The organism is Shimia sp. MMG029 (assembly GCF_027947445.1).
Taxonomy (GTDB): domain Bacteria; phylum Pseudomonadota; class Alphaproteobacteria; order Rhodobacterales; family Rhodobacteraceae; genus Shimia.
The window spans coordinates 1-57,671 of record NZ_JAQJIM010000009.1; the positions used below are offsets into that span (position 1 = coordinate 1).

A 57,671-nucleotide genomic window follows, 5' to 3' on the forward strand; every position below is an offset into this window, starting at 1 on the left:
GCCATCCAAATGCATTTCATCTCTTAGATGTTCGAAAAACGCATCCTGCAACGCAGATCCCTGCGACCGGCGATCATCTCGACCGAACCGCTCCTTCGCGTGAGCTTTACTAAATTTGGACACGGAGGCCTTCTTAGCCGTCCTTCCATCCTTGTAATGGAAATCATATCGCGGCAGCAAAAACACATCAGCAGTGTGCCGACCTTTTTCATCTCGGTCGAGGCGAGCAGCAAAGACCGCATCCCCACCATGATAGCCGTTCAGGAACTCAACCGCGTGGCCAAGCATAGCCCGTTGATGGTCTTCGTTCGCACCATCCAGCAACCCGGTCGGGAATTGGACGAGAGCATGAATGCAGGCCGAGCATCCCGACTGCTTAACCCCCAGCATATGCGCTTTTCTTGCGTCTGCAAGATCCAGAGAACCATAGACAAGAGGTTCAGCATCTCGGATTCGCCATTGCTGCCCGCTGGTGTCTTCTCGCTTCCCATGGCGCTCCATATTTGCCAGATCAGGGAAGCCGATAGCCTTCTGTCGGACAGCGCCCACAAGCCCTGCTCTTTCGTTCTGTTCCTTCATGCCTCAGAGGTAAGGACAGATTACCCCTTTCACAAAAGGGTTAACCCGCTAACCCTTTTTCCAGGGGAAAAAGGAGGGCCACTTCGTGGAAGCAATCCGCGGGCGGCATTCGCGCCAGCAGAGCAGAAAAACAGCCTGCAAGGTAGCAGAGTAGCAATTGCCTACAGCCGCTTTTCTTTCTCGGCAAGGCTACCAGCTGTCAAAGATCTCATGCAGGATCTGGACACGTCCAACGTGGCTTTGAAGGTCATTCGTGCTTCTGTTGAGAGTTTCAAAACGAGCCACGAGACGACGCATTTCGTCGGAAAGATTGGATTCTTCCTGGCTGCGGCTTTTCTTCCGCATCTCTTCAAAATGAAGCAAGAATTGGCGGATCGACGACAAAGCTTCGACCGGAAGGTCTCGAACAAACCAATAATACACGGGAACCATCCCGGCTGAAGAAAGTAGCGGGTCTTTGGGAATGAAGACATCGCTCATAGCTGAAAGTGTGTCCAGCGCACGCCTTCCTGCCAGCTCCAATCTTGGGCGCTCAACATCGCTCTTTGCGAACCGATCAAGATCAATCTTTTTGGTGGCCGTTTGTTTTCCTTCATACTCGAACAGCAGTAGTTTCGTAGCGGCATTCAAATCTGCTGCGCGAGCGACCGAGAACTTAATATTTTCCACAAAGAACTCGTGAGAAGCGATCAGTCGGGCAAGTTCAGAAACTGGGCCGGCGACTGCATTTCGAACCTCTGCACCTGTCAAGGGTTTCGATTTATTAAGGCGAACGAAGATTTCGTTGATGTCGGCTTCGTCTTCGGCATGCACGCTCATAATATCGAGAGATGCATTTTCAAACTCTTCAGCCACTTTGCCATATGATTTTCTCAGATCCTTCAGGCTAAGCCCTCCGATCTTCAGGGATGGATCTTTCCGAAAAATGCAATCTTCATTCAAGACCAGCTTGTTTTCAAAGAAATCGAACACTGCCTCCAACCTTTGCTTTCCGTCAATGATCGCATAGGGAAGCTTGGCTTTGTTGAGAGAAGACTGCCCGAACTGGAAATCGGCGAGATACAGTTTCGGAACGTCGAAACCGTTGATAATGGAGTCAATCAGATACGCTTTGTCTACGGCAGACCAAAGCCGCCCACGCCGCTGGTAGGGCGGGTCAAAGTCAATTTCGTCCCTACGGTTATACCACCAAATTAGGGTTCTGGGAGTATGGGGCGATATTTTGAAGTTTCTCATTGTGTGAATCCAAACGAACGCTTCAGTTCCATCGAGAGGCCATGAAGATCAGGGTAGATGGTGGAATCGGACACCCCTTTTCGGAACAAAGAAGAGGCAATGCTATCTCGGTTCGCTTTAGGGATGATCACTTGTTGCAAGACACCAGAATCAAACCCACCGCTTTTGTAGTTCTTTTCCATTGGATCAACGCTCTTTCCAAACAAGGCAAACATTCCTCGTTGAGCGACGATCCTGGGGCTATTGTGAGTCCCATAAATCATTACCGGAAGGTTTTTTCTCTCAGCCAGGTCAACTTTCGGGCTGTAGCTTTTTACTTGCTCACGGTTTGGGTTCAATATCCCACCGTCGTAAGAGATATCCTGAAGCGCTCCCTTGTTCCAAGCGGCAGGGTCCAACATCCAAAAAGCCGCGTCGTATTTCGGTTTGCCCTGAGCGGTTCGTTCGCATGAGGAGAGTGCAAAATACAGTGCGATGAAGGGGCTTTCTGTCCAGTCCAGCAAGCGTGTTGGAATGCCGTAGTGCTGCATGAAGAACATCTGCTCCCATTCGCCGTCAAATGACTGAGCTACGAATGGCGGAGAGCGCTGCTCAAAGACTGAAGCCAATTCGATTTCCAGCTCCTGAATTTTCTCTATGCTCTTCTTTTTCGGATGCCGAAAAATTGACGGGGATAACCCGTGGGAAGAGTTTCCAACTCCCCGATACCATGATGCTTCGTGGGCATCCTGGAATTTCTCAATTACGTCCATGAATTCCGCGAAATTCGTGCATGTGTGCTTTTCAAGCGCTGGCATTGGCACCTCAAGTGAAATTTACCGGGAGGACTATCGGCGACAGTCAAGGATTGTGCAACCACAAGAAGACTCTCACAAAAACCAGTCGGCGATTTGGCTCTGGTCAAATGGTCTCGATACCTACGAGGCAAACGCAGTCGAGCGAATTTCGTTCCGAGTTTCGTCCCGAAGCAAGTTGCTTGAAGTCCCTGCAACTCCATAAGATACTGATTTTATTGGCGACCCCGGCAGGATTCGAACCTGCAACCTGCCCCTTAGGAGGGGGCTGCTCTATCCAGTTGAGCCACGGGGCCGTGCTGAAACTTCTAGCGAGGCAAGGTGGCCTTGTCATGCAGGTTTTTATTGGCCCAACTCTGCTTTTGATTTTAAGAAATCTTCAAGTGCTCGGTGAGTTTGGGGTTTAGAAGTGTTCGGCAAACGCCGCCACAACCTGCTGATAAACCTCGCGTTTGAACGGCACGATATTGTCTACCAGTTCATCAACGGGCAGCCAGCGCCATTCGGAAAATTCCGGGTGATCCACCGCAATGTTCACATCCGCATCGCTGCCGTGAAAGCGCAGCAGATACCACATTTGTTTCTGTCCGCGAAAGCGGCCTTTCCAGATGCGCGGCACGATATCGTGGGGGAGGTCGTAAGCAATCCAATCAGCGGTTTCTGCCTCGACCGTCACCAGATCAGCAGAAACGCCGGTTTCCTCTTCGAGCTCACGAAGGGCCGCATCTTTGGGGCTTTCGCCTTTGTCGATCCCGCCTTGAGGCATCTGCCAGGCGGGGACCTCGCTGTCCAGACGCTGGCCCACAAAAACATGGCCATCGCCATTCACCAGCATCACACCGACGTTTTCACGATAGGGCAATTTTGCGATTTCTTCCGGTGTCATCGTGGGCTCCCTGACTTGGTGATGCGCCACTGGTATCGCCCCGCAAGCAGGGTCGCAAATGAAAACAGCCCCGTGCGAGCAGGGCTGTTTCAGTTTCCAGCATGGCAGGCGTTATTCGCCGTAGGGCACCCAGATGTTTTTGACCTCAGTTGCAGCCTGCAGGAAGGCACGACCTTCGCCATCAGCGCTCAACCAGTCACGCGCTTTGCCGTTGTTGACCCAAGTGCGCTTCAGATTGCCCGCGCTTGCGGCCTCAATCTCCTGTGCTAAGTCTGTGCTGGAGAAGGACCAGACCGCATCAACATCCAGGTGCCCGGCCAGGGAGCCTGCGAGTTCCGCGTGAGAGCCGGTGAGAATGTTCACCACGCCGGCTGGCACATCAGAGGTCTCCAGAACCTGATAGAAGTCGGTCGCTGCCAGTGGGAAAGCCTCGGAGGCCACCAGCACCGCGCGGTTGCCCATTGCGATGGCTGGGGCCATGGCAGAGATCAGGCCAAGAAGCGGGGCTTCGTCAGCACAGAGTGCGCCAATCACACCCACAGGCTCCTTCATCGCCAACGCGACGCCGCGAATGGGCACGCCATGGGCCTGACCGTCATATTTGTCTGCCCATGCTGCATAGGTGAAGAGGCGACTGATCGCGGTTTCGACTTCCTGTACGCCATCTTTGCCGCCGGTCAGCGCATCGATGCGACTCGCGAACTCTTCACGACGAGCGGAGAGGTTTTCGGCGATGTAGTACAGGATCTGCGCGCGCAAATGGCATGTGGTGCCGGACCAGCCTTTGGCTGCATGTGCTGCCTCGACAGCGTTGCGCACATCTTTACGATTGGCGATGGGGGCCTGACCCAGCAGCGCGCCGTTTTTGCCGTAGATATTCTGGCTGTAGCCGCCATCCGGGCGTGCCTGTTTGCCACCGACATAGAGTTTTGGTGTGCGGTCCAGCGGATCCACCGGGCCTTTGTCGCCTGCGAAGGCTTCAACCGGTTTGAGCTCTTTGGCTGTGCCTTTGGGCTTGGTGTAGGCAGCAAGCCCTTCCCAGCCACCCTCGCGGCCATAGCCACTTTCGCGCACGCCGCCAAAGCCGGCAGCGGCATCAAACAGGTTGGTCGCATTCACCCAAACCACACCGGCGGCAAGTTTGGGTGCGATGTCCAGCGCGAGGTTCACGTTTTCCGTCCACAGCGTCGCGGCAAGGCCATAACGTGTGTTGTTGGCCAGCTGCACCGCTTCAGAGGGGGTGCGGAAGGTGGTGGAGACCAGCACCGGGCCAAAAATCTCTTCCTGCATCAGTTTGGAGGAGGGCGCGAGGCCAGTGATCAGGGTTGGCGGGTAGAAGCAGCCTTCCACTGGCATCTCGATGGCGGCTTTGTATGTTTCGCCTTCGCTGTTGCTGTCCACCATCTCAGTGATGGTTTGCAGTTGCAGGGGATCCACCACAGCGCCCACGTCGATGCATTTGTCGAGCGGGTTGCCGATGCGCAGCCCATCCATGCGCGCTTTCAGTTTTGTGTGGAAGCGCTCAGCGATGCCTTCCTGCACGAGCAGACGAGAGCCGGCACAGCAGACCTGACCCTGGTTGAACCAGATCGCATCCACCAGACCTTCGATCGCGCTGTCGATGTCTGCGTCTTCAAACACGATATAAGGCGATTTGCCACCCAGCTCCAGCGTGAGAGACTTGCCGGATCCAGCAGTGGCTTCGCGGATGCGCTTGCCCACCTCGGTAGAGCCGGTAAAGGCAACCTTGTTGACGTCGTCATGCGTGGTGATCATTTCACCCACGGCACCGTCGCCAGTGACGATGTTCACCACACCTGCCGGCAGGCCCGCCTGTTGGCAGATGTCTGCAAACAACAGCGCGGTCAGGGAGGTGTATTCCGCTGGTTTCAGCACCACGGTGTTGCCCATGGCAAGCGCAGGGGCCACTTTCCACGCCAGCATCAATAGCGGGAAGTTCCATGGAATGATCTGGCCGCAAACACCCAGCGCTTGAGCGTTGGGCAGCTCTGCTTCCATCAACTGTGCCATGCCTGCGTGATAGTAGAAATGGCGCTGCACCAGTGGGATATCGATGTCACGGCTTTCGCGGATCGGTTTGCCGTTGTCCAGTGTCTCCAGCACAGCAAACAGGCGCGCGTGTTTCTGTAGCAGGCGCGCAATGGCATATAGGTATTTCGCGCGGCCATGGCCGCCGAGCCCTTCCCATTTGCCTTGCGCTTTACGCGCTGCTTTGACAGCGGCGTTGACCTCATCTTGCGAAGCCTGCGTCAGGTCCGCCAGTGTTTCGCCATTGGCAGGGTTCTTGGATTGGAAATCCTTGCGCGGCGTGGTCCAGGCACCGTCGATAAAATGGCCAAAGGCCGCGCCTTGATCGACGATCCAAGCCAACGCATCTGCAGCGCTTTCCGGGGCAGGGCCATAATCCATGGTCTCAAAAATCTCTTTTACGGTCATCGTGTCAGCCTTTCTCGGATCAGGCCATCGCGTGGCGGTAGGAGGCCGAGTATTGGCCGGTGACGTGGTGTTCGAGCTGGCGTTCGATGTCGCCGAGCAGGGAAGATGCCCCAAAGCGGAAGAGATCAGGCTGCAGCCAGCGATCCCCCAACTCATCCTTGATCAACGACAAGTATACGAGCGCGTCTTTGGCTTTGGAAATGCCGCCCGCAGGTTTGTAGCCAATGCGGAAGCCTGTGCGCTCGTAATAATCGCGGATCGCGCGGATCATCACCAGAGAGACGGGCAGGGTGGCGTTTACGCTTTCCTTGCCGGTGGAGGTTTTGATGAAGTCAGCGCCAGCCATCATGCAGACCAGAGAGGCCTTTGCCACATTGCGCAGCGTGCCGAGCTCACCAGTTGCCAGAATGGCTTTCACATGCGCGTCGCCACATGCTTCGCGCATGTCTTTCATTTCATCGTAGAGCGCCTGCCAGTTGCCTTGCAGCACGTGACGGCGCGTGATGACAATGTCGATTTCTTCCGCGCCCGCTTTCACACTTTCGCCAATTTCTGCGATGCGCAGGTGATAAGGCGACAACCCTGCAGGAAATCCGGTAGAAACCGCAGCTACAGGAATGCCGGTCCCTTTGAGGGCGGTGACGGCTGTTTCGATCATATCGTGATAGACACAGACCGCTCCGGTGGTCAGGTCTTCCATCCCCAACGTGGCGAGCAGATCCGCACGTACGGGCTGTTTGGCTTTTGCGGCCAGCCGCTCCACGCGGCCTTCCGTGTCATCCCCTGAAAGCGTCGTCAGGTCGATAAGCGAAATCGCTTTGCACAGCCACGCCGCCTGATAGTCCTTTTTGACAGACCGGCGGCCGGGGAGCGTTTTGGCGCGGCGTTCGATGGCAGATGTATTTGCCTGCGCGCTGCGCACCCAATCTAGATCCAGTGGCATTCCTGGGTTACGCGGCTCCAATGCGGTGGGCAGCTGATGCCCAGTGGGGGTCAGTGTTGACGTTGCCATCGGCCTATCCTGTATCGAAAAACAGGCTCCAAACTGCCCTATATTGGGGGGGCTTGGCAAGGCTTCGCTTGGCCGGAATTGCAATCTTTTGACCGTTTGGTCAGCATTAAATTGAGAATGGTTCGCAATTGCATTGACAGACTTGCGAATGGTTCTCATAATCAGTTACAAGAAGGCCAACAGGAGATACCATGCGATTCCCTCGTCGAAGTTTTTTTGCGGCAGCCGCTGTCGCTATGTTCAGTGTCGCAACACCGGTTTTGGCCGATGGCGCTCTGCAAGTCGTCGCCACGACCGGTATGATTGCTGATACAGCCCGCCGTATTGGGGGCGATGAAGTTGAGGTGAAAGGTTTGATGGGCGCTGGTGTTGATCCACATGCCTATCGCCAAACCCGGACTGATATTGTTGCCATGACCAAGGCTGATCTGGTGCTGTGGCATGGCCTTTATCTCGAAGCGCAAATGGAGGATTTCTTCCATAGGCTGGAAGAGCGCGGCAATGTGGTGGCTGTCACGGATACGCTGCCACGCGAATTGCTGCGTGGGCACGATGACTATGCTGACAAATTTGACCCGCATGTTTGGATGGACCCCAAGCTCTGGGTCTTTGTTGCAGAACGGGTGCGCGATGCGCTCATCGAAAGCAGCCCAGAGGATCGTGCCGTTTTCGAAGCGAACACCGAAATCTTTCTCAAAGACCTTGAACAGCTGAGCGCCTACGCAGAAAAAGGGCTGACGTCTGTGCCGCAGGAAGCCCGTATTCTGCTGACGGCGCATGATGCTTTTGGGTACTTTGGCCAGGCCTACGGGTTTGAAGTCATGGGCATTCAGGGCATCTCAACCGAATCTGAGGCCGGCCTGAACCGGATTGGTGAATTGGTTGATATGCTTGTTGAACGTCAGATCGGGGCTGTTTTCGTTGAAAGCTCAGTCTCTGACCGGTCGATTCGCGCCCTTGTCGAAGGTGCGGCGGCCAAGGGCCATGAAGTTGTGATTGGCGGCGAGCTCTACTCAGATGCCATGGGGGCGGAAGGCACCTATGAGGGCACCTATGTCGGCATGATTGACCACAACATCACCGTGATTTCACGGGCGCTCGGCGGACAGGTGCCACTGCGCGGTATGTCTGGTGATCTGACGGTTGGGTCGTAAGGAGAAAAAGATGAGCGTTTCCCTGGCTGCAAACGAGGGTGTGGCGCCCTCATCTTCCTCTGCTTCTGAAAGCCCGCTGGCGATCCGTGGCATGACCGTTTCCTACGGTCAGAAACCCGTTGTGTTTTCTGTTGATATGACCGTTGCAGAAGGCGCGATGACCGCGATCATCGGGCCAAATGGCGCAGGTAAATCCACTCTGCTGAAGGCAGCGCTTGGCATTGTGTCGCCTCTTGCTGGGCAGGCGACAGTCTTTGGCAAGCCGCTGAAAGCGGCACGTCATCGCATCGCTTATGTGCCACAACGCGCCAGCGTGGATTGGGATTTCCCAACCCGTGTGATTGACGTTGTGCTGATGGGGCTGTCCCGTGAGCTGGGCCTGCTGCGACGCATTCGCCCGCATCATATGGACAAAGCGTACGCCTGTCTGGAACGCGTCGGCATGACCGAATTCGCCGAACGCCAGATTGGCCAGCTTTCCGGTGGCCAGCAACAGCGCGTGTTTCTTGCGCGCGCCTTGGCGCAAAATGCCGATCTCTATCTGCTGGACGAGCCCTTCGCGGGCGTTGATGCCGCTACTGAAAAAGCCATCATCGACGTGCTCAAGGCGCTGCGCTCTGAGGGTAAAACCGTCGTGGCTGTGCATCATGACTTGACCACTGTGCCGACCTATTTTGATTGTGTGTTCCTGATCAACACCCGCAAAGTTGCCGAAGGCACTGTGGCGGAGGCCTTCACGCCAGACACCCTCCACAAGACCTATGGCGGGCGTTTGGCAACCGGGCAAATTGACCAGCTGGAACTCGCGGCAGGCTAACCTATGTTGCTTGATGCTCTGACTTTGCAGCTTGGCTACAATGCCACGCTGGTGACCGTGGGTGCCGCTTTGCTCGGCGTTGCGTCCGGCGTCACCGGAACCTTCCTCTATCTGCGCAAACGTGCCTTGGTCAGCGATGCGATCAGCCATGCAACGCTACCCGGTGTGGGGCTCGCCTTTATTGTGATGGTGCTGCTTGGGGGTGACGGACGGTCGTTGCCGGTCCTACTGCTTGGGGCCGCAATGTCTTCGTGGGTTGGGCTATTGTGCGTCAATCTGTTGAGCCAGCGCACGCGGCTTTCTGAGGATGCGGCCATTGGCGCGGTGCTTTCGGTGTTTTTTGGGTTTGGCATTGTTCTGTTGACGGTCATTCAGACCATGGGAAGCGGGCGTGCGGCGGGGCTTGAGAGTTTCCTGCTGGGGGCCACCGCTGGAATGTTGTTTAACGATGCGATGGTTATTGCCATTGGTGGTGCCCTCACGCTTTTGGCAGTTGTGATCTTGCGCCGCCCGATGACCTTGCTGGCCTTTGATCCCGAATATGCGGCTGCGCGTGGATTGAATGTGCAGCGCATGGATCTGGCGATCATGGCGCTTGCCATGGCTGTAACGGTGATTGGTTTGAAGATTGTCGGGCTGATCTTGATCGTCGCCATGCTGATCATTCCGCCGGTCACGGCCCGCTTCTGGACAGACCGCACCGACCACATGACACTGATCGCTGGTGTTGCCGGCGGGGCTGCCGCGTGGATTGGGGCCAGCCTTTCCGCGATTGCGCCCGCGCTGCCCACCGGGCCGATCATTGTTTTGGTCAGTTTTGCGCTCTTTGCTCTGTCACTTCTGCTCGCACCAAATCGTGGATTGCTTGCGGTTGGGCTTCGCCACAATCGGTTTCAGCGCCGGGTTCATCTGCGGCAGGGGCTTTTGGCCTTGGCGCAAGGTCAGCCGATCTATGAGGCGTACACGCTGCGTATTTTGCGCCGCGCCGGATTGGCACATGCCGACGGGGTGCCCACCGACACGGGCCGCGCGCGTGCCGCCAAGGCATTGCTGGATGAAAAGCGCTGGGAAACCGTGCGTCAGGATCCGGCGTTTGAAAGCGCTGCGGCACTGTATGACGGGTTGCGCGACATCGAAACCGTACTGACCGCCGATCAGATTGTAGAGATTGACCACCGGATAGGTGGCCCGAAAGAGGTGACGTCATGAGCGGTGCGGAATTTGTCCCTTTGTCCCTCACACCGATGTTGATCGGTGTGCTGTCCGCGATTGCATGCGCGCTTCCCGGCAACTTTCTTCTGTTGCGCAAACAGGCGCTGATCGGAGATGCCATCTCTCATGTGGTGTTGCCAGGTATCGTGACCGCATTTTTGCTGACAGGCGTGGTGGCCGCATTGCCGATGATGATCGGTGCAGCCGGCGCAGCTGTGGTTGCTGTGTTGATGATCGAAGCCGTCCGTCGCTTGGGCAATATCGAGCCGGGCGCCGCCATGGGGCTGACTTTCACCACGCTCTTTGCCGGTGGTGTTTTGTTGTTGGAACAAAGCGATACATCCGGGGTTCACTTGGATGTAGAACACGCACTTTATGGCAATCTGGAAAGCTTGATCTGGCTGGACGCAACAGGCTGGGGCAGCCTGTTGGATGCAGACGCCTTGTTGGGATTGCCGCCTGAACTTGGGCGTGTCGCGATCGCATTGATGGGGGTCGCAGTGTTCCTGTGGCTGTTCTGGCGCCCGCTGGTGCTGTCCACATTCGATGAAAACTTTGCAAGAACAATGGGCACGCCCACCACTGTGTTGGGCATCTCGCTGGTGCTTGTTTCTGCTTTGGCTGCGGTTGCAGCCTTTGATGCGGTGGGTTCGATCATTGTGATTGCCATGTTCATCTGCCCACCAGCAGCGGCGCGCCTCATGACAAATCGTCTTGAACATCAAATCGCTTGGAGCGTGGCCTTCGCCACGTTGTCTGCGGTGCTTGGCTATGTGTTGGCTGGCTATGCGCCGCTTTGGTTTGGGTTTGAAAATGCAGTCAGTGCCGCGGGAATGATCGCGACGGTTTCAGGGCTTATTTTGGCCGCGGCTGCGTTTTGCGGACCGTGCCGGTTGCGATCTGGCGCATCTGCAGTCTCATTTTAATAGCTGACTGAAAAACTCTGGTTGATCTTTCTTACTATTTCAGTAAGAAAAAAGGAGCTCGTGAGCACTGGGCTTGGTGACTCTACCAAATCTGATTCTTCTGAGCTTTTGATGCCTGCAATCTGAGGGCGAAACGCGATGTCACGCGAAGATAACAAGAGTATGAATATGACCGACCGCTTTGACGCAGCAACCGCGCAGTCAACTCCAATCCATGACGCTGAGACGCTGACAAAAGGCGGCAATCTCGCGCGCATTCGCCTTGAAGACGCAGAATATACCCTGCGCATCACCCGTCAGGGAAAGCTCATTCTGACCAAGTAAAACGAGGCTGCCATGATCGTTTGTCATTGCATGAACATCTCCGATCACGACATTCACGCCGCCATTGACTGGATGCGCGCGTCTGATCCGGCAGCCTTGATCAATCCGGGCAAGGTCTACCACGCCCTTGGTAAAGCCGCCGATTGTGGTGGCTGCATGCCTCTGTTTCTCGACACAATGCGGAATAATGATAACCTGACTGTGCCCGCGCACCTTACTGGTCTGCGCAAGCCACATACGGAGGGACGACGCATTGAAAGGCAATCCAGAAGTTATTGAATACCTAAACAAATCACTAAGACACGAGCTCACGGCAGTCAGTCAGTACTGGTTGCATTATCGTCTCCAGGAAGACTGGGGGCTGATCCATATGGCCAAGAAGAGCCGCGAGGAGTCCATCGAAGAGATGGAGCACGCTGACAAGCTCATCGCTCGCATCATTTTCTTGGGTGGCCATCCAAATCTCCAGAAACTCGATCCGTTGCGCATTGGGCAGACGCCTCTGGAAACGCTTGAATGTGACTTGGCCGCAGAGGTCAGCGCGCGCGAGCTGTATTCTGAGGCGCGCAAATGCTGTCAGGAGGCCGGAGATTTTGTGTCCATGAAGCTTTTTGAAGAGCTTCTTGCCGACGAGGAAGGGCACATCGACTTCCTCGAAACACAGCTTGAACTGCATGAGCGTATCGGCGCTGAGCGCTACGCCCAGCTAAATGCTGCAACAATGGACGAGGCAGAGAGCTAAGCGCCTCGCTTTGTAAGCCAATGCGGCACTCTTGATTTGCAAGGGTGTCGTTTTGCTTTGACGTTTCCAGTGGCCTTTTGTATGCATCCGACAACCGTTGGGGTGCCTCACTTGTTGGGGCTGAGAGTCGCTTGTGCGTAAACCCATCGAACCTGATCCGGGCAATTCCGGCGGAGGGAACGGTGTCAAAAAAGATAACGTTTTTGCCGTGCGGAATCCCGTTTGCGAACTGGGAGGCGCCATTTTGGCACATATCGCTTTGACTATCGCCGGCTCTGACAGCGGCGGCGGCGCAGGCATTCAGGCAGATTTGAAAGCGTTTTCCGCACTCGGCACATTTGGCGCCAGTGTGCTCACCGCTGTGACCGCACAAAACACGCAGGCCGTGACCGCCGTGCACGCCATTCCATTGGATGTGGTGCGCGCGCAAATTGATGCGGTTTTGTCTGACCTGGCTGTCAATGCGATCAAGATTGGTATGCTGGCCACGCCAGAAATCATTCACACCGTCACTGACGCGATCAAGGGTTTCACCGGTCCCGTCGTTTTGGATACCGTGATGATCGCCAAGTCTGGTGATACGCTGTTGGCAGACGAGGCGGTCTCCACATTGCGCGAGGTTCTGCTGCCCCGCGCAACCGTCATCACGCCGAACCTGCCCGAAGCGGCGCGCCTGCTGGATCAAAAGATGGCGCAGAACGATCAGGAAATGGTGGCGCAAGGTAGGGCGCTCTGCGCGTTGGGAGCGCAGGCCGTCTTGATGAAGGGTGGGCACGCCTCTGGTGACATTTGTCGCGATTTTCTGATCACATCTGAGGGGGTGGCGGCAGAGTTCACCGCCCCACGCAAACACACCCGCAACACCCATGGCACCGGGTGCACTCTGTCGTCCTCCGTGGCGGCGGGTCTTGCCAAGGGGCTAGCCCTGCAGGACGCGGTCGCAGAGGCGCATAGCTACCTGCAAGGCGCAATTGCGGCAGCGGATGATCTCAACATTGGCCACGGTCACGGCCCTCTGCATCATTTCCACCGGGTCTGGCCTGCATGAGCCTTTTTTCCGTCATTGGTGCAGGCGTCGCCGGGTTGGCGGTTGCCACCGAGCTTGTAGAGCGCGGGGCAGAGGTACAGATCTTTGACCCTGCCGGCCAGCCCGGCCCGCATGGTTGTAGCTGGTGGGCGGGCGGCATGCTGGCGCCGTGGTGTGAATATGAAAACGCCGAGGAGCCGGTGCTGCGGCTGGGCAAGCAGGCAATTGACTGGTGGCGCGCACGCACGCCTGTCACCACGTCCGGCACATTGGTTGTGGCCAGCAAGCGCGATCTGCCAGACCTGCGCCGGTTTGCGCGCCGCACAGAGAATTTTTCAGAAGTTGGCCGCGATAAGATTTCAGAGTTGGAGTCGGATCTGCATGGGTTTGGCCAAGGGTTGTTTTTTCAAGACGAGGCCCATCTGAACCCACGTCAGGCGCTTCAGGATCTTTATCGCGGGCTCAAAGACAAAGGTGTGGCGTTTCACAAGCGTATCGCCCCAACGCAGCTTGAAAACGCAATTGACTGCCGTGGTTTGTCTGCGCGCGAATATCTCTATGATCTGCGCGGGGTGAAGGGCGAAATGCTCATCATCCGCTGTCCGGATGTAGAGATCACCCGTCCTGTGCGCCTGCTGCATCCGCGCATTCCGCTTTATATCGTGCCGCGTGGCGAGGGCATCTATATGCTTGGCGCCACCATGATTGAAAGCGAAGACAGCAGCCGCATCACCGCGCGGTCCATGCTGGAAATGCTCAGTGCGGCCTATGCGCTCAACCCGGCGTTCGGCGAAGCGGAAGTGCTGGAAATTGGCGTCGATCTACGCCCGGCATTTCCAGACAACCTACCTCGCATCCGGCGACTTGGTCGGACAATTTATGCCAATGGGCTTTACCGTCACGGCTACCTGCTCGCGCCGGCTCTGGCGCGCGGCGTGGCCGATCTGGCGCTTCAAAACACACATTCGGAGATGGTCGATGAAGATCGTGCTTAACGGAGAAACGCGCGAGGTGGCCGCCGCCACCCTTGCCGAGGCGCTGGAGGAATGCGGTTTTACCGGTCGTGTCGCCACATCGCTGAACGAAACCTTTGTGCCCACGACGCTGCGCGCAGGGCAAGCGCTGACAGATGGCGACCGCATCGAAGTGGTTGCCCCGATGCAGGGAGGCTGAGTGATGAGACCGTTTTATGGCGTTGATCTGCCCAACCCGCTGATGCTGGGCACCGCTCAATATCCAAGCCCCGCCATCCTTGAGGAGGCGTTCCGCGCAAGCGGTGCCGGGGTTGCTACCGTGTCGCTGCGCCGCGAAGGCGCAGGTGGCACCGGGCAGACCTTCTGGAAAATGATTCAGGATCTGGGCGTGCATGTGCTGCCCAACACGGCCGGCTGTCACACCGTGAAAGAGGCCGTGACCACCGCCCATATGGCGCGTGAGGTGTTTGATACCAAATGGATCAAACTTGAGCTCATTGGCCACACCGACAGCTTACAGCCAGATGTGTTCCAACTGGTCGAAGCTGCGCGCATTCTCTCCGAAGATGGCTTTGAGGTGTTTCCCTACACCACCGAAGACCTGATCGTGGGCGAGCGTCTTCTGGAGGCCGGCTGCGAGGTGCTGATGCCCTGGGGTGCGCCGATTGGCTCTGGTCGTGGCTTGAATAATATCTATGCGCTGCGTGCGATGCGCGCCGAATTCCCCGATGTGCCCCTGGTGGTCGATGCGGGCATTGGCCTGCCGTCACACGCGGCTGCGGCGATGGAGCTTGGCTTTGATGCGGTGCTGCTCAACACCGCTGTGGCCCGCGCAGGCGATCCTGTGGCTATGGCGCGCGCCATGATCAGGGCCGTAGAGGCAGGGCAGGCGGCGTTTGAAGCCGATCCAATTGAGGCACGCGATATGGCTGAAGCCTCCACGCCCGTCATTGGAAAGGCTTTTCTGTCATGACCTTGCACAAATTCTATCCGATTTTTGATGATGTCAGCTGGCTCAAGCGGATGCTGCCGCTTGGCATCAAGCTGGTGCAGCTGCGCATCAAAAATCAAACCGAGGCGCATGTGCGCGCTCAGATCGCTGTGGGTCAGGCGCTTTGCCGCGAATACGGCGCTGTACTGGTGATCAATGACTACTGGCAGGCGGCAGTGGATCTGGGCTGTGACTGGATCCACCTCGGTCAGGAAGACCTCGATGACGCCGATTTGAAAGCGATCCGGGCGGCGGGGCTCAAAATGGGTGTCTCAACCCATGATGATGATGAGCTGGAGCGTGTTCTGGCGATGGACCCAGACTATGTGGCGCTTGGCCCGGTCTACCCAACCATTCTGAAAAAGATGAAATGGCATCAACAGGGGCTGCCAAGGGTCACCGAATGGAAAGAACGGGTTGGCGACGTGCCACTCGTAGGCATCGGTGGCATGTCGGTGGAGCGTGCGCCAGGCGTGCTCGAAGCTGGCGCAGATATTGTTTCTGCGGTCACCGATATCACGCTGAACGATGATCCAGAGGCACGCGTGCGCCGGTGGCTGGAGGTCTGCGCGTGAGCCGCTATGCGCGCCAGATGATCCTGTCCGAAGTGGGCGAAGATGGTCAGGCAAGGCTGGCGGCGGCCCATGTGCTCGTGATTGGCGCAGGCGGGCTCGCGGCACCGGCTTTGCCGCTGCTGGCAGGTGCAGGTGTGGCGCGTATCACCATTGTGGATGGCGATCAGGTCGAACTGTCCAATCTGCACCGACAGACGCTTTTTACGGAGTTGGATCAAAGACAAGCCAAGGCCGAAGTGGCCGCTGCCCGCTGCCGCGCAATCAACAGCGAAATTGATGTGGTGTCGGTGATTGGCAAACTCACACCTTCCAACGCGCCGAAGCTGTTGCAAGGCGTAACCCTCGTGATGGATTGTGCAGACAGCTACGCGGTGAGCTATACACTCAGCGATCTCTGTTTTGCGCGCAACATTCCCCTGATCACCGCTTCCGCATTGGGCCTGTCTGGCTATGTCGCAGGTGTCTGTGGCGGCGCGCCCTCGCTGCGTGCGATCTTCCCGGAAGCGCCGCAAAATGCAGCAAGCTGTGCCACTGCAGGTGTGATGGGGCCGGTGGTGGCTATGATGGGGGCCATGCAGGCGCAGATGGCGCTGGCGTCCCTGATGGGGCAGACCCCAAGCCCGCTTGGCCAGATGGTGCAGTTTGATGCCAAAACCCTGCGCAGTGCGCCCTTTCGGTTTGAGGGCGCGCCCGAACCTGTTCAGGCTTTTGCCTTTGTGGCACCGGAAACACTTGCACCCTCAGATACCATCGTGGAGCTGCGCAGCAGCGAGGAGGCGCCAACACCGGCGCATCCAGATGCGCTGCGCATTGCACCCGATCAATTGAAAGATCACCTGCCAGCAGCCGAGGGGCGGCTGGCACTTTGTTGCGCAACGGGGCTTCGCGCTTGGCGTGCCGCAGAGCAAACCCATGAGATTTGGCCGGGCGAGATTGTGCTCGTCGCAGCCTCAGCTTCTTAGTTGAAAGGACATAGAATGAAGCACTTGATGAAAGCCTCTGTCACGGCGATCGCCCTGATGGCTGCCGCCCCTGCCATGGCGGCGGATAAGATGACTCTCCTGCTGGATTGGTTCATCAACCCCGACCACGGTCCGATCATTGTGGCCCAGGAAAACGGCTATTTTGCCGAGCAGGGGCTTGAGGTGGAAATCGTACCGCCAGCGGACCCATCCATGCCACCACGTCTTGTGGCGGCAGGTCAGGCAGATCTCGCTGTATCCTACCAGCCGAATCTGCACCTGCAAATTCATGAAGGTTTGCCGTTGAAGCGCGTCGGCACTCTGGTTGCGACCCCGCTGAATTGCCTTCTGGTGATGAAAGATGGCCCGATCAAAACTCCTGCGGACCTGAAAGGTAAAAAGATTGGGTTCTCCGTAGCTGGCGTTGAAGAGGCGGTTCTGGGTGCGGTCCTGAACAAATACGGCGTCGATCTCGCAGATGTCGAATTGGTGAACGTGAACTTCTCGCTTGGGCCGTCAGTCATGTCGGGTCAGGTCTCTGCGGTGATTGGCGCTTATCGTAACTTTGAACTCAATCAGATGGATATCGAAGGCGCGCCGGGCACCTGTTTTTACATCGAGGAAGAGGGTGTGCCGTCTTATGACGAGCTGATTTACGTTGCCAACCCTGACACGATGGATGCCGACAAAGTGGCGCGGTTCCTTGCGGCGACTGAGAAGGCCACGCAATATATCGTGAACAACCCCGACAAGAGCTGGGAAATCTTCTCCAGCACCTCCGTGGAACTTCAGGATGAGCTGAACGTGCGCGCTTGGGCGGACACATTGACCCGTTTCGCTCTGCGCCCAGCTGGTTTTGACGCTGGCCGCTATGCCCGTTTTGAGCAGTTTCTGCATGACAGCGGTATGATCGACAGCATCAACCCAGTTGATGCGATCACCATTGATGTGACTGCAGAATGAGTGCGCCAGATTATGGCCGTGCCTTCGCGCTATTGCGCGCGGAGGCGGGCGACGCATGGGGGGCTTACACCCGCCATGCGTTTGTCGAAGGTCTGAAAGACGGCACGCTGCCGCGCGAGTCTTTTCTGCATTATCTGCGTCAGGATTACGTTTTTCTGATCCACTTCTCCCGCGCTTGGGCGTTGGCGGTGGTGAAATCGGAAACTCACGAGGAAATGCTCGCCGCTGTGGCCACGGTGAATGCGCTGGTCGCAGAAGAGATGCAGCTCCATGTGGGCATTTGCGAGGCCGCAGGCATCCCACAAGAAGAGCTTTTTGCGACCCCGGAACGTGCCGAAAACCTCGCCTACACCCGCTTTGTGCTGGAGGCTGGCTATACCGGTGATCTGCTGGATCTGCTGGCGGCGCTTGCGCCCTGTGTGCTCGGCTATGGTGAAATCGGTGCGCGTCTGGGGCAGGAAAAATCTTCTGAGACCTACGCAGACTGGATCGCCACCTATTCCGGCGAAGGCTTCCAGGGCGATTGCGCGGCTGTTGGGCAGTTGCTTGACAGCGCGCTTGAACGTCGCTTGGGCAAAGACTTTGACAAGAGCCCTCGTTTCGCAACGCTGTGTGAGAAATTTCGCAAAGCCACAGAGCTTGAAGTCAGCTTCTGGCAGATGGGCATGACACCATGACATCAGCGCCCGGCATCCTCTTTGAAGGAGAGGCGACCATTGAGGGGCGCAGGCTTTTTGCACCTTTGTCTCTGACACTGGATGCCGGGCGTTGGACTTGCCTGCTAGGTGGGTCAGGCGTGGGCAAAACAACGGTTTTGCGGCTGCTGGCTGACCTTCCAACAGGTGCCGTCTTTGACGGCTCCATCACTGCCACAGATGGCACACATGTCGCCGATCAGATCGCTTATATGGCGCAGGATGACCTGTTGTTGCCCTGGGCCACGGTTGAGAAAAACATCGCGCTGGGCACCCGCCTGCGGGGACAAAAGCTGGATGACGCCCGATTGGCCCGCCTTCTTGACCGCTGTGGCTTGCGTGACCATTTGGGCAAACGTCCCAGCGAGCTTTCTGGTGGACAGCGTCAGCGTGTGGCGCTTGCGCGCACTCTAATGGAAGACAAGCCCATCATCTTGCTGGACGAGCCGTTTTCGGCGCTGGATGCACAGACCCGCGCGTCGATGCAGGATCTGGCTGTGGAATTGCTGGCGGGGCGCACCGTTTTGGTGGTGACTCATGATCCGGGCGAAGCCGCGCGATTGGGCCATGCCATCCATGTTATGACATCAGAAGGTCTGACCTCTGTGGTGCCACCTGCCACCGCTGTGCCCCGCGCGGTTGAGGCAATTGAAACACTGACGTGCCAATCAGATCTGCTGCGCTTACTTATGGGACAGGCCGCATGAAGATTATCCCGGCGCTTGCTGCGACTGTTTTTGCTGTCGCGATCTGGCAGTTGATCGTGTCTCTCACTGACTTGCCGCGCTTCATTCTGCCCGGACCTCTCCTTGTGGCCGAAACTTGGTGGACCAATCTGGCCGTGATTGCAGAGCATACATTGGTGACCGCGCAGGAAGTGCTGATCGGTCTCGCCATTGGAACGGCTCTGGGCATCGTGACCGCACTCCACCTAGCGACGTCAAAAACCGCCCGCATGTTGGTGCAGCCGATCCTTGTGTTTACGCAAGCGCTGCCGGTGTTTGCGCTTGCTCCGATCCTGACACTCTGGCTTGGCTATGGCCTTTGGTCCAAAGTCGCCATGGCGGTTCTGATCATTTATTTCCCGGTGACGTCTGCGTTTTTTGACGGTTTGATGCGCACGCCATCGGGCTACCTTGATCTTGCAAAAACCATGCAAGCGAGCCCGTTTCGCGTGCTGTGGCTGATCCGCGTGCCGGCTGCGCTGCCTTCATTGGGCGCAGGTGTGCGGCTGGCCGCGGTTTATGCACCGATTGGCGCAGTCATCGGTGAATGGGTGGGGGCATCCAAAGGACTTGGATACCTGATGCTGCTTGCCAATGGCCGCGCCAAAACCGATCTGATGTTTGCGGCGATGCTCACGCTTGGTGTGTTGTCGGTGTTTCTCTACCTCATGGTTGCAAAACTCACCCGTCAGTTGGGGGACCGAGAAAGTTAGGCTTACATCTGTGAATATCCCAAATATTGCTTGATTTTGCGCCTGACACCTTGGGCGCAGATCGCAGAATGCAAAAATCAGTCTGAAAATAAGCTTTTGGATTATTGGTTAAGGGTTCTTTAACCACTCAGTGCCACTCACAAGGCAGTGAACAAATCAACTTATTGCTGATCCAAACATGGCTCGACTGCGCACGACAAAGCGAATTTTGCGCCTACGAAGTGGGGTTGCGCTGAGCATTTTGCTGGTCGCATCCATTGCCGCCATGTGGATCGTGTTGGCCGGCCGCGAGGCGGTTGCAACCCAAACGCGCAATACGACCTGTATTGATACGATCCTTTTGTCTTTGTCTGAAATGGCAATTGCGCTGCATCAGATTGAGGATGCGGACAATGTCTATCGCGTTAGCGCGTTCGAAAGCCAAATCCGGCAGGCGGTGGTTGCGGCCAACGAAGCCCACACCGCGCTATCTGACGAAAAAGGAGTGAACGCGTTCTCTCCAGCGGCCCAGGATATTCTGCGGCAGGCAACGTTCAACCCGCTGCAGGAACTTTCTGAAGTCATCTCTTTGGCTGAAATCGTGGTCGATCCGGCTGAAGCCGACGAAGCAACACACACAGCGGCCAATCTTGCATCAGACTTGGCATACCGATTGATGCCATTCTTTGATCGCATCCGGCAATATGAACTGGAAGCGGCGGAGGTTATTGCAGATCGCCAAGTCATTTATGGCGCGGCCGCGTTGCTGGTGTCTCTCTGTGGGGTGGTGTTTGCCGCCCTCTTTGCGCACCTCCCCATGGAACAATATGTGTTGAATGCTCAGCGCGATATTGAACGCAGTCAGCGGGCTGCCGAAGCCGCTTCTGAGGCAAAAACGATGTTTCTGGCGACAATGAGCCACGAGATCCGAACGCCGTTGAACGGTGTGTTGGGATTGGCAGATGTGTTATCCGACACAAAGCTGGATCCCGACCAACGGCGCATGCTGGGGATGATTTCGAGCAGCGGCAACAACCTGTTGCAGATGATCAATGACATCTTAGACCTTGCAAAACTAGAGGCCGGCAAAACCTCTCTTGAGTTTGTCGATTTTGATCTGGAAATGGTATGTCGGGAGACAACAGAACTTTTTTCCGGTCAGGCAGTGCGCCGGAACGTGCGTTTGAACGTGGAGTCGGCACATTCAGAGGCTGGGTGGTACCTGCACGGAGCTCAAGGGGCCGTTCGGCAAATTTTGAGCAATCTGGTCGGCAATGCGGTCAAGTTTACGGAAAACGGGACTGTTTCTGTGCGACTTGAGGATGTGCCGGGACCCGAAGGCGCACCAAGATTTGTGCGTCTGTCCGTAAGAGATGAGGGTATTGGCATTTCCCCGGATTCTCTGAAACGCATTTTTGATCAGTTTGAACAGGCAGATGCCTCCACAACAACTCGCTTTGGGGGCACAGGGCTTGGGTTGGCCATTGTAAAGCACTTGACGGAAACGATGAATGGTCATGTGCAAGTGAGCAGCGTTGTGGATGAAGGGTCTGAGTTTTCCTTGGTCTTCCCCGTTGCAAAAGCCTTGGCGCGCAAACAGGCGTCCAAAACGCAATTTACCAACACATTTGATAAACGTGTGCTTGTGGCCGATGATAACAAAGTCAATCAAATGGTGGCACAAAAGCTGCTCCAGAAACTTGGGTGCGATGTGCAACTTGCAAGCAACGGGCTTGAAGCTGTGAACATGGCGAGATCGTGGGCCCCCGACCTGATCTTGATGGATGTGCGCATGCCCGTCATGGATGGTTTGCAGGCCACACGTGCCATCCGCATGGATGCATCCATACCCAGCTCCGCAACTCTGCCAATCGTTGGGCTCTCAGCAAACACACGAGGCGAGCATGAGGAGGCAATAACCACCGTAGGAATGAGTGGGTATTTGCACAAACCAATCAATCGCGAAGCCCTCCTGACAGAGTTGATGCGGCATTGGACAACAGAAGACGCAGACGACTTAGATCCGAATGATCTGCCTAGCGGCTTAAGCGCGTGAGATTGTTGGGGATACGCTGGGCCTCGCTGCTGATAGTTGGCCTATTGCTGCCTTTGCCAGCACTGTCAGAGGATGTGCCTGCAACGCTTTATTCTTGGCGCGGCAGCGTCCCGCAGGATGTTTTTGACAGATATACTGAGGTCTACGGAGAGGATCTGATTGTAGACAGCTTCATGGCTGCCGATGAAGCCGAAGCCCGTCTTGCGCTTAAAGACGGCCCTACGACTTGGCGGTATTGCCGATCGAAGTCGTTCCGCGATTGTTGGCGAACAACACACTTCGGCCTGTGAAGACCCAAGTTGCGGCGCTGGAGGAGGTCGCCCCGACACTTCGTTTGGGTGTGTTCGACGCAGTGTTGCCCGATGTGTCCGATTATGTTGTGCCCTATCTTTGGGGATCGACAGGGATGATCATTGATGTGCCAGCAGTGCGCGCACGCCTTCCAGATGCGGCGCTAGACAGTTGGTCGTTGTTGTTTGATCCAAAGAATGCGGCGGCGCTCGCCGATTGCGGCATCTCGATTGTAAACTCCTCGCAAGAGGTTCTTGCGCTGACATTGAGTTATCTGGGCAAAGATCCCAATCGGTTTTCGGAGGAAGCTTTGGATGCGGCTTTCGGGACCCTTTCGCAAGTTATGCCATATGTCAGCAGCATCAGTGATCTGCACTACAGCAAACTCAGGAACGGCGAGGTCTGTATCGCCCTTGTTTGGAGTGTGCCTGGGGTGGCGCCTAAAATAGAGGGCTTTGGGGAGCAATACACCTATGTGCTTCCCAAAGAGGGGGCAATCATGTGGTCAAACGTGTTGGTCGCTCCTCGGACAAGAGAACCATCCCCCCATCGCCAAAAGCTGTTGTCGTTCGTTTTGTCAGAAGATGTCTTTGAACGTCTGGCCGCGCATTCCTTTGCGTCGATGTCACCTTTCGGCGAAGACGTCGCGCTGTCGCCGATGCAACACATGCTGAAGGCGGAAATCTTCCCAACCAATCAAATGCAGAGGCTCTTTATGCTAGAGCCGCTCACCGGAGCGCAGAAACACGATCTCGACACAAGATGGCGGCGGCTGCAGATCGGTCGATATCAGTAAGCGGTGGGCCCTTCGGCTTTGTTCAGAAGGACGCCGAGTATTGGTTTGACGCCTGAAAAGATCCGTTCGACCTTCTCCAATTCCTCGGCCGTTGACACACCGCCGCCTGCCACCAACAGGACAGCATCCACATTGGGCAAAAAGCCGAGAACATCGTCAAACTCCAAGGCCGGTGGCATATCAAACAGCATCACATCCGCGCAGAGCGTCTCTTCCAGCTCTTCCAACACAGAGGTGATCATTTCTGTTTGAAACAACTCCGCAGAGTTTTCTTCCGGGCGATCGTTCAGCGCCAAAGCCAGATTGGGCGCGGCTTTCACCAGAAAGTTCTCGGGTGCGATCACGCCGCTTAAATAGTCCGCCATTGTGTCGTGGGCGGTCAGCCCCAGTGTTTTGTCCAGACTGGGGGCGCGGAGGTCTAAATCCAGCAAAACTGTCCGCACCGAGTTCAGACGTGCCAAGGCGAATGCCAGATTGGCGGAGACAAAACTGCTTCCGCAACCACGCGTCGGCGCCGTGACCGCCACGCGACTCCAGCCATGTTCGTTGAGTGCCTGCAGCATGCGTGTGCGCAGCATGTCAAATGCGGCATGGGCCGGGTGGCTGCGTGATGCACTGATGATATGGTTTTGCGCCAAAACAGCATCGTCCACCGCGGCCACGCTGAGGTTGTTCCAGAACACCTCTGGATCCTGCAATGCAGGCAGGGTGTCCGCGGGCTCGCAGTTCGCTTCGATTTTGGTGTGCTCGTGTTTCATGGCGCAATTGTACCGTCTGTTTGGCAAAGAATTTATCAATCCAAACCGGTCAAAAGAAAGGCGGCATTGCGGAGATTGGGCGTCTCTTTCGCATAGGATCTACCTGAAAGGCTCTGTGCAGCCTTTATTGGTCTGAGATTTGTCGCCATGTCACTTCTTCCCGAGGGAGAAATCGGTTCCTTATGGTTTTAGTCTGATACACTGGACATGGACCTCAAGCATAGATAATCAAACACAAACTGCCCAGCCAATCAAAGCCAAGCAGCGTAGATATCAGGAGTATCACATGTTGAGAGCATTTGTTGCGGCTCTGGCTTTGTCTGCCTCTGTCGTTCAGGCAGCAGAGATTGAAACAGCGGGCGGGAAAGTCACGGTTGAGAATGTACCAGCGAAGATCGCTGTGTTTGATATCGCCGCGATTGATACGCTCACCGCCTTGGAAGTGCCGGTTGCCGGTGCGCCGGAGAAGCTTTTCGTAGATTACCTCTCTGAGGTTAGCGCATCCGCTGAAACCATCGGCAATATCTTTGAGCCAGACTTTGAAGCGGTCAATGCGCTGCAACCTGATCTTATCATTGTTGGCGGCCGCTCCTCCAGTCAGGGGCAGGCGCTGACGGATTTTGGCCAAGTCATTGACATGACCATCTGGAAAGACACGGTCGGCGAAGGTCTGGCCCGCTTGGAGGCTTATGGCGAACTCTACGGCAAACAAGAGGAAGCGGCGGCGCTGAAAGCGGATTTTGAGGCGAAACTGGCAGCCACAAAAGCGGCTGTTGCGGATCAAGGCACCGCGCTTGTGCTGTTGACCAATGGGCCTAAGATTTCCGCTTATGGATCTGCTGGTCGTTTTGGTTGGATCCACAAAGCGCTGGGGCTTCCCGAAGCGGTGGCAGACGTCGAGCAGGCTACACATGGGGAAGCGGTTTCTTTCGAGTTTATCAAAGACGCCAACCCGGACATCCTGATTGTGATTGACCGTCTGGCCGCCATTGGGCGCCCGGGCGATGCGGCCGCCGCAACGCTGGACAACGCGCTGGTTGCACAGACCAACGCCTGGAAGAACGGCAAAGTGGTCTATCTGAATGCCGCGGATGTCTATGTTGCAGGCGGCGGCATTCAATCGATGAACCGCACATTGGATCTTTTCCTGAATGCGATGAACGCCGGATAAGCTCTGTGAACAATCGCGCAGCAATAGCCGGAGCAGCGGCTGGAACATTGGTTCTGGCCGCTGTTTCGTTGTTTGTGGGGGTGATTGATCTCACCCCGCTGGATGTGCTGCGCGATCCGTCTGCACTGACGTTGCTTATCGACAGCCGGTTTCCCCGCACCGCAGCGCCGCTGATTGCGGGTGCAAGCCTGTCCATCTGCGGATTGATTTTGCAAATGCTGGTGCGCAACCGATTTGTGGAACCGATGACGGTTGGGACAGGTCAGGGCGCGGCGCTGGGCATTCTGCTGGTCACAGTATTTGCGCCAACCCTATCGATCTTTCTTAAAATGGTTCTGGCGTCCTCCACAGCTTTGCTTGCCAGCCTTGGCTTTCTTCTGATCGCACGTCGTCTGCCGCCAACACAGCCCCTGCTCGTGCCGCTGGTGGGCATGGTTTATGGCGGTATTCTGGGCGCAGCGGTCACGTTTTTCGCCTATCAGGCGGATATGCTACAATTCATTGAAACCTGGCTCAGCGGGGATTTCTCCGGCGTGATGCGCGGGCGCTATGAGCTCTTGTGGATCGGCGCATTGGCGGCAGGTCTGACCTATTTGATTGCCGACCAGATCGCGATTGTCGGTCTGGGGCGAGATGCCAGCATCAACCTCGGTTTGAACTACAATCAAGTGATGATCCTCGGGCTTCTGGTGATCTCGATTGTGTCGGCGCTTACGGTTGTCACGGTTGGGGCAATCCCCTTTGTGGGCCTGATCGTGCCCAATATTGTCAGCCGCTGGTTTGGCGACAATCTGCGCGCCACCCTGCCAGTGACCGCTCTGGCGGGCGGGGCATTGGTGCTGTTGTCCGATATTCTGGGGCGTGTGCTGCGCTATCCGTTTGAAATTCCGGTTGGCACGATCTTGGGTGTGCTTGGTGCTTTTGCCTTCCTGTGGCTGCTCTACCGTGGGCCAAAGCATGCGCACTAAAGCCATCTGGATATCCGTCGCGCTTCTGCTGGTCTGTGCCGTGTTGTTCATGACACTGGAGGCGCGCGGCAGCTGGGAGTTCGTTCTGTGGTTCCGCGGGCGCAAACTTGTCGCGCTGTTGCTCGTCGGCGCCGCGATTTCCACGTCAACGCTGCTGTTTCAAACCATTGCCCGCAATAATCTGCTGACGCCTTCTATCATGGGATTCGACGCGCTCTACACGTTGATCCTGACGCTGTCCGTGTTCTTTCTTGGCAGTGTTGGCTTCAACCAGTTGCCGCCCGAAGTGGTGTTCCTTGTCACTGTGGTGGTGTTGATCGCCGCTGCGCTGGCGCTGTTTGGGACGTTGCTCGGCCAGCACAGGGCCGATCTGATGCGCATGGTTCTGACAGGGATCATCTTCGGCGTGCTCTTCCGCTCGCTCACAGCATTTGGCGTCCGCATGATTGATCCCAATGAGTTCGTGACCATCCAGGTCAAAAGCTACGCGCGCTTCAACTACATTGATGTGAACCTGCTATGGATGAGCCTTGTTCTGTCAGTCGCGGCTATCGCGTGGTGTTGGCACCTCCGTCGCCGGTTGGATGTACTGGCGCTTGGCTTTGACATCGCCACCAACCTCGGGGAAGCGGTCAGCAAACGTCAAACGCAGATCCTCATCCTGATCGCACTCTTGGTGGCGGTCTCTACGGCACTGGTTGGCCCGGTGGCATTTCTTGGGCTGTTGGTTGTCAGTCTTGCACGGCTTGTGTCCCCCAACGAACGCCACGCCACCTTGATCCCTCTGGCCGCGCTGATTGCAGGCATCGTTTTGGTCGGAGGCCAGACCCTGCTCGAACGCGTTTTCGATCTGGCCACGCCGCTCTCTGTTGTGGTCGACTTTGTCGGCGGCTTTGTTTTCCTTGTGCTCTTGCTGCGAAAGGCGCGGACATGATCTCCATTGAGAACCTCAGTTATGAAGTCGGCACCGCATGCATTTTGCAGGATGTCACTGTGACCTTGCCCAAAGGCGGGATGACAGCACTGATTGGGCCCAATGGTGCTGGCAAATCCACCTTGCTGTCGCATGTCGCCCGTTTGCTGCCAATCCAGACGGGAAAGATCTCTGTGGATGATCTGGAAGTCGGCAACTGTGACAGCTCCGCTCTGGCGCGGCGTCTTGCGATCCTGCCGCAGCAGGTGCACTTCGCCACCCGTCTGACGGTGCGTGATATGGTCGCCTTTGGCCGATACCCTCACAGTCAGGGTCGTCTTCGGTCTGAGGATCACAACAAAGTCGCGGAAGCTCTAGAGGCTTTTGGTCTGACACCGTTGCAAAACCGCTTCTTAGATACGCTTTCCGGTGGTCAGCGCCACAAGGCGCATGTCGCCATGACCTATGCGCAGGATACCGACTACCTGCTTCTGGATGAGCCGCTCAACAATCTGGATATCTCAGCGGCCAGAGCCTTGATGATTTTGCTACGTGATCTTGCAGACAACAGTGGCAAAACGATCGTGATTGTGGTGCATGATATCAACTTTGCAGCCCAATATGCGGACCATCTGGTTGTGATGAAACAAGGTCAAATCGCATGCGAAGGCAAACCGGTAGACTTGGTCACACAGGCGTTGTTGACGGATGTGTTTGATACAGACGCCCACGTTGCGTTGATAGAAGGTAAGCCATTTGTAATGCCATAGGGAAACTGGCACATAAGGCCAGTAATTCGTGCATGTTCACTGCTTTGCGCGAAACCTCATTGCGATTCGGCTGTTTTTCCTGATTTGAAATCCATCTATGGTAGCAATTCCAACCGATTTTTACGTTGCATTTTTAAATCTGCAACCCTTGGGATAATTTGCTGTAAGTACTTATCCAAAAAAGAGTTTTTCGGCCTGACGTTAAGGAAATCGCAGCTTCTGTGAAGTCAATGTCCAGCACTTAATAAGACTACCCAATCGGTGAGGACCTCGCGATGAAACTAAGACTCGTAATGCTGTTGGTAATTGGCCCGCTATTTGCGTACGCCGCTTACCTCAAATTTCAAGATATCGCTCACCAACGTTCCGTACTTGCAAAAGCGCATGACATCGCTGTTGTGACACATGAAGGCGTTTTGATTGACGATCTGGTACACGAGTTGCAAAAAGAGCGTGGGTTTTCTGCTGGTTTCATAGCGTCGCGCGGACGCGCCTTTGAAGATGAATTGGCGTCTCAGCGCCGACATACAACACAGGCTCTCTCGGCGCTAACGCAAGAGCTGGAAATGCTGCAGATCTTGATGCCTGAACTCATGGCTGAGGCCAACAGTCGTCTCTCACAATTGCAGGACATGCGTTCCACTGTCGATGGCGTACCCGCGTCCGTCAAAGAGATGAAAGCCTACTACACAGGCGTCATCAATCTTCTGATCGAGCTGGCCCGACCGATTGTTGCGGACACCAAAGATGGGCGACTTCAGGTTGTGCTGCATGCGCGTGCGCTTATCGGATCCGCCAAAGAAAGCGCCAGTCAGGAGCGCGCGATGGGCGTAACCGGATTGAGCAGTGGTTTCACGCAGCCTGTCCAAACGCGTTTTGTGGCGCTTGGCGGCGCACAGATGGCATTGCTTCATGAAACGGCTGGGGATTTGTACGCAGCGAGTTGGGAAAAGTCGATTATGCAGAGCCCAGAGTACAAAGCTCTGCACACAGCGCGCAACCAAATCATTGCTGGCTTTGGCTCTCCGCGGGCGACCCCCATTTCAACTGCGCAGTGGTTCCAGATTTCTTCTAACTGGATTGATTTATTGCGCGCAAAAGAAGTGGAATTTGTCACTGAAGTCGAAGCGCTCACAGCCCAGATTGAGGCAGAAGCGCAGGACACGCTGCGCAACCTGATTTGGATCGGTGCCTTTGTGACGATTGCGGTTCTGGCCTTTGCCGCGCTGTCCTTTGAAAAAGTAATCGCGCGTATCAAATACCTGATCTCGGTGATCCACGCCTTTGACAAAGGCAACTATGAGATCGAGATCACTGGCACCACGGGACGAGATGAATTGAGCGAGATGGCCCGTGCGTTTGATCTGTTCAAGCAAGACACACTGAAAATGCAGGCCGCAACAGCCAAACTCCAGGCAGAGCAAGAGCGCTTGAAAGTTCAGCAAGACAAAGTGGTGGCCGAGATTTCGGCCGGACTTGAGTGTCTTGCAGAAGGAAATCTCACCTACCAATTCTGCGGGGAGTTCCCAGAAGAATATGAGACGCTGCGCGAAGATTTCGATGGCGCCATGGCGAAACTCAATGAAACGCTCTCCAGCGTCGTCGAAAATACCTCCAGCATTCGTCTGGCTGCCACTGAAATCACGGATGCGTCCATTGAGCTCTCGCGTCGCAGCGAAAGCCAAGCGGCCACGCTGGAAGAGACCTCCGCAGCCCTGGAAGAGCTGACATCCAGTGTTCAGGCCGCAGCAGAGGGTGCGCGCGGGGTGCAGGACACAACCGTTCGCGCCCGCACAGAGGCAACGGAAAGCGGTGCCGTGGTCAAGCAAGCAATTGACGCTATGTCCGAAATCTCCATGTCTTCCAGTCAGATTGCCCAGAACATCGGTGTGATTGACGACATCGCGTTTCAGACAAATCTTCTGGCCCTGAACGCCGGTGTTGAGGCCGCGCGTGCGGGCGAGGCTGGCAGCGGGTTTGCGGTGGTTGCCTCCGAAGTGCGGGCGCTTGCGCAAAAATCGTCTGAGGCGGCGACAGAAATCAAATCATTGATCAGCGAAAGTGCAGGCCACGTAGGCAATGGCGTTGAGCTGGTAAATCGCACGGGCACTGCGCTGGACAGCATCGTGGATCGCGTGGGGCACATCTCAGAGCTGGTCTCGGAAATGGCCGTTGGCTCCAACGATCAGGCAACGGGTCTGGGCGAACTCAACGCCGGTGTGGCGCAGCTTGACCAGGTGACGCAGCAAAACGCGACGATGGCGCAAAACGCGAATTCCACTTGCCACACACTCAAGGAGGAAGCAGATGAGCTGGAGCAGCTCGTCGGCCAATTCAAACTCTTTGATCAGGCACACTCTTCTGCTGAAGGTGAGGAAAGCGCCTCACACGCAGTCGCTATGGTTGCCTAAAGCCGTTTGCGTTTTATATGAGACAATCGGATCGCTTCTCGCGTTCGGCCGAATGGCAGAGGCCGCGAGAAAGCGATCCAGTTGCACACGCAAATTGCGATGGGGTTACACCCTAACCCACAGGGCGGCGTCACTTATATTCAATGATGCGCATATTGCGTTTCATCAGGCGCCGCCAGTGAAACATAAATATTCCCAATGTGTTGGGGATCTTTGACAGGGTAATCAGCCGTGAATGTCGCCAAGCTTCCCAATACGGCAATCCTGCGGAGACGAGCCCGTTTTTCGTGCGAATATAGCTGGCAGTGTAAAGGGCAAGCACCAGAACAAAGGCCCAACGATTGGCCGCCAGTCCCCAGACAGCCAACATTGGCATGAGCGCGCCATAAACCAGTGCCCGCGCCTGTTCGCGCAAAGCGTAAGGCGGGTGCATCCAGCCCACCTGCGCATAAGCGTGGCCACCGCGTACCGCGCGTTGCCACCATTGTGAAAACGTCAGCATTGCAGCATCGTGGCGCGTCATTTCTTCTGGCAGGCGGCGCAATTTCCAACCCGCCTTACCAAGTCTAAGACAGAATTCTTCGTCCTCGCCGGCGATCACTGTCGGATCAAAGCCCCCCGCCTGCGCAAAGGCTGCGCTGCGCACCAGCATGTCGCCGCCGCAGACCGTGATCTCGCCCGCAGGCCTGTGCCATTCAAAGTCACATAATGCGTTGTAAACGCTACGCTCTGGGTAAAGTTCAGCCCGCCATCCTGTGACCAGTCCGAGCGTGTCGTCGGCTTTTAACGCAGCTTCGCCAGCGGAAATCCAAGCGGGGGCAACCATGCAATCCCCATCTACAAATTGCACAAACTCAGGCAGATCTTCGGTTTCGGCCAATGCATCAAAACCAGCCTGTCGCGCGCGCGCTGCGGTAAATGGTAAGCCGTCATCAAGTTCCACAACCAACGCACCAGCGGCGCGTGCTTCGGCGACAGAGGTGTCCGCGCTGCCGCTATCGACATAGACGATCTCGACACCCTGTGTGGCCAAAGACGTTAAACAGTCAACCAAACGCGCGCCCTCATTGCGCCCGATGACAATTGCAGTGGTTGCGCTCATTCTAGCCCGTCCCGAAGCAGCGCACCCAGACGCGCGGCCTCTTTGTGGATGTCAAATGCCGCTTCCACTTTGGCCCGCCCCGCAATCCCCATGGATCGGGCGCGCTCAGGATCGCTCAGGACCTCATCAATTGCGGTGGCCAAGGCGCTCACATCTCCCGGAGACACAAGCAATCCGGACACGCCGTCGCTCACCAGTTCCGGGATCCCGGCAATATGCGTCGCCACCACAGGGCGCTGCGCGGCCATTGCTTCCATCAGCACGACTGGCACGCCCTCAGCAAAGCTGGGCAGCACCAGCATATCCGCCCTTGCCAGAGCCTCAGCCACCTCGGTTTGGGACTTGTAGCCAACAAAGGAGACATGATGTAATAGCCCCGCAGATGAGACTTGCGATTGTAGCGCTTTCCGTCCGGGTCCGTCACCAATCACATTGAGATGCACATCAGGATGCGTTTGCACAAGCTGCTCAAGGCTGCGCAGCAAAATCGGCAATCCTTTGACCGGTGCCAGCCGCCCGACAAACAGCAGCTGCTTTCCCGATGCGCCGCCGCCTGGTGCATAGCGCTCAGGGTCTACCCCACAGTGGATGATATGCAGTTTGTTCCAGTGTTTTGGATGGCTGAAAGCCATGGCTTGGGATCGACAAAACTGGCTGATGCAGGCAACAAAGCGTGCGCGCGCGATTTTTGCGTCCAGCCGCCAGTGGTCTGGTGCAAAGAAAATGTCAGGACCATGGAGCGTGAAACTGAAGGGAATCCCCGACAGCTCTGATGTCAGCATCGCCACAGAACAGGACGATTTTGCAATGTGATTGTGCAAATGCCGTACACCGCGTTTGCGCAGATGTGTGGCCAGCACCGCCGCCTCCAGAAAGTAAAACAGCTGATAAATCTGGTTGCGCAGGCCGGGCGGTGCGGTTCTGATCGCCAACAGAACGGTGCGCAGAAATCGGGTTGGGCTGCGAAACAGGGCGCCAAAAACAGCAGAGATCAGCGTGATTGGTGATTTTGCAGCGGACAGAACATAAAACGTTCTCTCGGATTCGGCCCTTTGCTCTTCCCCAACAAGGTGCGCTTTGCCCGTGCGCTGCACAGAGCATGTCTCCACCGATTGCCCTTGCGCACGCAGCGCGGCCACCTCACGCTGAATAAACGTATCGGTTGCACGTGGGTATTCTCCGGTCAGATAGGCGATGGGGGCGGCTTGCGATGTCACGGCTGATGTCACGGTGTCTCGGTTTGATCTATTTGGCGCGCGAAATCTGCGGCCATGGCGGTTTCAAATGACACGCTTTTGGGTGCCCCAAGCACTTTGTGCATCCGGGCGTTGTCATATGTCAAAGGGCGATGGCGTGTTTCCAACACGGCACGGCGCAGAAGGCCGGGGATTTTTTCAGAATTTGGCGAGAGTGTCGCAATCGCCCGCCAGAGCCACAGTGGCGTGCGCACCACGCGTTTCGGCCACCCACCAGCTCTGAGCGCCCGTATAAATCGGCGTCGGTCGGGCAGATCGTCATCGACTACGTTGATTTTTTCAATGCCTGCGCGATTTTGGGCCGCCCAAAGCAAAATGGCAGCGGCGCGTTCGACACGACAAAGCGGCACAACCCCACCGCCATCAATCATCACCAACAAGGTTCTGAAGGCTGGCCCCACATGCGCGTTAAACGCACATCCCGGTCCCCAGACCGCGCCCAATCTGAGTATGCTCACCGCAACCCCATGCGTTTTTGCGGCGTCTTCAAACAAATCTTCCTGGGCTTGCTTTGCCTTGGCGTATGCTGTGCGCCCCTGAGTGCCCAACGGACAGGCTTCTGTCAGAACTCCATGATCTGGCAGGGTGCGCACATCATAAACGTCTAAAGAGCCTGCAAGTACCAGATGTGGCACTTTGGCAGAGACACTGGCCGCTATCACATGCGCACTCACCTCCAAGGTGTCGCGCCGCTGATCTCCAGACAGCGTTGCTGCGCAGTGGATCAGCGCATCAACCCCAATGAGCGCCTCTGCCAAAGTGTCGGTTTGTGTCGCCAAGTCCAATGCGACCAAGGTGATGTTGGGGTCTGCGCGCCATGAGGGCAGTGCGCTTTCCAATCGCCGGACAAAGGCAATGACATGCATGTCTTGCCGGCGTGCTTGCGCCACACAATGGCGCCCAATGAACCCGGCAGCGCCGGTGATCGCCACACACGCCATCATCAAACCGCCCAGGGCATGGGCGCAACAGGGTCACAGCGCGTCGTCATTTCCTGAATGCCATTCTCCGCCCCAGAAGCCTGTATCGCCAGCGTCACCTCGTTCAAATGCAGGGCAAAATCCGCTGACAGGCGGCAGTCTCTTCCTTCGGCCAGCGCATCCAGCATTTCTGCGGGCCCCAGCGCAAAGTTCATGGCCGCTGCGCCCCAGCGCGGCACTTTGGGATGTGACGCCCCACTCAGGCGCACACGCTTGCCGATCGGATGTTCCATCAACCGCCGCCGCATCACAAACCGTTTGTGAAAGCGCACAGCGGCCTCATTGTCCCAGGCGCGTTTAACCGCCAGCACGCCCTTTTCACCAAACACCTGAATGCTGTGATTGTGGCTTGCAACAATGGAACAGGTCAGCCGTGCCACGACGCCATTCTCAAAAAACAGTGTCGCGGTTGAAAAATCTGGCGTGCCCTGCACACCTTTGTCAGGCAGGCACTCCGCCGACGCTGCGACAACCCGGCGGACCGTGCCAAACATGGCAATCAGCCATGTTAGATAATACCCTGCATGCTCCAACGTGCAGCCCACCGAAAACTCATCAGTCGCAGGCCAAGGCGCGCCGCTGTCGCTCTTCCAGTCCGCATAGGGCGCTTGGGGTATGAAGCCATCATCAAGTTCGGCATAGATCAGGCGCACCGCGCCGGCCACATCTTCACGGATGGCCTTTGCCAGTGTTTGCGCCGCTTCCCCCAGGAAAGAGCAGGGCGCAGAGGCCAGCAGCAAACCGTTGCGCGCGGCCAAGTCATGCAAGGTGATGGCGTCCGCCATCTCCATGGCCAGAGGTTTTTCCGAATATACGTGATGCCCGGCCTTCAGGCAGGTCTCTGTAATCTCAAAATGCGCGGTAGGATTGGTCAGGTTGAGCACCAAAGAGCCTTTGGGCAAATTGCCGAGAAACCGATCCAGACTCTCCGCTATGTGGAGGTTCCAATGCTGGGCAAAAGCCTTCAGCCGTGCGGGATCATGGTCGTACACCTGTGTCACCGCGATATCGGGATGGGCGGCAAACGAACGCATATAGAGATCGGCGACAAAACCACATCCGATAATGGAAACACTGCGCCTGTTCGTCATCACCATCGCGAAACTATCCCTGTAAACTCTTCAAACAGATTATAGGGTTATGGGCATCTTTGGCAGACATCAGTGGGGCCGCTTTCTCCAGATGTGGCGCAATTGAACCACTTGGCGCATATTCAACCCTGTGATTGTGACAGTCGATTTTTCTTGGTGCTAAGCTGTGCCCCATCCAAGGTCCAAGGGTCATTTTTTGCAGTTTTCCACGCGCACGCAGCCGATAACCGTGAATATCGCATCGCTCACCGCGCTGCGCACAGCGGTGCGTGGGCGTTTTGCCTCTGGCGACGGCTTTGCTCTGGCAACGGTCAATCTGGATCATCTGGTTAAGCTACAGAAAGATGTGGCCTTTTGTGAGGCTTATCTGGCGCAGGATTTTGTCGTCGCGGATGGCAATCCGATTGTTTGGCTGTCCCGTCTTGCGGGCAAAGAGGTGGCGCTCCTGCCCGGTGCAGATCTTGTGCGGCCGCTTATGCAATGGGCGGCAGACGATCAGGTGCCAGTGGCGTTGATCGGGGGGACAGAGCGCGCGCTTACGGCTGCTGCGCATGCGCTCAGAGCAGAGGTGCCGCACGTGGATATCGTGGCCACGATTGCCCCGCCCATGGGCTTTGATCCTGACAGTGCCGCCGCAGAGATTGTGTTACAGCAAGCAGCCGACGCTGGCGCGCGGATGGTGTTTTTGGCATTAGGTGCCCCAAAACAGGAACGTCTCGCTGCGCGCGGGCGCCAGCTTGTCCCGCACATGTGTTTTGCCAGCATCGGCGCGGGATTGGATTTCTGGGCTGGCACGCAGAGACGCGCGCCGCTTTGGGTGCGTAAGTTGGCGTTGGAATGGCTGTGGCGCCTGCTCTCCAATCCGGCCAGATTGCTCACGCGGTATCTGCGGTGTCTGACCTTCTTGCCCGTTCTGGTTCTTGCCGCACTCAAACAGCGCAACACCTCAGGAAGATAAAGATTTGGCAGTGAGGCGTTTTCGCCGCGCATAGGGCGGCACCACATAGCCTGCGAACAAGTAGAATTGAGTGGCCCTCAGGGGCGGTTTACTGCGGATCTTACTGGGGATGTCGCGTCATAACCGGGTAAAAAACAGCCCGCATGCGCTCAGCCGCAGCATTGGTCACCAGATTGTTGTCAAAAAACTGTCCAACCCCTGTCTGAACCGCATCACAGAGGAACGGATCACAAAACCATTGCCAGGTATCGATGATCTGTGCACCGCTTCTTTGCAATGCAGCCTGCGCACCGGCCGCACGTTGATTGGCATCCGTCACACTGATCTGTCCAATGCGATGTGCCAATTGAGGCGGCACTCTGCCATGCACCAAGGCCCGCGCAACATCGGGGGAGCGATAATGCTCAAACTCGGGCGGTTGCCGCAGCACAAATACGTCGCGGTCCAACACGGCGATTTCATTCACCGTCGCGGCGAGCGCTGTGGCCAACAGTCTGTCTTGCGTCATTGGGCCAAAGGTCGGGCTGCTCAGGCGGATTTTCTTGTGGGCATCGTGACCGATCCCCGCGCCGTCTGCGTAATAGGACCATCGCCCGATCAATAGAACGTCACGCAGATAGGGCAGGGATTGCAACGCGGTTTTGATGTGTTGGTTTGCCTCTGCGCAGGCTGCATCATTTGCCTGCGATGTGGTACGCTCTGACTTGCGGATATCAAACACCGGCGCGCAACCCTCACGCCATATCACCAGCCCACTGCGTTGTGTTTCCTGCGCAGCTTGATCCAAACCGGCCAAATACGCCCGCGCGTGCTCATCTCCCCAGATGATCAGGGTGTGTTCGCGGGTTTGCGGACCTATGGGGCAGACCTCCAACCCTTTGAAAGCTCCGGTGTCGGCTGTGTGGCAACGTGAAAGATCCTGGGCGACGTCGCCGGCGGCCGCGATGTGCAAGCGTGCCTGCGCATCGAAGCGTTGGGGCAGCCCATCGGTGCGATAAATCCCAAAGGAAAAGCTCACCGCCAGCGCAGAGGCGGCCACCATGGCACTGAGCAACGACCAATTCGCCAATTGGGTGGTGTTGCGCACAGGCTCTTCGATCAGCCGCCAGGACAGGGTGGCCAATACAAAGGAAATGGCCATCCAAAGCGCGGTTTCTGCTGGTCCAGCATAGCTTTGCTGCAAATAGGTGGTGAGTGCATAAACCGGCCAATGCCACAGATAAAGCGAGTATGAAATCAGGCCAATCAACACCGGCACCCGCATGGAGAGCACGTGATTGACCCAGTTCTTTTGGTGCCCATTCGCGATCACCAAAAGTGTGCCGAGCACAGGCATCACCACTTGCCACCCCGGAAAGGTTTCGCTCGCCTCCATAAAGCAGATTGAGACCAACAAAAGGCTCACACCGACCCAGCTGAGGGCCTGATGCGCACGCAGGATGTCTGGGCGCTCAATGCGCAGAATGGCCAGACCAACCCCTGCAAGCAGTTCCCAGGCGCGGAAAGGAAACAGGTAAAACGCTGCGGCCTGCGCATGTGGCACAACCAACAGACTGCCCAGCAGGGAAACGGCAAAACAGGCGGCCAGCGTGATATAGATGGCGCGCGCACTGCGTGCAAAAACCAGAAAGATCAGTGGCAGGAAAACATAAAACTGCTCTTCCACAGAGAGCGACCATGTATGCAGCATGATCTGCTCTTCTGCGGCGCCATCGAAAGGTCCGGATTGCCCATAAAACAGCACATTCGACAGAAAGACCGTCGCGGCCATAATCCCCTTTGCTGTGTTGTGAAAGTCGCTTGGCAGCAAAATCCAGGAGCCGACCACCAAAACGGCAAAGATCATGGCAAAATAGGCGGGGGCAAGCCGTCGTATCCTGCGCATCAAAAACGATCCCAACGCGACACGCCCGGTGTGCTGATGTTCACGCCACAACATGCCGCCGATCAAAAAACCTGAAATCACAAAGAAGATGTCGACACCAACAAAACCGCCGCCAAAGCCGGGCACTCCAAAGTGATGAAACATCACCGCCAAAATCGCGATGGCACGCAGCCCGTCAATCTCTTTGCGATGATCGGGCTCTCCAAACACAGCCGCTGTTTGCGTGCTGGGCGCGATTCTTGCGCTGTCTGTTTGATCCGAAAACTCTTGTTTATAAGCACGAGGCATGCGCGCGCAGTTCCTTACTTCAGTAGAGTTGGCGCACAGAATTCGTCTGTGTGCCCTTTGGGCGGGGGTCGCCGAGCTCTAGAGTAACATTGCTTTATTAAAGAGGTTTTGCGACAAAACGCTCAATTGCGCGCGCGTGCGTTTTACTGTCGGGAGGAGACCGTATTGCAAGACAATACTCATGTTTCAGCAACGGTGCCTGACTGGAGCCGGGAGCGTATTTCACAATTCTGGGATCCGGCTCCCAAACTCCTGCGCACCATTCGCCGCTATCAGGCGGCACGTGCCAAAGGGGGCAGCTGGCCGCGTTTGGTGTCTCGCTACTGGGTGCTTGTACATCGGTTCTGGTCCGTGATCGCGCAATCCGAACTGCATTTGAACACACAGATAGAGGGGGGGCTGTGTCTTCCCCATCCCAACGGCATTATTGTGCATTCGGATGCCAAAATTGGTCCCAATTGCATGTTGATGCATCAGGTCACCTTAGCGGGCGCTGTTGTGCTTGAGGGGCATGTCGATATTGGCGCAGGAGCAAAGCTGATTGGCCCTCTGGTTGTCGGCAAAGATGCTGAAATCGGGGCCAATGCGGTCGTCACCAGCGATGTGCCAGCTGGGGCGGTCATGGGCGGCGTGCCCGCCCGTATTCTCAAGATGAAGCCGGGGTATCAACCTGCGGATCAGGATGTATCACAGGCCAGCTCATAAAATTGTGCGCGGCGCGTCTGCTTCTGTCTCAGTTGCCGGACTGGTGTGAGTTGCTGTTTGATGCTCTGGGTGGCGGCGCTGCTGGGCCAGCCGCTCGGCATATCCAAACAGCGTCCCAGCGATCAGCCAGGTGATCGGGGTCAGCGTCGCATTTGGCAACAGATCGATCATGTTAAAGCCAAGCATCACCGCAAGTGGCCCGACAAAGGGGGACAGCGCCTCATTCTGATGTGGCATTGCGCGTTGGCGGCGCGCGCCACTGGCAGGGGATGTAGGCTCCACATGACGCATCTCACGAAAAATCAGCCAAATTGGCAGCGCGATCAACCCAAATTGAGCGATATACCCCACCCATCCCCAGACACCGATCACGATGATCCAATACCCATCAGACACCGTGGTGATTTCACCTGTGGTGCTGTCATGAATGTGATTGCGACCCCAAATGCCCCATCCAAACAGAGGCTTGGCCATCGCCCTCTCAAACAGAATGTCCTCGTTTACGATGCGAAAGCTGAGCGACTGGGCGCGCTCCGCACTGAGCGTCTCTGCCTGTGCGATAATCGCGTCACTGGGCACAACATCCGCAGACTTCAAAACCGGGTACGCAAGCAAGATCGCAGCCAGTCCGATCGCCAGTCGCACCTGCGTTCTTTGACGCAACATCAGGATCGCCCCCGCTGCCAAGGATGCATAAACCAGTGTTGCAAGTGTCTTGCACAGGACCAGCACAATGGCGAGATACAGCGCCGCAATCAGAAACTTGGATGCGGAACGCCCATTGGCAGCTTTCCAAACCGTCAGGGCCGCCAACAATGCCGTCAGCACAAAATAGGCCAGCCAGATACCGTGGTAGAGAAACACCATCGGGCGATAACCACCACCGCGGATCGTCTGCGAAAACAAATGCTGGAAATAGCCATACACCCAGTTGTTGAGTTGGGGGCTCAATCGGACTTCGAGCAGGATCGGTACAGAGTAGGCCAAGGCCGCGACCACGAGCGCCACCAGTACATCGCGTTGATCGTCTGGCGTTTGCAGCAGGGCCCGCGCCAGCAGGAAACCCAGCACCAGAATTAAGTTGTTGATCGGCTGTGCCACAGCGTCTTGCAGGTAGAGGCCGCGAATATAGCTTTGGGTGAAAACCAATGGCTCTCCATTGCCCATAACCGTGGCGACCGGGCTCAGCACAAACACCGCGAGCAAAAGGCGCGCAATCTTGTTCTCTGGCAGGAGTTTGGGCCGCTGCGGCAAGACCAAAAACGCGACCACCACAATGGCAAGATTGGTCAGGCTGGTTTTGTCCAGCGCAGGCATCAGTGGAAAGTCAAACACAGCAGGCGGCGGAGGCAAAAGCAGATAGGCCCCCAGCAGTGACCAAATCAGCGCGCGTCCTGGTGGCAGCGCAACAAAAAGCCGCCAAATAACAATGGGCCACAGCATCAGCATCAATGTGGCGAATGCATTTGGCATGCTGTGGCGTGTCCTTCTTTTGCGCCCGCCAACGGACTATGCGGCCAGCGTGGTTGCGATGCCAGTCCCAGTCTAGAGCGCGATGCCCGCGCTGGGAATGGGGTTTTGCCCTCAGATCTTTTGGAAAACGGGTGTGCGACTTTCCTGTCTCAATACCGGGATTGCACCCATGTGAGAAGGGTCAGACGTTCACACACCTGTGCCTTGCGCCACGACAAACACTGTCCGCAAGACAACTTTCAAATCCGTCAAAAACGTGATGCTGCGCGCATATTTGGTGTCATGGTAAGCGCGTTCAGCAAAGCTGCATTCATTGCGCTCCGATGTTTGCCAAAATCCGGTTATCCCGGGGCGCATCAGGTAGTAGGCCGTCCCCGGATAGAGTTTTGTCTGGTCGGTCATCATTGGTCTCGGGCCGACCACCGACATGTCTCCGACAAACACGTTGAAGAACTGGGGCAACTCATCCAGAGATGTCTTGCGAATGAAGCGGCCCAAGCGTGTGATGCGCGGGTCATGTGTCAGCTTTTGCTTTTCGTCCCATTCCGCGCGCGCCGCTGCATCATTTGCCAGATGGGTTTCCAGCATTTGATCTGCATTGGGCACCATCGAGCGCAGCTTGATCATATGGAAACGCTTCCCATGTTTCCCAACCCGCTCTTGCCGATAAAAGGGGGTGCTGCCGTCGCGCGAAATCAAGATTGCCAGAACCAAAACAATCAGCGCTGCAGGCACCGCAGCGATCGCGACAATCGCAAGGTCAAACACGCGTTTCACACCGCTTTGGTAAATGCTCTGTTGAGTGGCGCCGACGGCAAAGCCGCGCGAAAAGCTCTCGTGCGAAGAATATGCCATGCGTTTTGTCCCTTCACCCTACCTGGGGGCATCGACAGGCACAAAAAGAGACTGCATTCAAAGCATGTGCTTTGAAGGTCGATTGTTTTCGTTCAATCCAAAAAAAATTGTCCCAAGCCTTAACGGCGAATTGCAGCGTAGTCCCCAGTTTGTGTCTTTTCGATGCTTCTCCTAAGAAGCGCCCACCCAAGGACAAACTTTAGACACAATTTTCACGAAATCCACCTTAACTTAAGTATAGTTTTGGTGAAAACCCTTGAAATAAAGGTGTTTTTGGAGATTTCGGCCCGAAAAGCCCGGGGTTTTGGTTAACGCGATGCGCGAGTCTGACAGCTTCATTTCGCGAGCGGGAAACGGTTCGCAGTGGTCGGGCGGCATTGTTTCGATAGGCGGGTTAATGCCGACGCAAAATGAGTGCTTTGGGGAGAGGTGATTCGGCTTGGCTGTGTGGCAAGTAGCCGAAATGTGTCCGAATTAGGGCGCGGACTGCCCCATTTGTAGGATGACAATCGCCAATATGACGAACATCACCAGCAAGGTGCCAAACTTTGCTATGGCGCCCGTGGTGCGCCAGCGCCGCTGAGACGTGGTTTCCAGCGCAGGGATCACGGCAACCGCCCGCAGCCCGAGTTGTTGCTCGAGCTGGGCCGCTGTTCGAATTTGCGGGCTGCGCAACTCCAGCGCCACAACCGCCGCCAATGCAACGGCAAGACTCAAGAGCGCGCCCATCGCCAAGGTGCGTTTGCGAGATGGAGCGACGGGGAAGTCCGGCGCGAGCGCCTTTTCCAAAACGGTGAAACTCTCGGAGTTCTGGCTTGCCTCAAGCATTTGCTGCATTTCAGCGCCCGCTTTTCCAGAGATGATCGCTTGGTACTGGTCTTCGAGTTTGGCCAGCTCCCGTTCGAGTTTGCCAAATTGCTGTTCCAGACGCGGGGTATCAGACAATGCTGCCTCAATTTCCGCAATTTCCAACTGGAACAGCTGGCTTTCTTCGCGCAAGCGCCGCAACCGCTGCGCCCGCACCGAATTGCCGCCAGAAGCCGCACTTTGATTTTCCAGAATTTGGCGCTGTATTTCCAGATCGATCTGTTCAAGATCTTCCAGACGTGTGCGCAGCGCTTCTACGCCACCGGGCAGCAGCACGGCGTGGTCGCGTTTGAAGTCAGCGATCTGCTGCTCCATTTCAACAATGGCGGTGCCGATGCGTTGCTCTTCACCATCAAAGAAACTCAGCGTTTCTGTCACGCGTGCGGTGCGTCGCGCGCGTTCTTGCTCCAGCACGTTGTTGACGAGTTCATTGACGACGTTTGCTGCCAAAACAGGGTCTGACATGCGTGCATAGACCAGCAGCGCGGATGGGCTGATGTCTTGACGCCAGAGAAACTCGGGGTCGATCACCCTGTCCACGCGCGCCGACTCCCTAAACAAAGCAACACGTTGCAAGTCGCTAAGCGTTGGGTCGTCAAACAGGTTATATTTCTCAATGATCGTCAGCAGGTTGTCGCGCGCCATAACGCGTTGTTCCACAATCTGCAGCTTTTGCAGCATATCGGCATTCAGCGCGCCGGGAGTGGTGCTTCCCGTCTGAATAGAGGGCTGTTCAATCTGGATGGTTGCCGATGTTTCGTATTCGCTCTCGAGGCTGAGCACATAGGTCAAGGCAATCAGCAGACCAATGGAGAACACCACCGCAAACACAAACGCGCGCCGCCGCAACGCGCTTAGAATTTCGCCAACAGACTGTATCTTGCCCATGACCATCCCCAATGGTGTCTCAGTCGCTACACAATTTTGCGCATGCGTGGATCTGTTTAAATCGCGATTGTGGTTATCCCGTGGCGCAAAGGTGGAAATCAGCGTTTTCCATGCCCTGACGCGCCCCGATTGTCACCAAAGATATCACCTGGTGTTGGGTGACGATTTGCACGCCTGTCAAACAGGCATTGGCAGGTATCTGTGCCGTCGGTTGGCAAAAGCGTGCTGTAAATCTTTTGCCGCTCTTGTCATATGTTATCGCAAGGCTTTCAAAGCCGAACATCGCACCACTCAGCATATACTGCGCCTTAAACGCGGCCTCTTTTGCCGAAAAAATCCGCCTTGCCCAAAGTGCTTTTTCGGCGCGGGTGCAACCTGACAAAGGGTCCAGTTCTGCCGCTGTGCAGACTTCAGAAATCAGCGCGTCCTCTAATGGCGCGTCTGGTTCGACATCTACACCAATTGCGCTGAACTGATGGCGCTTGCCAATTACAGCGATACAGACATCTGCATCATGGCTGATGGATCCCGAGAGCCCTTCTGGCCAAATCGGCGCACGATCCGCGCCGCTGGGCACGGCCTGCACCCGCACGCCAAGATCCTGCATGGCGCCGCGCGCCGCATGACGACCCGCCGCATATTCTCGTTGACGCGCTGGCCGTGCATTGGTGATCGCCACCGCTTCTTCAGGCCAAAGCGCGGCATAGACAGCTTTTGGATCGCTGATTGCGATCGCCACCCCTTCAGGTGCGATGAATCGAACTGCACGTTGCAAGTCGCTCAGCGATAGCGCGTGATGTGTCATCAGGCCCGCGCCCGCCTTCGCGCCCGCATCTCGCGCCGTTTGCGCATGATCTCAGCTCTGTTTGTGGTCAGCGACAGCTCTTCGGAAGCCTCTGCCGCACCGGTGGATGGCTCTGCGTCATCCAGGCCCAGCAATGTCTGCACCCGGCCAGCCAATGCGCCCAATGTGGGAAAACGGAACACATCTGTGATGGATAGCTGTTCCGCCCCAGAGCGGCTGCGTATCTCCCGATGGGCCTGCACCGCCAAAAGACTGTGCCCCCCCAGATCAAAGAAATTGTCGCCCAGCTCAATCGCCGTGACACCCAGAACCGCGCCCCAGACATCTGCAACCAGTTTGGTGATATCGCTATGTGCCACCGCAACTGGCGCTGCGGTCGTGGGCGGCTGTGCTGGTTTCTCTGCTTGCGCATTGGGCGGCGGCAGCGCCTTGCGGTCCACTTTTTTGTTGGGCGTCAGCGGGAACCGCTCAAGCGTCACATAGTGCTGCGGCCGCATGAAACTTGGCAGGCGCTCACGCAGTATCGCACGGATCTCTGCCTCCGCTGGTATGGCCCCGCGCAGATAGGCCACCAGCCGTACATCGCCCGGCACGTCTTCGCGCGCCATAACCACCGCCTGCACAATGCCACCAATCTCTTCCAGCCGCGCCTCGATTTCACCCAGCTCAATCCGGTAGCCCCGCAGCTTCACCTGATGATCCACACGGCCAAGGAAGTCGAGCTTGCCATCCTCCCGCCAGCGCACCAGATCCCCGGTTTTGTAAACGCGCCCTGCGCCAAAGGGATTGTCGATAAATCTTTCTGCTGTCAGCGCCTCACGCCGCCAGTAACCGCGCGTCACGCCCGCACCGCCAATCCACAGCTCGCCGGGCACGCCCACAGGCACCGCTGCGCCGGCTGTGTCCACCACATAGACCTGCGTGTTGGCAATTGGGGTGCCCACATTGGCCACCGCGTCCTCGGCATCCGCCAGCGCGGTGGTGGACCAGATCGTCGTTTCCGTTGGCCCATACATATTCTGTATGCGGGCCTTGGTCGCCGCCTGCAGATCGCCCACCAGCCCACCAGAAAGCGCCTCGCCCCCCACCATCATGTGCCGCAATCCCGCGAGCGCAAACCGCGCTTCGTCATTGTCCGCGATCAGACGCGCCATCGACGGGGTGCATTGCAGATGGCTCACTTCATGGCGCAGCATCTGCGCCGCAATAGACACATCTTCGGGGTCAAGCTCACAGCCCGCATTGGCACGCCGCAACACCTCGGCCAGAGGTTTCAGCCCCTCCAGAACAGTTGCGGTCGAAATGCCATAGTCAATCAGACAGGCAATCTCCGTCACGCCGATCGCCTTGACCTCAGCCACCCGCGCCAGCGCATCTTCCACGGTGCCAAACAGCCCGCTGTCTTCAAAATAGCGCTGGAAGGCGAAATCCAGAATGCCCTCAAGCTCGTCTTCGCTCAGACTGCCGAGATCCAGCTGAAACGCATTGTCCACGCCTTTTGGCCGCTTAAACGCCGGAAACGCCCAGGCATATTGCTTGATCAGCCCCGCCGCAGAACGCAGATAATCTTTCATGGGCTCCCGCGCGATTTCTCGCGCTGTGTCGCGATCCTTCGCCAGAAAACTGTGCAGCATCAAGGTGACATTGAAATCCGCAGGATCATGCCCGGCCTCACGCAATGCTGCGTGATACAGCGCGATTTTCTCACCCACTTCCGCAACGCTCTGCCCCAACAGATGGGTCAGCACATGACAGCCGTTGCGTCCCGCCTCTTGCCAGGTTTCCGGGTTGCCCGCCGTTGTCACCCACAAAGGCAGCTCTTTGGACACCGGGCGTGGTTGGGTTACCACAGGGTGCAGGCTTCCGTCCTGTTTGGGAAAGGCCACTTCCTCGCCACGCCACAGCTTTCGCAGCGCCTCCATCTGCGCAAACATCGCCGGTTTGTTGGCGGGCGGGGTGTTTTCCGGGCGCAGCACAAAATCATCCGGCTGCCAGCCGCTGGCAATCGCCAGCCCCGCACGGCCATTGGTGAGGTTGTCGATCACCGCCCATTCTTCGGCAATCCGGGCCGTATGGTGCAGGGGCGCCACGCAGGATCCGGCGCGCACGCCAATCTGTTTGGTCACCGCCGCCACTGCCGCACCGGTCACCGACGGGTTGGGATAGGGGCCGCCAAAGGCGTGGAAATGCCGCTCGGGCGTCCAGACTGCGCTAAAGCCATGGGCATCGGCAAACTTGGCGCCTTCCAGCAGAAGGTCATATTTCTTGCTGCCCGCACCATCGTCATTGCCCCAATAATAGAGCGAAAATGCCATGCCATCTTGCACCGTGGGCAGATGCCCATTGGAAATCTGGGTGGTGGTGTCATCCCCTGACAGCACCAGTTTGAAGCCGCGGGAGAGTGTCCAGAACAGCTCGAGCACCGAAATATCAAACGATAGCGAGGTGACAGCCATCCAGGCGTCACCTTCTTCATAAGGAATGCGCGCATCCATCCCGGCAAAGAAATTGGCGACATTGCCGTGCTCTACCATCACGCCCTTTGGGGTGCCGGTGGAGCCAGACGTGTAAATCAGATAGGCAAGGTCTGCGCCTGTCGCGGCCAGCGCAGGATTGTCGCGCGCAGCGGAGGCGAGCCGCGCGTCTGTATCTATCTCAAGCACCTGCGCCTGATGCTCTGGCAACTCGGGCGTGAGCGCAGCTTGCGTGACAATCACCCCGCATGCGCTGTCGGCAATATAATGCGCCAGCCGGTCGGTTGGATAGCTTGGGTCCATTGGCACATAGGCCCCGCCCGCCTTCAGGATCCCAAGGGCCGCAACAACCATATCGACAGAGCGGCGCAGGCACAGCCCGACCATGGATCCGGGTGCCACGCCCATCTCGCGCAGCACATGCGCCGCTTGATTGGCGCGCGCATTCAACGCGTCATAGCTCAGAATGTCATGCTCAAACACCAGCGCGGGCGCGTCCGGTGTTTTGGCAGCCTGCGCTTCGAACTGCGCAACCATGGTGACATCTGGGTCAAACTCCGCCTCTGTGGCGTTCCAGTCGGTCAGAATCTCGGCGCGCTCTGCTTCCGACAAGCCACTGATCTTGTGCAGGCTCTCTGCCGTGGCAATCTGCGTGGCGATCTGTTCCAGCCGCGCCGCCATCTTTGCGGCCTGTGCCGCATCAACACGCTCCGTATCAAAATGCAGATTGGCCGTGTCTTCAGTGATCGCCACTGTCAGCGCCGCGCCTAGGAGCGGGCCTTCACCGCGATGCACGGCCACATCCGGCATGCGCAAGACAGACAAAGCAGGGTCGCGGGCGATCAGATCACGGGCAAAACCGCCCCGTTTCTCTGCCTCAGTCGCCAAGGCTCCCATATGCGCATCTGCCGCTGGCAGCGCACCGGCCAGCATTTCTGGGGACAGGCGCAGTGGCACCCATGGGCAGACCAGTGCCGTCGCTGACAATGCAGGGCCGCGATAGGCCAGATCGCACACCTCCGAAATCCCTGACCGCAGCGCCCAAATGGCCACCGCGGTCAGGACACTCTTGGAGGGAGTCTCAGATAGGTTCAGCGGCAGGCTTTGTGTCGCCGCCGGCGCGCTGCTTTCGCGCACATCCGGCAGGATAGCGGGCACAAACTCCGCCAATTGCGCGCGCCAGAATGGCTCTGCTTTTGCCACAGGAGCCATCGCAGCCGTCCAAAGTTCGCGGGCTTCTTGATCCAGCGACGACAGCACTTCGCCACCTGTCAGAACCGAGGCAAGGCGCACTGGCCCGCCATCCAGATCCGTCAGGCCGCCAAGCCGTACAGCGCCTTGTCCGCAGGCCACGGTCAGCGTGTCCGTGTCAAAGGACAGCACGGTTCCGGCAGCCGCCTGTGTTGGATTGCTTGCAGGCTCTGCTGTTTGGATCAGTAAGATGCGATCCTTCGCAGCAATCTTTGGCGCCCAAAGCGGGTTGTAATAATCCCCATGATCAAGCGCCCGCACCAGCGCCACAACCGCCTTTGCATCTTGGGTGAAATCCACACGCCCGCCGCCCTCTGGCCGATCCGCGCGTCCAAAATAGCTGCGCTGCCTCATGTCTTGGGCAGCCGCTTCGGGCAGGTCCGCCGCCAAGGCAGCCACCACCTCTGGAAAGCTCTCGATCGCAGCGGTGTAGCATTTTGTGTTCAGCGTCAGCGCCGTGTCGCTCTGCTCCACATCAAACAGGCGCTGGGCCACGATCCTGCCAGTATCGGCGCGGGCTTCCATCGTGTGCCAGGTGATGCCGTGGCGTGGCTCTTGGTTGAGGCGCGCCCAGACCGGTGCATTCAACCCCGCATATTTCGGCAATGGCCCGTCATGAAAATTCACCGCGCCTTTTGTGGGCAGATCCAAGACCGCTTGCGGCAGCATGTCGAGATTGGCCACGCTCAGCAGCCAGTCAAAGTCCATGTCCGCCAGCGCCGCGCCAAAGTCTTCCTCTGAGGACAGCACCCGCAGCCCTTCTGCCTCTGCCCATTCGCGAATGTTTGGCGTGCGTGTCACCACAGCTTCCACACCGTGGCCCATATCCCGCCACAGCGTGGCGCATTGCACCAGCAGGCTTTCGTTGCCAATCATCACCGCGCGCATCGGTGTGCGGTCCATCAAGCGATCAAGGCTCATTGTGCAGCCTCCTGTTGTGTCGGGAGGGCAGGGATCTCAGCCTCTTTGGCTTTTGGCCGGCGCAGCGCGTGCACGACCAGATCGCGCAGGAAATGCTCAGGATCCCGGCGCGGCTTGCGCCCCACAGCCCGCCGCAGTTTCCACAGCAGGCCGCCCACCACATGCGCCACCGTTGCCGCCACCGCATAGACCGTGCCGTGGTTTTTGCGAAAATAGTGCTGGCGGCTGTCAAACCAATACTGCGGCATCCGTTGCCAGCTCTTCATACCTGTTGAGACAGAGCCGATGTGCATCACTTCGCTCGCGCGCACATAGTCCACATGCCAGCCCGCACGCCGCGCCCTTAGACACAGATCCGTCTCTTCAAAATAGAGGAAAAACCTCTCATCAAAGAGGCCAATCTTCGCCAGCACCTGCCGCCGCATCATCACTGACGCGCCAGCCAGCCAATCCACCCGCGTGGTCGCCTGCGGCAATGGCAGCGGCACCACATGGCGCGACAACAGCCGTGCGATCGCGCCAATCCGCGCCGCGCCCTCAAGCTCGCTCCAGATCGAAGGGAAGCGGAAGGCGGTGAGATGCGGCGCACCATCCTCCCCATGAATGTAGGAGCCAGCAAAGCCACAGTCCGGCGTGTCTTCCAGATGCGCAATCAGCGCGGCAATGCTGCCCGCACCCGGAAAAGCATCAGAGTTCAGGATGTAGATATAGTCATGGGCCCGCTGCGTCAGCGCGTGCCTTATGCCAAAATTATTGCCCGCGCCAAAGCCGCCATTGTGGCCCGATTGTACAAGTTCCACCCGCCCCGGCGCCCAATGAGCGCTCGCCAGCGCCGCCTGCATCTGTTCAAAAGAGCCATCACCGCTGTCATTGTCGACAATCACAATCTGGCCGTCGATGCCCGCCATTTCGCGCGCCGCAGCCTCTGCGGCCTTAAGCGTCATCTCCGGCGTGCGCCAGTTCAGGATCACGGTCAACAGGCTGGGGGCTGCGCTCATTCTGCCGCCTCTCGCAAGATCTGCGCAGCGGGCGATGCCTCAGCTTCCGCCGCCGCAATCACTGCTTTCAGCCGGGTGGCAAGCACCCGCACATTCGGCTCCAGCACCATGGAATCGTGATCCCCCGGCACCTCATAGACCGCAACATCAGGCACCCATTGGCCCCAGTCATTGTCATGGAACACATAGGCGCGGTCCTGATCCACAAGGCGGCCATGGCCCATGTCCCATTTGCCCTGCAGCGGCGGGCGGAACAGGACCAGATTGCCGCCCCAGCCCTGCATCGGATATTGCGCCACCGCGCGCAGGAAGGCCGCCTCAATCTCCGCATCATGGAACTGCTGGCCCTGTGGCTGCGTTTCCTCTGTGGGCTGACGTTTCGCAATCTCCCAGGCGATGCGGTTTTTCGCCCAGATCGCCGGGTACATAACACCTTTGCTGCGCAGCTCCTGCCACTGGATGCGCATCCGGTCTGCGCGGCTCAAGGCACGGCGCACCGGCAGTGGCGTATCCAGCATCGCGACCAAACGCACCTCATCGCCCATCGCTTCCAGCTGGCGCGCGATTTCATAGGCCGTGATGCCCCCACCAGAGAAGCCACCCAACAAATACGGCCCTTCAGGCTGCACCTGCTTCATTTCGGCGATGTAATCTGTTGCTGCCGCGACCAGATCATCATGGGGCTGCGTATCGCCAAACAGCCCGCGCGCCTGCAGGCCATAAAACGGACGATCCGCCCCAATCAGATGTGCCAGATGGCGCAGGTTCAACACATTGCCAAACATCCCGGCCACAAGGAAAAATGGTGTTTTTGCCCCTCCTTCGCCCTGATGCATCGGCACCAGATGGGTAAAGCGTGGCGCCTTTTTGAGGCTTTCCTGCCCGTCACCCGCGTCTATTTCTGCAAGCGCCTGATCCCCGATCTGCGCTGCAATCATGGCCGCGCAGGTTTCAATTGTCGGGGCTTCAAACAGCACCGAAATCGGGAAATCAATCGCCCAGGCTTTCTTGACCATGGCAAACAGGCGCACCGCAATCAGGCTGTGCCCCCCCAGATCAAAGAAGCTGTCCTGTACCCCAACCTGATCAACGCCCAGAAGCTCCTGCCAGAACCCCGCCAATGTGCGCTCAACATCCGTGCGCGGGGCCACAAAATCACTCTCAAGCTCAGGTCGTTCAAAACTCTGCGTTGGCCCTGCGTCCTCCTGCACACCCGCATCAGCTTGCGCGATCAGCGCGGCCAGATCGAGAGAGGAGACAACCAATTGCGGGCGCTTGTCTTTCAGCGCCGCTTCAAACATCTGCGCGCCAAGCTCGGGTGGAATGCCTTGTGACAAGTTATGCGCCAGCCGCTCCTCCGCCGCAGACAGCGGCGCTTGCGCGGCACGGCGCGCGGCGAACTCAACCTCGCTCTTGCGCAGGGGCTGCGCTTTGGCAAATCCAGCGGCGGTTTCGACTTGCCGCAATGCCAGTCCGGTGACCTCAACACAAACTTTGCCTGCTGTGTCCGTCAGCGTCACATCAAACCGGGCAGACCCTGCCGTACTGTCACCGCTTTTCAGCCGCACATGGCTCACCACTTCCACAGGCAGCGGCGCAAACCGCGCCAAACGGGTATAGCCGACAGGCACCCACAGATAGCCCTGCGCATACTCCGGGATCAGATCCATCGCCCAGCCTGTGGCGATATCAAGCAACCCCGGATGCAGTTGCAGGCCATGCGCCTCAAACGATCTCTCCAGTCGCAGGTGCGCCACGCCTTGCGCGTCGCCAAGCGCCGTGTCGCGCAGCACTTTCCAGCGCGGGCCAAAGCGCATATGCGCCTCCTGCGGCGCATTCAAAGCGGTGCCGTTGCCGTCTTGTCTGATCGCGCAATCGCCGCGCAGTTCTGCGATGTTCAGCGCCTTTTCAGGGATTTGTCGTATTGGTACAAGTTGCGCTTCGGCATGGGTTTGCCAGCCAGCCTGACCGTCAAACTCCACGGCGCTCTGCACTGCAAAGGCATACCCGGTTGGGCTGCGTTGCAGACGCACGCGCAGATCGCAATCTGCATCATCGGCCACATGCAAGGGCCGCAGGAACAGCAGATCTTCAACAGCAAAGGCGGCAGTTTCTCCGTGCGCTGCCAATGCCTCATAAGCCAGTGTGATATAGCCTGTGCCGGGCATCACCGCTGCGCCATCAAGCGTGCGGTGCTCATCCAAAATCCAGTCCCGTGGGCTCAGTCTCGCAGAAAACACCCTGTGGCCCTGCGCATCGAATCCGGCCCCGGTCAACAGCGGCGTGTTGATCGCCTCCATCGCCGTTTCCGCCCCACCGCCTTGCCGCGCGGCCACGGCTTCCGCCGCCATGCCGACCTCAGCCCAAAGCCCCCAGTTGACGGCCCGCACCCGCGTTTGCGCACCTTGGCGCGCCTGTGCATAGGCATTGAGATAGGCATTGGCTGCAACATAGTCGATTTGCCCCGCTGGCGCTGTGGCGGTGGAGGATGACGCAAACAGCATCAGCCAGTCCAGACTGCCATCGGGAAACAGCTGTTCCAGCACCTGTGTGCCATGCAATTTTGGGGCCAGTACATCCTCAATACTGGCAGAGGTTTTGGCCAATAGCGGCCCGTCATCAATCACACCGGCTGCGTGGATCACGCCGTTGATCTCACCAAACGCCGCTTTGGCCGTTGCCACCGCCTCGGCCATCTCAGCGCTGTTGCACACATCCGCCCCAAGCGGCAGCACCGTGCCGCCAAGACGTTCCAGCCGCTCAACTGCGCGCATCTTTTGTGCAATGCGATCCTTCGGGGCATGGGTTTTCAGATATTGCGCCCAGTCGTCGCGCGGCGGCAAAGCCTCGCGCGCCAGCAGCACCACATGCGCTTGCGCCTCGCGGATCATCCGCTCCGCCAGCGTCAGCCCAATGCCGCCAAATCCCCCGGTGATCAGATAGGTGCCACCCTGTTGCCAGACTGGCATTTCCTCACCATCAAGCGCGACCTTTCGATAGCCACGTTCAAAGCGTTTCTCTCCGCGCCACGCCGCAATCTGCGCCTGCGGAGGTGCCAGCACCTCTTCCAATAGACGCGAGGTGAGCGTGCTGCGTGCTTTCCTGTTGGGTGTTTCCACATCCAGCAGGCTCGCACTGACACCGGGCAATTCGCGCCCCATCACCTGTATCGGTCCAAGCGCGGTGGCTTTTTCAGGGTAGGGCAGGGACTCTTTGCGCACCTGTACTGCGCCGTTGCTCACCGCCGTGATGTGCAGCGGGGTGGGTAGGTTTTCTTCGCTCACCGCTTGGGCGAGGAAGAATAGGCTCATCAACCCCTGTTCCTGATTGCGGTGGAAAAAGCTTGATCCGGGGCGGTGACGCTCATCTTCGGTCAGCAGCCACAGATGCACAATCCGATCCGGCGCGCGCCCCTTGGCCATCAGGTTTTGCAGCAACGCGTCATAGCCCTCGCGGCCACGTTCCGGGGCCAACACATAGGCATCTGGCCCGATCTCGGCAAAGGCATCCCCGGTTGTAACGGTCACCACATTTTGCCCGGCTTTGCGCATCCGTGCCGCCAGCGCCGCACCCGTGCCGCCCTCATCGACAAAGATCAGCCAGCTGTGCGGTTCGGCACTTTCAAGCTCGCTGTCCACGTCAATGTCACAGGCGGCCAGTTGCGGCTTCCATACGGGAGCGTATGTCCAGTCATCCGTATCTTCAAGCCGCATCAATGGGTCATCGGCGGCATCCACATGCCCGGTGCCCGGCTCAATGAAGTAGTGGCTGCGCTGAAACGCATAGGTTGGCAGCACCACCTTCTGGCGTGGCACGTCACCCCAATAGTGATCAAAGTCTACATCTACACCACAGGCCCAGAGCTGGCCCAAGAGGTTAAGGAAATAGGCGTCATCCGCAATCTCTTCCTCTGGGTGGCGCAGCGACGACAGCACCTTGTCCGCTTTCACCTGCCCATGCATTTTGGTGAGCGACGACAGGGCTTTGCCCGGTCCGACTTCCAGATAGATCCGCGACGTTTTCTCAGACAGTGTCGTGATTCCATCGGCAAACAGCACTGTATTGCGCAGATGCGCGACCCAGTAGTCCGGGTCAACCGCCTCCTGCGCTGTCAACACGTCCCCGGTGCGGTTAGAAATGATCGGCAGGCTTGGCGCCTTCAATGCAATCGCACGCAGGTAGTCCCCAAACTCCGCCAAAATCGGCTCCAGCATCCGCGAATGCGCCGCGATGTTGATCGGAACACGTTGTGTGTCGATCTTTTTCATGGCGAGTTTTGTCGCCAGCACATCCAGCGCCACATCAGATCCAGACACCACCGTCAGCGTCGCGGCATTCACAGAGGCAATGTCCAGCTCGTCACCCAGAAACGGCGCAAGCTCTGCAACAGACAAGGGCACAGACAACATGCCGCCTGCCGGCACCCGGTCAAACAGCTGGCCCCGCAGCTGCACCAGCCCAAGACAGTCCTCAAAGGACATCACATCCGCCAGACAGGCCGCGGTGTTTTCCCCCATGGAATGCCCGATCAACGCCGCAGGCTTCACGCCCCAGCTGATCCAAAGCTGCGCCAGCGCATATTCCACCATCATGATCAGTGGCAGCTGCAGGCTGGGTCGTTTCAGCCGTTCCTCAGCTTGACCAGCTGCAGACCCTTCCGCCAGCCACAAGGCACGCAATTCTGCGCCGCCTTTGCCTGCCAGGTGGGCAAACCCTTGCTCCATCCACTCGGCAAAAACCGGCTCCGTCTCATAAAGTTCACGCCCCATGCCCACATACTGCGCGCCCCCGCCGGGGAACATGAACACCACCTCCGGCGCAGCACTGGCCTCTTGTGTGAACACCCGCCGGGGATCATTTGCTTCAAGCAGTGCCGCGGCATCTTCATGACTGTCCGCCATCACAACCCGGCGCTTTTCAAACGCGCGCCGACCATACAGAAGCGTATGGGCGATATCCGCCAATGGCTGCTCAGGGTGGGCGCGCAGATGCGCCGCCAGATTGGCGGTGTTTGCCTCCAGCGCCTTTGTGCTGCGCCCGGATACCGCGATCAGATGAAACGGCCAGTCGCTTGGGACACTAGCGGCGCGTGCAGGGGCTTCCTCCACCAGCACATGCGCGTTGGTGCCGCCCACGCCAAGGCTGTTCACACCCGCGCGCCGGGGCCCATTGCGGGGCGTCCAATCTTGCAAGGCGGCGTTCACCGCAAATGGGCTGGTGTCAAAATCAATCGCTGGATTGGGCGCTTCAAATCCAAGGCTTGGCGGCATTTCTTTGTGATGCAGCGCCAGCGCGGTCTTGATCAGGCTTGCCGCTCCGGCGGCTGTGTCCAGATGGCCGATATTGGTTTTCACCGACCCGATCCGGCAAAATCCCGTCTCATCGGTGCTTTGCCGGTAGGCTTCGGTTAATGCGGCCACCTCAATCGGATCGCCTAGATAGGTGCCCGTGCCGTGGCACTCCACATAGTCCACAGTGTCCGCAGGCACATCTGCCACCGCCAGCGCATCGGACACCGCCGCCGCTTGCCCCCCCACAGAGGGCGCAAGATAGCCCGCCTTGTCCGCACCATCATTGTTTACAGCGGAGCCTTTGATCACCGCCCAGATGTGATCGCCAGCCGCCACCGCATCGTTGAGCCGCCGCAACACAATCGCCCCCGCACCCGAGCCAAAAACCGTGCCTTGCGCACGATGGTCAAAGGCATGGCATTCCCCGTCAGGGGACAGGATTTCACCTTCGTTGAATAGATACCCGCGCCCCTGGGGCAACTCGATGGTGACCCCTCCGGCAATCGCCATGTCGCATTCACCATTCAGGATCGACTGCGCCGCATAATGCACCGCCACCAGCGAAGTGGAACAGGCGGTCTGTACCCCAAGGCTTGGCCCCTTCAGATCCAGAATATGGCTCAGCCGCGTGGCCAGAAAATCCTTGTCGTTGCCGGTGTGGCGCAGCAGGAACATTCCGGTCTTGTCCACCAGATCGCGGTTGGAACAGAGGTTGAAATAAAAATAGCTGCCCATGCCGCAGCCTGCAAAAACCCCGATCGGCCCATCAAAGCGTTCTGGAACATGGCCTGCGTTTTCAAGCGCCTCCCAGCTCACTTCCAGAAACTGGCGGTGCTGCGGATCCATAATCGCCGCCTCTTTGGGCGACAGCCCAAAGAACTCCGCATCAAACTCTGCAAACCCGTCAAGCGTCGCCGCCGCAGGGACGTAATTGGGCTTTGCGATCCGCGCTGGGTGTTCGCCATTGGCCAACAGCTCATTTTCGCTGAACATTTTGATTGAGCGGATGCCCGCCCGCAGGTTCTTCCAATAAGCATCAATGCTGGTCGCACCGGGCAAGTGCGCTGCCATGCCGACGATGGCAATATCCGTCTGTTGTGCCGTCTTACCCTGCGTGTCGCTCAAACTCTTACCCGCCAAAGTCACCTGCGCCAAAGCCGCGCGTCTTTTGAGGCCTTTTTATGTAAAAAGGGTCTTTCATTTCGCTTAAGCGTAAAATTCTATCTGATCTTCAGAAAGGTCAAATCAGGGCAAATTAAGGGCAGAAAGCGCGAAAATCGTCTTTTGATGCAAGATCCATACCAATGCCCCCACGCACAGCCCCACCACCCAAAACAGCGCGTCGTGACGCGCATCCCACGCGGCATGTTTGCGCGCAAGCCATACAACCACAGGGTAGGAGAGGGCAGCCGCAAGCCCTTGCCCCAGCAAGGCGCCAGTCAGGCCAAATTCCGTACCCCCCACGATCAGCCCCGTCATCACCAGCGCTGCGCGGGTGGCTGTGAGCACAAAGAAACCTCTGCTGTCGCCCGCCGCCAATGCCGCCTGATCATAGGTCAGCGCGATCATTTGCGGGATCTGCAGCAGTGCCAAAAGCACAACGACACCGCCAGCCAGTTCATAGCGTGGGTCATACAAGGTCTGCACAAGCCACGGGCCCAGCACCGCAAAACCCGTCAAGAGTGTAAACAACCCCGCACTCAACAGCAGGCGCATCTTATGCAGATGTGCGCGGTTCTCAGCGCTCGCAGCGGGGGGCTTCTCGCGATAAATGGGGATCAACAACCGCCCTGCAACCATGCCGCCCAGCAACCACGGGAAAGAGGCGAGGAAGTAGCCAATGTTATAGATGCCAAGCGCCCCAAGGCTCAGAAACTTTCCAAGCACGATTTTGTCACCCTGACTCAGCAGAAACCCCGCAGCGGTTGAGAAAAAAATCCACTTGCCAAAATGGATCAACTCGCGCGCCGCCGGGCGCTCCCATCGCAGGGCATTGCGTGCTCCGGGCAAAAAGATCTGATAGCAAAACAGCTGCAACAGCTGCGACACCATCGCGCTTGTCACCAAGGCCCAGACAGATCCTGTCTGCCAAGCAACCAATACACCTGCGATCAATCCGATCAGTTGCGCGCTCAAATCAATCAGTGTGATGCGGCCGAATGTGAGACGGCGGTTTGCGCTGTCTTTCTTTGTCGGGAAAACCCCGGAAATCAGCAGTGTGACCCCAACAACAGGCAGGATTTGCGCCAGTTCCGGGGCCTCATAAAACGCAGCAACAGGCGCAGCCAGCGCCCATGTCAGCCCCATCAAGATCACGCCGCGCAGCACTTGCAGGGTCCAGGCCGTGTTCAAAAACGCCGGGTCTTCACCGCGTTTGGATTGCAGGATCGACTGGCTGACACCCATATCGCTGAGATTGTTCAGCCCCTGCATAAACACCCAGACAAGGCTCATCAGGCCAAAGGCTTCCGGGAAGAGCAGCCGGGTCAGGATCAGATTGGAGGCCAGTCTCAGCGCCTGACTCCCCCCATATCCCAAAATGGTCAGCCCGCCGCTGCGCAACGCCCGCGCACCAAGCGATTGACCTTGGGTGATCTGCTGCAGGCGGCTCATCGGCCGCGCTCCCAGGTCTGTGTTGATTGGGGGTAGAGTTTTACCGCCACCGCCACCGCTGCATAAACGCCGAACCCAATTGGATCGCGCAGCGCCATCTCCAGCATCTGACGTACGCCCACAGGCCGTTTTTGATCATTATTGGCAAGGGCAGGAAACCGCGCAAAGACCTCATCGACCCCGGCATTCTGCCGCCGCCGCACCCTCACAAGGGCGCAGAAACCCTCCACCAATGGCCAATCATAGCCAGCGCATACACCTATGCGCTCTTCCGGCGCAAATGACAGCCGCACAAAGGTGTCATCTGAAATAATGTCTGGAAATGCGCCCCAACGCGCACGCCCTGCCGCGTTCACGGCAAACAGCCCTGCGCCGGGCACCCCGTCGGTGACAAACGGCACCTTCGCATAGGTGCGCGCATAGGCACGTGTTGACCAGCTTGTCGCCGGGCTGAGCCGCAACCTGCCGCTCGCATAGCGTGGGTCTGGCGTGGCCAAAGCCTGCGTGAGTTGGGAAAACAGCGCCGGATCGACCAGGACATCCGCGTCTAGATAGGCGCGGGTTTCGAATTTGGCGGCCGCATCCGCTGCATTCAGCGCGCCGATCTTGCCAATCGCGGGCAACTCCAGAACAGTCAGTTCCCAGCCCTTTTGCGCAGCGACTGCGGCGTGGCGTTTTGCGATTGCAGGGGTCTCGTCATCGCATCCATTTGCGGCGACAACGATCTGCGCATGTGCCAGACCTTCAGACCGCAGCACGGCGTCAAGGCACGCACCGATGTGGGCGGCTTCATTGCTTGCTGGAATGAGGATGCTCAACACCGCCGGGATGCCCTCTGTAAGTCGCTGGCGGCGACCCTAACAGAGCCGCGCCCATCCGTGCAGGGGGATTTGCCTGCAATATCAGTCCTGTGTCTCAAATGCCCTTCACAGCAAACCTGACAGTGGCAACACCAGCGCAGGGGCATCTTCAAAGGCCACCGCCTCAATTTCCGTCAGCAGATAGTCGCGGCCTTCTGCCGTGACACGCACGCGGTCGCCCTCTTGTGTCCAGCGATAGTCGGCGCGCGTGCCGGGCAGTAGCACCCGGTCCA

General features: G+C 57.5%; 48 protein-coding genes, 1 tRNA gene and 1 riboswitch (1 of these 50 running past the window's edge). Of the genes, 26 read left to right on the forward strand and 23 right to left on the reverse strand.

Annotation, left to right across the window (positions count from 1 at the left end; translation table 11 throughout):
• The 7 genes from PJL69_RS17525 to deoC form a co-directional block, all read right to left on the reverse strand.
• Positions 1–579: hypothetical protein (locus PJL69_RS17525; protein ID WP_271310827.1), on the reverse strand; the 579-nt coding region annotated here is incomplete at its 3' end.
• A gap of 189 nt (positions 580–768) precedes the next feature.
• Positions 769–1,815: a DUF262 domain-containing protein gene (locus PJL69_RS17530; protein ID WP_271310828.1), complete on the reverse strand. Its 1,047-nt coding sequence runs from the start codon at positions 1,813–1,815 to the stop codon at positions 769–771.
• Entirely contained in the window at positions 1,812–2,612 is an 801-nt protein-coding gene (locus PJL69_RS17535) for an FRG domain-containing protein (protein WP_271310829.1), read from the reverse strand. Before PJL69_RS17535 ends, PJL69_RS17530 begins: the two co-directional genes overlap by 4 nt.
• Before the next feature lie 216 nt (positions 2,613–2,828).
• Positions 2,829–2,905: transfer RNA gene (locus PJL69_RS17540), tRNA-Arg, on the reverse strand.
• 107 nt (positions 2,906–3,012) lie between these two features.
• On the reverse strand, positions 3,013–3,495 hold the full coding sequence (locus PJL69_RS17545; protein WP_271310830.1) for an RNA pyrophosphohydrolase: 483 nt from the start codon (positions 3,493–3,495) through the stop codon (positions 3,013–3,015).
• Positions 3,496–3,606: 111 nt separating this feature from the next.
• Complete coding sequence (locus PJL69_RS17550; RefSeq protein WP_271310831.1) at positions 3,607–5,952, reverse strand: aldehyde dehydrogenase family protein; 2,346 nt, start codon at positions 5,950–5,952, stop codon at positions 3,607–3,609.
• 19 nt (positions 5,953–5,971) lie between these two features.
• A complete protein-coding gene (deoC, locus tag PJL69_RS17555; RefSeq protein WP_271310832.1) occupies positions 5,972–6,964 on the reverse strand; it encodes a deoxyribose-phosphate aldolase in 993 nt (330 codons plus the stop codon).
• A gap of 191 nt (positions 6,965–7,155) precedes the next feature.
• Here deoC and PJL69_RS17560 point away from each other — a divergent pair, with 191 nt between their 5' ends.
• The 19 genes from PJL69_RS17560 (at position 7,156) to PJL69_RS17650 (ending at position 22,886) form a co-directional block, all read left to right on the forward strand.
• Entirely contained in the window at positions 7,156–8,118 is a 963-nt protein-coding gene (locus tag PJL69_RS17560; protein ID WP_441347507.1) for a metal ABC transporter solute-binding protein, Zn/Mn family, read from the forward strand.
• A 10-nt stretch (positions 8,119–8,128) separates the two neighbouring features.
• Entirely contained in the window at positions 8,129–8,935 is an 807-nt protein-coding gene (locus PJL69_RS17565) for a metal ABC transporter ATP-binding protein (protein ID WP_271310833.1), read from the forward strand.
• 3 nt (positions 8,936–8,938) lie between these two features.
• Positions 8,939–10,144 carry a metal ABC transporter permease gene (locus PJL69_RS17570; protein WP_271310834.1) on the forward strand — a complete coding sequence of 402 codons (1,206 nt, stop codon included), beginning with the start codon at positions 8,939–8,941 and terminating at the stop codon, positions 10,142–10,144.
• Entirely contained in the window at positions 10,141–11,073 is a 933-nt protein-coding gene (locus PJL69_RS17575; protein ID WP_271310835.1) for a metal ABC transporter permease, read from the forward strand. Before PJL69_RS17570 ends, PJL69_RS17575 begins: the two co-directional genes overlap by 4 nt.
• A gap of 162 nt (positions 11,074–11,235) precedes the next feature.
• On the forward strand, positions 11,236–11,397 hold the full coding sequence (gene hemP, locus PJL69_RS17580) for a hemin uptake protein HemP (RefSeq protein ID WP_441347511.1): 162 nt from the start codon (positions 11,236–11,238) through the stop codon (positions 11,395–11,397).
• 12 nt (positions 11,398–11,409) lie between these two features.
• Positions 11,410–11,676, forward strand: a complete 267-nt coding sequence (locus PJL69_RS17585; protein ID WP_271310836.1) for a (2Fe-2S)-binding protein — start codon at positions 11,410–11,412, stop codon at positions 11,674–11,676.
• Positions 11,651–12,139 (forward strand): bacterioferritin, encoded by a 489-nt coding sequence (gene bfr, locus PJL69_RS17590; protein WP_209098103.1) that lies wholly within the window; start codon positions 11,651–11,653, stop codon positions 12,137–12,139. Before PJL69_RS17585 ends, bfr begins: the two co-directional genes overlap by 26 nt.
• A gap of 88 nt (positions 12,140–12,227) precedes the next feature.
• Positions 12,228–12,335, forward strand: a riboswitch (TPP riboswitch).
• A gap of 48 nt (positions 12,336–12,383) precedes the next feature.
• Positions 12,384–13,187 (forward strand): bifunctional hydroxymethylpyrimidine kinase/phosphomethylpyrimidine kinase, encoded by an 804-nt coding sequence (thiD, locus tag PJL69_RS17595; RefSeq protein ID WP_271310837.1) that lies wholly within the window; start codon positions 12,384–12,386, stop codon positions 13,185–13,187.
• Entirely contained in the window at positions 13,184–14,161 is a 978-nt protein-coding gene (locus PJL69_RS17600) for an FAD-dependent oxidoreductase (RefSeq protein WP_271310838.1), read from the forward strand. The genes thiD and PJL69_RS17600 overlap by 4 nt, the downstream gene beginning before the upstream one ends.
• The gene (gene thiS / locus PJL69_RS17605; protein WP_271310839.1) at positions 14,145–14,339 is read left to right on the forward strand and encodes a sulfur carrier protein ThiS; all 195 of its coding nucleotides are present in this window, start codon (positions 14,145–14,147) and stop codon (positions 14,337–14,339) included. Before PJL69_RS17600 ends, thiS begins: the two co-directional genes overlap by 17 nt.
• Before the next feature lie 3 nt (positions 14,340–14,342).
• Positions 14,343–15,113 (forward strand): thiazole synthase, encoded by a 771-nt coding sequence (locus PJL69_RS17610; RefSeq protein WP_271310840.1) that lies wholly within the window; start codon positions 14,343–14,345, stop codon positions 15,111–15,113.
• Positions 15,110–15,706, forward strand: coding sequence for a thiamine phosphate synthase (locus tag PJL69_RS17615; RefSeq protein ID WP_271310841.1), 597 nt, complete (start codon positions 15,110–15,112; stop codon positions 15,704–15,706). The genes PJL69_RS17610 and PJL69_RS17615 overlap by 4 nt, the downstream gene beginning before the upstream one ends.
• Positions 15,703–16,668, forward strand: coding sequence for a HesA/MoeB/ThiF family protein (locus PJL69_RS17620; RefSeq protein WP_271310842.1), 966 nt, complete (start codon positions 15,703–15,705; stop codon positions 16,666–16,668). Before PJL69_RS17615 ends, PJL69_RS17620 begins: the two co-directional genes overlap by 4 nt.
• 27 nt (positions 16,669–16,695) lie before the next feature.
• Positions 16,696–17,631: an ABC transporter substrate-binding protein gene (locus PJL69_RS17625; protein WP_271310933.1), complete on the forward strand. Its 936-nt coding sequence runs from the start codon at positions 16,696–16,698 to the stop codon at positions 17,629–17,631.
• Complete coding sequence (gene tenA / locus PJL69_RS17630; protein ID WP_271310843.1) at positions 17,628–18,308, forward strand: thiaminase II; 681 nt, start codon at positions 17,628–17,630, stop codon at positions 18,306–18,308. Before PJL69_RS17625 ends, tenA begins: the two co-directional genes overlap by 4 nt.
• Complete coding sequence (locus PJL69_RS17635; protein WP_271310844.1) at positions 18,305–19,033, forward strand: ABC transporter ATP-binding protein; 729 nt, start codon at positions 18,305–18,307, stop codon at positions 19,031–19,033. Before tenA ends, PJL69_RS17635 begins: the two co-directional genes overlap by 4 nt.
• Positions 19,030–19,764, forward strand: a complete 735-nt coding sequence (locus PJL69_RS17640) for an ABC transporter permease (protein ID WP_271310845.1) — start codon at positions 19,030–19,032, stop codon at positions 19,762–19,764. The genes PJL69_RS17635 and PJL69_RS17640 overlap by 4 nt, the downstream gene beginning before the upstream one ends.
• Before the next feature lie 178 nt (positions 19,765–19,942).
• Entirely contained in the window at positions 19,943–21,799 is a 1,857-nt protein-coding gene (locus PJL69_RS17645; RefSeq protein ID WP_271310846.1) for an ATP-binding protein, read from the forward strand.
• Between the two features lie 226 nt (positions 21,800–22,025).
• Positions 22,026–22,886, forward strand: a complete 861-nt coding sequence (locus tag PJL69_RS17650; RefSeq protein ID WP_271310847.1) for an extracellular solute-binding protein — start codon at positions 22,026–22,028, stop codon at positions 22,884–22,886.
• On the opposite strand, the gene PJL69_RS17655 is transcribed toward PJL69_RS17650, so the two are convergent.
• Positions 22,880–23,644: a CpsD/CapB family tyrosine-protein kinase gene (locus PJL69_RS17655; protein ID WP_271310848.1), complete on the reverse strand. Its 765-nt coding sequence runs from the start codon at positions 23,642–23,644 to the stop codon at positions 22,880–22,882. The two genes, PJL69_RS17650 and PJL69_RS17655, sit on opposite strands and share 7 nt — an antisense overlap.
• A gap of 286 nt (positions 23,645–23,930) precedes the next feature.
• Between PJL69_RS17655 and PJL69_RS17660 the strand changes: the two genes are divergently transcribed.
• From PJL69_RS17660 to PJL69_RS17680, 5 genes are all read left to right on the forward strand, one after another.
• Entirely contained in the window at positions 23,931–24,815 is an 885-nt protein-coding gene (locus tag PJL69_RS17660) for a siderophore ABC transporter substrate-binding protein (RefSeq protein ID WP_271310849.1), read from the forward strand.
• Between the two features lie 5 nt (positions 24,816–24,820).
• The gene (locus PJL69_RS17665; RefSeq protein WP_271310850.1) at positions 24,821–25,783 is read left to right on the forward strand and encodes an ABC transporter permease; all 963 of its coding nucleotides are present in this window, start codon (positions 24,821–24,823) and stop codon (positions 25,781–25,783) included.
• Entirely contained in the window at positions 25,773–26,717 is a 945-nt protein-coding gene (locus tag PJL69_RS17670) for an iron chelate uptake ABC transporter family permease subunit (protein WP_271310851.1), read from the forward strand. Before PJL69_RS17665 ends, PJL69_RS17670 begins: the two co-directional genes overlap by 11 nt.
• The gene (locus PJL69_RS17675) at positions 26,714–27,466 is read left to right on the forward strand and encodes an iron ABC transporter ATP-binding protein (protein ID WP_271310852.1); all 753 of its coding nucleotides are present in this window, start codon (positions 26,714–26,716) and stop codon (positions 27,464–27,466) included. The genes PJL69_RS17670 and PJL69_RS17675 overlap by 4 nt, the downstream gene beginning before the upstream one ends.
• Before the next feature lie 275 nt (positions 27,467–27,741).
• Positions 27,742–29,877: a methyl-accepting chemotaxis protein gene (locus PJL69_RS17680; RefSeq protein ID WP_271310853.1), complete on the forward strand. Its 2,136-nt coding sequence runs from the start codon at positions 27,742–27,744 to the stop codon at positions 29,875–29,877.
• 130 nt (positions 29,878–30,007) lie between these two features.
• Here the strand turns inward: PJL69_RS17680 and PJL69_RS17685 are convergent, their stop codons facing one another.
• From PJL69_RS17685 to PJL69_RS17700, 4 genes are read right to left on the reverse strand one after another with little or no spacing between them, the layout of a single operon-like run.
• Positions 30,008–30,979: a glycosyltransferase gene (locus PJL69_RS17685; protein ID WP_271310854.1), complete on the reverse strand. Its 972-nt coding sequence runs from the start codon at positions 30,977–30,979 to the stop codon at positions 30,008–30,010.
• Positions 30,976–32,196, reverse strand: a complete 1,221-nt coding sequence (locus tag PJL69_RS17690; protein ID WP_271310855.1) for a glycosyltransferase family 4 protein — start codon at positions 32,194–32,196, stop codon at positions 30,976–30,978. The genes PJL69_RS17685 and PJL69_RS17690 overlap by 4 nt, the downstream gene beginning before the upstream one ends.
• A gap of 8 nt (positions 32,197–32,204) precedes the next feature.
• Positions 32,205–33,179 carry an NAD-dependent epimerase/dehydratase family protein gene (locus PJL69_RS17695; RefSeq protein ID WP_271310856.1) on the reverse strand — a complete coding sequence of 325 codons (975 nt, stop codon included), beginning with the start codon at positions 33,177–33,179 and terminating at the stop codon, positions 32,205–32,207.
• Positions 33,179–34,312, reverse strand: a complete 1,134-nt coding sequence (locus PJL69_RS17700) for a Gfo/Idh/MocA family protein (RefSeq protein WP_441347508.1) — start codon at positions 34,310–34,312, stop codon at positions 33,179–33,181. The genes PJL69_RS17695 and PJL69_RS17700 overlap by 1 nt, the downstream gene beginning before the upstream one ends.
• 190 nt (positions 34,313–34,502) lie before the next feature.
• Between PJL69_RS17700 and PJL69_RS17705 the strand changes: the two genes are divergently transcribed.
• Positions 34,503–35,264, forward strand: a complete 762-nt coding sequence (locus PJL69_RS17705) for a WecB/TagA/CpsF family glycosyltransferase (RefSeq protein WP_271310857.1) — start codon at positions 34,503–34,505, stop codon at positions 35,262–35,264.
• A 100-nt stretch (positions 35,265–35,364) separates the two neighbouring features.
• Here PJL69_RS17705 and PJL69_RS17710 read toward each other — a convergent pair whose 3' ends face one another.
• Positions 35,365–37,437: an acyltransferase family protein gene (locus tag PJL69_RS17710; protein ID WP_271310858.1), complete on the reverse strand. Its 2,073-nt coding sequence runs from the start codon at positions 37,435–37,437 to the stop codon at positions 35,365–35,367.
• Between the two features lie 165 nt (positions 37,438–37,602).
• On the opposite strand from PJL69_RS17710, the gene PJL69_RS17715 reads away from it, so the two are divergent.
• Positions 37,603–38,142 (forward strand): serine acetyltransferase, encoded by a 540-nt coding sequence (locus PJL69_RS17715; RefSeq protein WP_271310859.1) that lies wholly within the window; start codon positions 37,603–37,605, stop codon positions 38,140–38,142.
• On the opposite strand, the gene PJL69_RS17720 is transcribed toward PJL69_RS17715, so the two are convergent.
• The 10 genes from PJL69_RS17720 to PJL69_RS17765 form a co-directional block, all read right to left on the reverse strand.
• Complete coding sequence (locus tag PJL69_RS17720; protein ID WP_271310860.1) at positions 38,137–39,615, reverse strand: hypothetical protein; 1,479 nt, start codon at positions 39,613–39,615, stop codon at positions 38,137–38,139. The genes PJL69_RS17715 and PJL69_RS17720 overlap by 6 nt on opposite strands.
• A 189-nt stretch (positions 39,616–39,804) precedes the next feature.
• A complete protein-coding gene (locus PJL69_RS17725) occupies positions 39,805–40,470 on the reverse strand; it encodes a sugar transferase (RefSeq protein WP_271310861.1) in 666 nt (221 codons plus the stop codon).
• A 474-nt stretch (positions 40,471–40,944) separates the two neighbouring features.
• Positions 40,945–42,225 carry a Wzz/FepE/Etk N-terminal domain-containing protein gene (locus PJL69_RS17730; protein WP_271310862.1) on the reverse strand — a complete coding sequence of 427 codons (1,281 nt, stop codon included), beginning with the start codon at positions 42,223–42,225 and terminating at the stop codon, positions 40,945–40,947.
• 73 nt (positions 42,226–42,298) lie between these two features.
• Positions 42,299–43,030 carry a 4'-phosphopantetheinyl transferase family protein gene (locus tag PJL69_RS17735; RefSeq protein WP_271310863.1) on the reverse strand — a complete coding sequence of 244 codons (732 nt, stop codon included), beginning with the start codon at positions 43,028–43,030 and terminating at the stop codon, positions 42,299–42,301.
• On the reverse strand, positions 43,030–47,676 hold the full coding sequence (locus tag PJL69_RS17740) for a MupA/Atu3671 family FMN-dependent luciferase-like monooxygenase (protein ID WP_271310864.1): 4,647 nt from the start codon (positions 47,674–47,676) through the stop codon (positions 43,030–43,032). Before PJL69_RS17740 ends, PJL69_RS17735 begins: the two co-directional genes overlap by 1 nt.
• The gene (locus PJL69_RS17745) at positions 47,673–48,674 is read right to left on the reverse strand and encodes a glycosyltransferase (RefSeq protein WP_271310865.1); all 1,002 of its coding nucleotides are present in this window, start codon (positions 48,672–48,674) and stop codon (positions 47,673–47,675) included. The genes PJL69_RS17740 and PJL69_RS17745 overlap by 4 nt, the downstream gene beginning before the upstream one ends.
• The gene (locus PJL69_RS17750) at positions 48,671–55,111 is read right to left on the reverse strand and encodes a type I polyketide synthase (protein ID WP_271310935.1); all 6,441 of its coding nucleotides are present in this window, start codon (positions 55,109–55,111) and stop codon (positions 48,671–48,673) included. Before PJL69_RS17750 ends, PJL69_RS17745 begins: the two co-directional genes overlap by 4 nt.
• A gap of 99 nt (positions 55,112–55,210) precedes the next feature.
• Positions 55,211–56,578: an oligosaccharide flippase family protein gene (locus PJL69_RS17755; RefSeq protein WP_271310866.1), complete on the reverse strand. Its 1,368-nt coding sequence runs from the start codon at positions 56,576–56,578 to the stop codon at positions 55,211–55,213.
• Positions 56,575–57,399 (reverse strand): glycosyltransferase, encoded by an 825-nt coding sequence (locus PJL69_RS17760; RefSeq protein ID WP_333781889.1) that lies wholly within the window; start codon positions 57,397–57,399, stop codon positions 56,575–56,577. The genes PJL69_RS17755 and PJL69_RS17760 overlap by 4 nt, the downstream gene beginning before the upstream one ends.
• Before the next feature lie 105 nt (positions 57,400–57,504).
• A protein-coding gene (locus PJL69_RS17765; protein ID WP_271310867.1) for a calcium-binding protein crosses the window boundary here: on the reverse strand, positions 57,505–57,671 show its final stretch. Its footprint extends 2,803 nt past the window's final position; only the last 167 of its 2,970 coding nucleotides appear in the window; its start codon lies beyond the right edge, outside the window — the gene reads right to left on this strand; the stop codon is at positions 57,505–57,507.

Bases quoted from the DNA above. Each gene is read 5' to 3' on its own strand.
- PJL69_RS17530 (WP_271310828.1), bottom strand. From the start codon at position 1,815: ATGAGAAACTTCAAAATATCGCCCCATACTCCCAGAACCCTAATTTGG.
- PJL69_RS17535 (WP_271310829.1), bottom strand. From the start codon at position 2,612: ATGCCAGCGCTTGAAAAGCACACATGCACGAATTTCGCGGAATTCATG.
- PJL69_RS17545 (WP_271310830.1), bottom strand. From the start codon at position 3,495: ATGACACCGGAAGAAATCGCAAAATTGCCCTATCGTGAAAACGTCGGT.
- PJL69_RS17550 (WP_271310831.1), bottom strand. From the start codon at position 5,952: ATGACCGTAAAAGAGATTTTTGAGACCATGGATTATGGCCCTGCCCCG.
- deoC (WP_271310832.1), bottom strand. From the start codon at position 6,964: ATGGCAACGTCAACACTGACCCCCACTGGGCATCAGCTGCCCACCGCA.
- PJL69_RS17560 (WP_441347507.1), top strand. From the start codon at position 7,156: ATGCGATTCCCTCGTCGAAGTTTTTTTGCGGCAGCCGCTGTCGCTATG.
- PJL69_RS17565 (WP_271310833.1), top strand. From the start codon at position 8,129: ATGAGCGTTTCCCTGGCTGCAAACGAGGGTGTGGCGCCCTCATCTTCC.
- PJL69_RS17570 (WP_271310834.1), top strand. From the start codon at position 8,939: ATGTTGCTTGATGCTCTGACTTTGCAGCTTGGCTACAATGCCACGCTG.
- PJL69_RS17575 (WP_271310835.1), top strand. From the start codon at position 10,141: ATGAGCGGTGCGGAATTTGTCCCTTTGTCCCTCACACCGATGTTGATC.
- hemP (WP_441347511.1), top strand. From the start codon at position 11,236: ATGAATATGACCGACCGCTTTGACGCAGCAACCGCGCAGTCAACTCCA.
- PJL69_RS17585 (WP_271310836.1), top strand. From the start codon at position 11,410: ATGATCGTTTGTCATTGCATGAACATCTCCGATCACGACATTCACGCC.
- PJL69_RS17600 (WP_271310838.1), top strand. From the start codon at position 13,184: ATGAGCCTTTTTTCCGTCATTGGTGCAGGCGTCGCCGGGTTGGCGGTT.
- thiS (WP_271310839.1), top strand. From the start codon at position 14,145: ATGAAGATCGTGCTTAACGGAGAAACGCGCGAGGTGGCCGCCGCCACC.
- PJL69_RS17610 (WP_271310840.1), top strand. From the start codon at position 14,343: ATGAGACCGTTTTATGGCGTTGATCTGCCCAACCCGCTGATGCTGGGC.
- PJL69_RS17615 (WP_271310841.1), top strand. From the start codon at position 15,110: ATGACCTTGCACAAATTCTATCCGATTTTTGATGATGTCAGCTGGCTC.
- PJL69_RS17625 (WP_271310933.1), top strand. From the start codon at position 16,696: ATGAAAGCCTCTGTCACGGCGATCGCCCTGATGGCTGCCGCCCCTGCC.
- tenA (WP_271310843.1), top strand. From the start codon at position 17,628: ATGAGTGCGCCAGATTATGGCCGTGCCTTCGCGCTATTGCGCGCGGAG.
- PJL69_RS17635 (WP_271310844.1), top strand. From the start codon at position 18,305: ATGACATCAGCGCCCGGCATCCTCTTTGAAGGAGAGGCGACCATTGAG.
- PJL69_RS17640 (WP_271310845.1), top strand. From the start codon at position 19,030: ATGAAGATTATCCCGGCGCTTGCTGCGACTGTTTTTGCTGTCGCGATC.
- PJL69_RS17645 (WP_271310846.1), top strand. From the start codon at position 19,943: ATGGCTCGACTGCGCACGACAAAGCGAATTTTGCGCCTACGAAGTGGG.
- PJL69_RS17655 (WP_271310848.1), bottom strand. From the start codon at position 23,644: ATGAAACACGAGCACACCAAAATCGAAGCGAACTGCGAGCCCGCGGAC.
- PJL69_RS17660 (WP_271310849.1), top strand. From the start codon at position 23,931: ATGTTGAGAGCATTTGTTGCGGCTCTGGCTTTGTCTGCCTCTGTCGTT.
- PJL69_RS17670 (WP_271310851.1), top strand. From the start codon at position 25,773: ATGCGCACTAAAGCCATCTGGATATCCGTCGCGCTTCTGCTGGTCTGT.
- PJL69_RS17675 (WP_271310852.1), top strand. From the start codon at position 26,714: ATGATCTCCATTGAGAACCTCAGTTATGAAGTCGGCACCGCATGCATT.
- PJL69_RS17680 (WP_271310853.1), top strand. From the start codon at position 27,742: ATGAAACTAAGACTCGTAATGCTGTTGGTAATTGGCCCGCTATTTGCG.
- PJL69_RS17685 (WP_271310854.1), bottom strand. From the start codon at position 30,979: ATGAGCGCAACCACTGCAATTGTCATCGGGCGCAATGAGGGCGCGCGT.
- PJL69_RS17695 (WP_271310856.1), bottom strand. From the start codon at position 33,179: ATGATGGCGTGTGTGGCGATCACCGGCGCTGCCGGGTTCATTGGGCGC.
- PJL69_RS17700 (WP_441347508.1), bottom strand. From the start codon at position 34,312: ATGGTGATGACGAACAGGCGCAGTGTTTCCATTATCGGATGTGGTTTT.
- PJL69_RS17710 (WP_271310858.1), bottom strand. From the start codon at position 37,437: ATGCCTCGTGCTTATAAACAAGAGTTTTCGGATCAAACAGACAGCGCA.
- PJL69_RS17720 (WP_271310860.1), bottom strand. From the start codon at position 39,615: ATGCCAAATGCATTCGCCACATTGATGCTGATGCTGTGGCCCATTGTT.
- PJL69_RS17725 (WP_271310861.1), bottom strand. From the start codon at position 40,470: ATGGCATATTCTTCGCACGAGAGCTTTTCGCGCGGCTTTGCCGTCGGC.
- PJL69_RS17730 (WP_271310862.1), bottom strand. From the start codon at position 42,225: ATGGGCAAGATACAGTCTGTTGGCGAAATTCTAAGCGCGTTGCGGCGG.
- PJL69_RS17735 (WP_271310863.1), bottom strand. From the start codon at position 43,030: ATGACACATCACGCGCTATCGCTGAGCGACTTGCAACGTGCAGTTCGA.
- PJL69_RS17740 (WP_271310864.1), bottom strand. From the start codon at position 47,676: ATGAGCCTTGATCGCTTGATGGACCGCACACCGATGCGCGCGGTGATG.
- PJL69_RS17745 (WP_271310865.1), bottom strand. From the start codon at position 48,674: ATGAGCGCAGCCCCCAGCCTGTTGACCGTGATCCTGAACTGGCGCACG.
- PJL69_RS17755 (WP_271310866.1), bottom strand. From the start codon at position 56,578: ATGAGCCGCCTGCAGCAGATCACCCAAGGTCAATCGCTTGGTGCGCGG.